The organism is Mogibacterium neglectum (assembly GCF_030644205.1).
GTDB classification, from domain to species: domain Bacteria; phylum Bacillota; class Clostridia; order Peptostreptococcales; family Anaerovoracaceae; genus Mogibacterium; species Mogibacterium neglectum.
Window position 1 is genome coordinate 1,268,774 of the sequence record NZ_CP128647.1, and the last position, 57,671, is coordinate 1,326,444.

Annotated in this window: 48 protein-coding genes and 2 tRNA genes (2 of these 50 running past the window's edge); 10 read left to right on the plus strand and 40 right to left on the minus strand. The window is 43.3% G+C overall.

The annotated features are described in order from the left end of the window. From carB to QU661_RS06000, 13 genes are all read right to left on the minus strand, one after another. On the minus strand, window positions 1-2,237 hold the 5' portion of the coding sequence (gene carB / locus QU661_RS05940) for a carbamoyl-phosphate synthase large subunit (RefSeq protein WP_304989340.1). 949 nt of this gene lie to the left of the window's left edge; only the first 2,237 of its 3,186 coding nucleotides appear in the window; the start codon lies at window positions 2,235-2,237; its stop codon lies off the left edge, out of view. A gap of 299 nt (window positions 2,238-2,536) precedes the next feature. Next, complete coding sequence (locus QU661_RS05945) at window positions 2,537-3,928, minus strand: radical SAM/SPASM domain-containing protein (protein WP_304989341.1); 1,392 nt, start codon at window positions 3,926-3,928, stop codon at window positions 2,537-2,539. A gap of 183 nt (window positions 3,929-4,111) precedes the next feature. Beyond that, the gene (locus tag QU661_RS05950; protein ID WP_304989342.1) at window positions 4,112-4,858 is read right to left on the minus strand and encodes a 16S rRNA (uracil(1498)-N(3))-methyltransferase; all 747 of its coding nucleotides are present in this window, start codon (window positions 4,856-4,858) and stop codon (window positions 4,112-4,114) included. Window positions 4,859-4,969: 111 nt separating this feature from the next. Further along, window positions 4,970-6,895: a DUF2207 domain-containing protein gene (locus QU661_RS05955; RefSeq protein WP_304989343.1), complete on the minus strand. Its 1,926-nt coding sequence runs from the start codon at window positions 6,893-6,895 to the stop codon at window positions 4,970-4,972. Between the two features lie 86 nt (window positions 6,896-6,981). Beyond that, entirely contained in the window at window positions 6,982-7,161 is a 180-nt protein-coding gene (locus tag QU661_RS05960; protein WP_273280600.1) for a helix-turn-helix domain-containing protein, read from the minus strand. Window positions 7,162-7,277: 116 nt separating this feature from the next. Next, window positions 7,278-7,352: transfer RNA gene (locus QU661_RS05965), tRNA-Glu, on the minus strand. A gap of 115 nt (window positions 7,353-7,467) precedes the next feature. Beyond that, window positions 7,468-8,472, minus strand: coding sequence for a hydrogenase expression/formation protein HypE (gene hypE / locus QU661_RS05970; RefSeq protein ID WP_304989344.1), 1,005 nt, complete (start codon window positions 8,470-8,472; stop codon window positions 7,468-7,470). After that, window positions 8,457-9,527 (minus strand): hydrogenase formation protein HypD, encoded by a 1,071-nt coding sequence (hypD, locus tag QU661_RS05975; protein ID WP_330692430.1) that lies wholly within the window; start codon window positions 9,525-9,527, stop codon window positions 8,457-8,459. The genes hypE and hypD overlap by 16 nt, the downstream gene beginning before the upstream one ends. Beyond that, complete coding sequence (locus QU661_RS05980; protein WP_304989345.1) at window positions 9,517-9,732, minus strand: HypC/HybG/HupF family hydrogenase formation chaperone; 216 nt, start codon at window positions 9,730-9,732, stop codon at window positions 9,517-9,519. Before QU661_RS05980 ends, hypD begins: the two co-directional genes overlap by 11 nt. A 65-nt stretch (window positions 9,733-9,797) precedes the next feature. Further along, the gene (locus QU661_RS05985) at window positions 9,798-12,218 is read right to left on the minus strand and encodes a carbamoyltransferase HypF (RefSeq protein WP_304989346.1); all 2,421 of its coding nucleotides are present in this window, start codon (window positions 12,216-12,218) and stop codon (window positions 9,798-9,800) included. A 20-nt stretch (window positions 12,219-12,238) separates the two neighbouring features. Next, window positions 12,239-13,471, minus strand: a complete 1,233-nt coding sequence (locus tag QU661_RS05990; RefSeq protein ID WP_304989347.1) for a nitrogenase component 1 — start codon at window positions 13,469-13,471, stop codon at window positions 12,239-12,241. Beyond that, complete coding sequence (locus QU661_RS05995) at window positions 13,458-14,747, minus strand: nitrogenase component 1 (protein ID WP_304989348.1); 1,290 nt, start codon at window positions 14,745-14,747, stop codon at window positions 13,458-13,460. Before QU661_RS05995 ends, QU661_RS05990 begins: the two co-directional genes overlap by 14 nt. Next, window positions 14,747-15,499: a nitrogenase iron protein NifH gene (locus QU661_RS06000; RefSeq protein WP_304989349.1), complete on the minus strand. Its 753-nt coding sequence runs from the start codon at window positions 15,497-15,499 to the stop codon at window positions 14,747-14,749. Before QU661_RS06000 ends, QU661_RS05995 begins: the two co-directional genes overlap by 1 nt. Before the next feature lie 274 nt (window positions 15,500-15,773). Between QU661_RS06000 and QU661_RS06005 the strand changes: the two genes are divergently transcribed. The 3 genes from QU661_RS06005 to QU661_RS06015 are packed head-to-tail and all read left to right on the plus strand — an operon-like array spanning window position 15,774 to window position 19,151. Continuing rightward, the gene (locus tag QU661_RS06005) at window positions 15,774-16,523 is read left to right on the plus strand and encodes a nucleotide-binding protein (protein ID WP_304989350.1); all 750 of its coding nucleotides are present in this window, start codon (window positions 15,774-15,776) and stop codon (window positions 16,521-16,523) included. A 1-nt stretch (window position 16,524) separates the two neighbouring features. Beyond that, window positions 16,525-17,850: a nitrogenase component 1 gene (locus QU661_RS06010; RefSeq protein WP_304989351.1), complete on the plus strand. Its 1,326-nt coding sequence runs from the start codon at window positions 16,525-16,527 to the stop codon at window positions 17,848-17,850. Further along, window positions 17,847-19,151: a nitrogenase component 1 gene (locus QU661_RS06015; RefSeq protein ID WP_304989352.1), complete on the plus strand. Its 1,305-nt coding sequence runs from the start codon at window positions 17,847-17,849 to the stop codon at window positions 19,149-19,151. Before QU661_RS06010 ends, QU661_RS06015 begins: the two co-directional genes overlap by 4 nt. 175 nt (window positions 19,152-19,326) lie before the next feature. Here the strand turns inward: QU661_RS06015 and glpK are convergent, their stop codons facing one another. From glpK to QU661_RS06035, 4 genes are read right to left on the minus strand one after another with little or no spacing between them, the layout of a single operon-like run. Next, entirely contained in the window at window positions 19,327-20,829 is a 1,503-nt protein-coding gene (glpK, locus tag QU661_RS06020; protein ID WP_304989353.1) for a glycerol kinase GlpK, read from the minus strand. An 18-nt stretch (window positions 20,830-20,847) separates the two neighbouring features. Beyond that, on the minus strand, window positions 20,848-22,005 hold the full coding sequence (gene hemW / locus QU661_RS06025) for a radical SAM family heme chaperone HemW (RefSeq protein WP_304989354.1): 1,158 nt from the start codon (window positions 22,003-22,005) through the stop codon (window positions 20,848-20,850). Continuing rightward, on the minus strand, window positions 21,992-23,800 hold the full coding sequence (gene lepA / locus QU661_RS06030; protein WP_304989355.1) for a translation elongation factor 4: 1,809 nt from the start codon (window positions 23,798-23,800) through the stop codon (window positions 21,992-21,994). The genes hemW and lepA overlap by 14 nt, the downstream gene beginning before the upstream one ends. A gap of 30 nt (window positions 23,801-23,830) precedes the next feature. Further along, window positions 23,831-24,352, minus strand: a complete 522-nt coding sequence (locus QU661_RS06035; protein WP_304989356.1) for a DUF1836 domain-containing protein — start codon at window positions 24,350-24,352, stop codon at window positions 23,831-23,833. Window positions 24,353-24,570: 218 nt separating this feature from the next. Between QU661_RS06035 and QU661_RS06040 the strand changes: the two genes are divergently transcribed. Beyond that, window positions 24,571-25,254, plus strand: coding sequence for an SGNH/GDSL hydrolase family protein (locus QU661_RS06040; RefSeq protein ID WP_304989357.1), 684 nt, complete (start codon window positions 24,571-24,573; stop codon window positions 25,252-25,254). Between the two features lie 111 nt (window positions 25,255-25,365). Further along, window positions 25,366-25,638: a 30S ribosomal protein S20 gene (gene rpsT / locus QU661_RS06045; protein WP_304989358.1), complete on the plus strand. Its 273-nt coding sequence runs from the start codon at window positions 25,366-25,368 to the stop codon at window positions 25,636-25,638. Between the two features lie 174 nt (window positions 25,639-25,812). Here the strand turns inward: rpsT and QU661_RS06050 are convergent, their stop codons facing one another. The 3 genes from QU661_RS06050 to QU661_RS06060 all read right to left on the minus strand — a co-directional run bounded on the left by QU661_RS06050 (window position 25,813) and on the right by QU661_RS06060 (window position 28,920). After that, entirely contained in the window at window positions 25,813-26,682 is an 870-nt protein-coding gene (locus QU661_RS06050; protein ID WP_304989359.1) for a YitT family protein, read from the minus strand. 34 nt (window positions 26,683-26,716) lie between these two features. Continuing rightward, the gene (locus QU661_RS06055; protein ID WP_304989360.1) at window positions 26,717-27,634 is read right to left on the minus strand and encodes a LysR family transcriptional regulator; all 918 of its coding nucleotides are present in this window, start codon (window positions 27,632-27,634) and stop codon (window positions 26,717-26,719) included. 95 nt (window positions 27,635-27,729) lie between these two features. Then, on the minus strand, window positions 27,730-28,920 hold the full coding sequence (locus tag QU661_RS06060; protein ID WP_304989361.1) for a pyridoxal phosphate-dependent aminotransferase: 1,191 nt from the start codon (window positions 28,918-28,920) through the stop codon (window positions 27,730-27,732). 274 nt (window positions 28,921-29,194) lie between these two features. On the opposite strand from QU661_RS06060, the gene aroB reads away from it, so the two are divergent. Both aroB and QU661_RS06070 read left to right on the plus strand, forming a co-directional pair. Then, the gene (gene aroB / locus QU661_RS06065) at window positions 29,195-31,543 is read left to right on the plus strand and encodes a 3-dehydroquinate synthase (RefSeq protein ID WP_304989362.1); all 2,349 of its coding nucleotides are present in this window, start codon (window positions 29,195-29,197) and stop codon (window positions 31,541-31,543) included. 27 nt (window positions 31,544-31,570) lie between these two features. Beyond that, a complete protein-coding gene (locus tag QU661_RS06070; RefSeq protein WP_330692431.1) occupies window positions 31,571-32,935 on the plus strand; it encodes a chorismate synthase in 1,365 nt (454 codons plus the stop codon). Between the two features lie 116 nt (window positions 32,936-33,051). On the opposite strand, the gene QU661_RS06080 is transcribed toward QU661_RS06070, so the two are convergent. Further along, window positions 33,052-33,606: a flavodoxin domain-containing protein gene (locus QU661_RS06080; protein WP_304989363.1), complete on the minus strand. Its 555-nt coding sequence runs from the start codon at window positions 33,604-33,606 to the stop codon at window positions 33,052-33,054. A 22-nt stretch (window positions 33,607-33,628) separates the two neighbouring features. Then, on the minus strand, window positions 33,629-37,234 hold the full coding sequence (locus QU661_RS06085) for a DNA polymerase III subunit alpha (protein ID WP_304989364.1): 3,606 nt from the start codon (window positions 37,232-37,234) through the stop codon (window positions 33,629-33,631). A gap of 249 nt (window positions 37,235-37,483) precedes the next feature. Between QU661_RS06085 and QU661_RS06090 the strand changes: the two genes are divergently transcribed. Next, window positions 37,484-38,383 (plus strand): permease, encoded by a 900-nt coding sequence (locus QU661_RS06090; protein ID WP_304989365.1) that lies wholly within the window; start codon window positions 37,484-37,486, stop codon window positions 38,381-38,383. Window positions 38,384-38,552: 169 nt separating this feature from the next. On the opposite strand, the gene QU661_RS06095 is transcribed toward QU661_RS06090, so the two are convergent. The 7 genes from QU661_RS06095 to prdC form a co-directional block, all read right to left on the minus strand. After that, a complete protein-coding gene (locus QU661_RS06095; protein WP_304989366.1) occupies window positions 38,553-39,185 on the minus strand; it encodes a flavodoxin family protein in 633 nt (210 codons plus the stop codon). Window positions 39,186-39,326: 141 nt separating this feature from the next. Then, entirely contained in the window at window positions 39,327-39,809 is a 483-nt protein-coding gene (locus QU661_RS06100; RefSeq protein ID WP_304989367.1) for a glycine/sarcosine/betaine reductase component B subunit, read from the minus strand. 12 nt (window positions 39,810-39,821) lie between these two features. Continuing rightward, window positions 39,822-40,589 carry a proline reductase cluster protein PrdD gene (prdD, locus tag QU661_RS06105; protein ID WP_304989368.1) on the minus strand — a complete coding sequence of 256 codons (768 nt, stop codon included), beginning with the start codon at window positions 40,587-40,589 and terminating at the stop codon, window positions 39,822-39,824. Between the two features lie 175 nt (window positions 40,590-40,764). Then, window positions 40,765-41,490: a D-proline reductase (dithiol) protein PrdB gene (prdB, locus tag QU661_RS06110; RefSeq protein WP_304989369.1), complete on the minus strand. Its 726-nt coding sequence runs from the start codon at window positions 41,488-41,490 to the stop codon at window positions 40,765-40,767. 18 nt (window positions 41,491-41,508) lie between these two features. Further along, the gene (locus QU661_RS06115) at window positions 41,509-41,778 is read right to left on the minus strand and encodes a CBO2463/CBO2479 domain-containing protein (protein WP_094234553.1); all 270 of its coding nucleotides are present in this window, start codon (window positions 41,776-41,778) and stop codon (window positions 41,509-41,511) included. 28 nt (window positions 41,779-41,806) lie between these two features. Then, window positions 41,807-43,666, minus strand: coding sequence for a D-proline reductase (dithiol) proprotein PrdA (prdA, locus tag QU661_RS06120; RefSeq protein ID WP_304989370.1), 1,860 nt, complete (start codon window positions 43,664-43,666; stop codon window positions 41,807-41,809). Window positions 43,667-43,776: 110 nt separating this feature from the next. Next, window positions 43,777-45,123: a proline reductase-associated electron transfer protein PrdC gene (gene prdC, locus QU661_RS06125; RefSeq protein WP_304989371.1), complete on the minus strand. Its 1,347-nt coding sequence runs from the start codon at window positions 45,121-45,123 to the stop codon at window positions 43,777-43,779. Window positions 45,124-45,591: 468 nt separating this feature from the next. Between prdC and QU661_RS06130 the strand changes: the two genes are divergently transcribed. Next, entirely contained in the window at window positions 45,592-46,632 is a 1,041-nt protein-coding gene (locus QU661_RS06130) for a proline racemase family protein (RefSeq protein WP_304989372.1), read from the plus strand. A 153-nt stretch (window positions 46,633-46,785) separates the two neighbouring features. On the opposite strand, the gene QU661_RS06135 is transcribed toward QU661_RS06130, so the two are convergent. From QU661_RS06135 to QU661_RS06185, 11 genes are all read right to left on the minus strand, one after another. Then, entirely contained in the window at window positions 46,786-47,208 is a 423-nt protein-coding gene (locus QU661_RS06135) for a sugar transporter (RefSeq protein WP_304989373.1), read from the minus strand. Window positions 47,209-47,416: 208 nt separating this feature from the next. Next, window positions 47,417-47,493 (minus strand) — tRNA-Arg (locus QU661_RS06140). Between the two features lie 73 nt (window positions 47,494-47,566). Beyond that, window positions 47,567-48,394, minus strand: coding sequence for an SDR family NAD(P)-dependent oxidoreductase (locus tag QU661_RS06145; RefSeq protein WP_304989374.1), 828 nt, complete (start codon window positions 48,392-48,394; stop codon window positions 47,567-47,569). A gap of 305 nt (window positions 48,395-48,699) precedes the next feature. Next, window positions 48,700-50,679 carry a fructose-1,6-bisphosphatase gene (locus QU661_RS06150; RefSeq protein WP_304989375.1) on the minus strand — a complete coding sequence of 660 codons (1,980 nt, stop codon included), beginning with the start codon at window positions 50,677-50,679 and terminating at the stop codon, window positions 48,700-48,702. Next, window positions 50,672-51,955, minus strand: coding sequence for a UDP-N-acetylglucosamine 1-carboxyvinyltransferase (gene murA, locus QU661_RS06155; protein WP_304989376.1), 1,284 nt, complete (start codon window positions 51,953-51,955; stop codon window positions 50,672-50,674). The genes QU661_RS06150 and murA overlap by 8 nt, the downstream gene beginning before the upstream one ends. A gap of 69 nt (window positions 51,956-52,024) precedes the next feature. Next, on the minus strand, window positions 52,025-52,423 hold the full coding sequence (locus QU661_RS06160) for a DUF948 domain-containing protein (RefSeq protein ID WP_304989377.1): 399 nt from the start codon (window positions 52,421-52,423) through the stop codon (window positions 52,025-52,027). A gap of 122 nt (window positions 52,424-52,545) precedes the next feature. After that, window positions 52,546-53,292, minus strand: coding sequence for a tRNA1(Val) (adenine(37)-N6)-methyltransferase (locus tag QU661_RS06165; protein WP_304989378.1), 747 nt, complete (start codon window positions 53,290-53,292; stop codon window positions 52,546-52,548). Between the two features lie 42 nt (window positions 53,293-53,334). Continuing rightward, window positions 53,335-54,252, minus strand: a complete 918-nt coding sequence (locus QU661_RS06170; protein ID WP_304989379.1) for a PSP1 domain-containing protein — start codon at window positions 54,250-54,252, stop codon at window positions 53,335-53,337. Window positions 54,253-54,311: 59 nt separating this feature from the next. Continuing rightward, window positions 54,312-55,073 (minus strand): hypothetical protein, encoded by a 762-nt coding sequence (locus QU661_RS06175; RefSeq protein WP_304989380.1) that lies wholly within the window; start codon window positions 55,071-55,073, stop codon window positions 54,312-54,314. An 82-nt stretch (window positions 55,074-55,155) separates the two neighbouring features. Next, window positions 55,156-55,767, minus strand: a complete 612-nt coding sequence (gene tmk, locus QU661_RS06180) for a dTMP kinase (RefSeq protein WP_304989381.1) — start codon at window positions 55,765-55,767, stop codon at window positions 55,156-55,158. An 11-nt stretch (window positions 55,768-55,778) separates the two neighbouring features. Beyond that, window positions 55,779-56,003: a hypothetical protein gene (locus tag QU661_RS06185; RefSeq protein ID WP_304989382.1), complete on the minus strand. Its 225-nt coding sequence runs from the start codon at window positions 56,001-56,003 to the stop codon at window positions 55,779-55,781. Window positions 56,004-56,252: 249 nt separating this feature from the next. Here QU661_RS06185 and QU661_RS06190 point away from each other — a divergent pair, with 249 nt between their 5' ends. Continuing rightward, window positions 56,253-57,671 carry the 5' portion of a glutamate--tRNA ligase gene (locus QU661_RS06190; RefSeq protein ID WP_304989383.1) on the plus strand. Its footprint extends 258 nt past the window's final position, so 1,419 of the gene's 1,677 nt are visible here — the first part of the coding sequence; its start codon is at window positions 56,253-56,255; the stop codon falls past the right edge of the window.

Genomic DNA, 57,671 nt, shown 5'->3' on the forward strand with positions numbered 1-57,671 from the left:
TAGTGGTCAACGAGCACTGGTTTATCTTCGTCGATTTCCACGGCTGTTCTCAGGTACTGTCTGAGCTGAGTCTCGTCCGCAACAATTCTCATCGCTCTACCGCCAAGCACGAAGCTTGGTCTAACAAGTACCGGATAACCTATCTCCTTAGCAACTTCGCAACCTTCATCTATGTCAGTGACTGCTTTTCCTTCTGGCTTAGCGATACCGAGCTTCTGGAGCAGTTTATCGAACTCATCTCTATCCTCGGCAGCGTTGATTGCTGCACAGTCAGTTCCGATAATCTTTACACCCCTTTCATCGAGAGCATTCGCAAGGTTCACAGCTGTCTGTCCTCCTAGCGAAACGATTACACCATCTGGTTTCTCGAGTCTTAGGATATTCATAACATCCTCGACACAAAGTGGCTCAAAGTAGAGCTTATCTGCAGTCGTGTAGTCTGTCGAAACTGTCTCAGGGTTGTTATTTATGATTATAGCCTCACAGCCCTGACTGCGGAGAGTCTTTACCGCCTGAACTGTCGAGTAATCGAACTCAATGCCCTGCCCGATTCGGATTGGCCCCGAACCTAGAACTACAATCTTCCTCTTGCCAGAATTCCTAGTTATCTTGGTCTCACTTCCGTCAAAGGTCGAATAAAAGTATGGCACATATGCATCCTTCGATCCTGCACACGAATCTATCATCTTGTACTCTGGGAATAGCTCGACTGCCTCGCGTAGCTTCCATACCTGCTCTTCTGTTACATTCCAAAGCCTTGCAATTTCAACATCTGAAAATCCGTACTGCTTGGCTATCCTCAGTCTTGCGACGTCGTTTTTATTAGCTTTCAGTTCGTTCTCAATTGAGATAATATTCTCGAACATCTCTATAAAATACTCATTTATAGAGGTTAGTTCACATATCTCCGACTTACTCACTCCTCTTCTTAGAAGCTCTGCTATTGCAAAAATTCTATCGTCGCGGCCCTCAGTTATATACTCCTTCATCTCATCAGTATCCCAAGTATCGAACTTCTCCATGTAGATGTGAGATACACCAATCTCAAGGGAGCGAACGGCTTTGAGTATACTCTCTTCGAGATTCATACCGATGCTCATAACTTCTCCAGTAGCCTTCATCTGCGTTCCTAGCTTATTATCTGCATCTGCAAACTTGTCGAACGGGAACCTAGACACCTTGCTCACAACATAGTCAACGGCAGGTTCTACCGAAGCTGGCTGGTCTATAATCTCAATCTCATCCAGTGTCATACCGACTGCTATTTTGGCCGTAATTCTTGCGATTGGATATCCACTTGCCTTGGATGCAAGTGCGGATGAACGAGACACTCTTGGGTTTACCTCGATTAAATAATATTCGGACGAATTTGGATTAAGAGCGAACTGCACGTTGCAGCCACCCTCTATCTGAAGTGCGCGGATAATTTTAAGCGCACTAGTCTTAAGCATCTCTTTGTCTTCTTTGCTTACAGTCTGTGTTGGGCATATTACTATCGAGTCGCCTGTGTGTACTCCAACTGGATCGAGGTTTTCCATATCACAGACTGCAATTGCTGTGTCACTTCCATCTCTCATTACCTCGTACTCTATCTCCTTGAAGCCCTTGATACTCTTCTCAATCAATACCTGGTGGGTTGGGGATATTGAGAGCGCACGTTTGAGAAGTTCTTTAAATTCTTCTTCATTATATGCAAATCCACCACCTGTGCCACCGAGAGTGAACGCCGGGCGGAGAACCACAGGAAAACCAATATCTTTTGCAATCTCAAGTCCATGCTCTTCGCTATTTGCAATGTCGGATTGGATTACAGGTTCTCCAAGTTCTTCGCAAAGTTCTTTAAAAAGCTCTCTATCTTCAGCTCGTTCAATACTATTACTCTTGGTTCCGAGGAGTTCAACACGGCACTCTTTAAGTACACCCTTCTTCTCAAGCTGCATCGCAAGGTTTAGTCCGGTCTGTCCACCGATTCCAGGTAAAATAGCGTCAGGTCTTTCGTATCTGATAATCCTTGCTAGGTATTCGAGGGTTAACGGTTCCATGTACACCTTATCTGCCATAGATGTATCCGTCATGATAGTCGCAGGATTGGAGTTGCAAAGCACCACTTCATATCCCTCTTCCCTGAGCGCGATACATGCCTGTGTGCCAGCGTAGTCAAACTCTGCTGCCTGACCGATTACGATTGGACCTGATCCGATAACCAGAATTTTATTGATGTCATTTCTTTTTGCCATTTTTTCACCTTTCCTGCTTTCTACATCCTACAAAGATTTTAAAAAAAGACTTCGATCATTGGAATAATAAATCCAATGTCGAAGTCTTAATCTACGTTATTATATTCAAGATACAAGTCGCGAAACATTCGCCTCTCCATCTATCTACCTCTTTCTGCGAGTTACTATATCTAAACCTTAAGCATTTTAGCATACTCAAATAATTTGTCTAGAGGTATATTAAAATTTTCTGCAAAAAAACATTTTAGAAACAATTTAGAAAAGCAATGTATCCTCACGTATATTTGATGTGTAAACTGTTAATGCACTCCCTTATTATGTTTTCTATGGCTCCAAATCGCTTCGGCAGTTGCATTCCATTGCTTAGCATATGGTTTACACTTATTTTCAAGATGTTCAGCACTTTCAGGTGAAATCATATCTGTTGAATGTGCACCTGAATCATTTACCATCTCGGAAAGTCTGCCAGGATTCTCGAGCATTGGGCAAGGCTTTAGATGATTGCTGTTAAATGGCTGATTATGGTGATATGCCATGAACAGCGGTTTCTTAAGAGCTTCCATTATAGTATCCTTGCGAATATTCGAATCAGAATAATGTATAAACACGCATGGTTCCATATCACCTGCCGAATTGATATGGAAGTAATTGCGTCCACCTGCGATGCATCCGCCAATGTACTCCCCGTCATTTTGGAAGTCAATAGCAAACATGTTATTAGCATAATCCTTAGATCTAATGATGTGAACTTTATCCATCACATGTTTACGCTGTGACGCAGTCGGCATCAAACTTGGATCTGCATCATTACCAACAGGCATGTAATGGAAGTACCAAGCTAGTTTACACCCATGTTCTCTAAGCATCATAATGAATTCATCGTCAGTTACATACTTGTAGTTTACACTCGTATAACAAATAGATACTCCATATAACAAATGATGTTTCTGCAACAACTTCATTGAATCCATAACTCTCTTATACACACCTTTTCCACGGCGAGAATCTGTTGACTCTTCGGTACCCTCAATGCTAATTGCAAAGGAAATATTTCCTACACGTTGAACTTCTTTACAAAACTTTTCATCAATAAGAGTTCCGTTCGTAAAAATATGGAATTCACTATCATTGAATTCTTCCGCAAGTTTTATAATATCGTCCTTGCGTACAAGTGGCTCCCCACCCGTGAGAATGTACATATATGTCCCAATATCATTACCTTGCTTAATAATACTAGCCATTTCATCATAACTAAGGTTATTCTTATGACCATATTCGGCTGCCCAGCATCCTGTGCACTTAAGGTTACACGCCGATGTTGGATCAAACAATATTGCCCACGGAATATTGCAATTCTCTTCACGCTGCAATTTGCATCTCTTTTTATTGCCCTTGTATGCCGCATTGAATCCGACGTTAGAAACAAAGTGTTTGATTACATTCTCATCTACGTCGTTTACCATATCGGTTGCAAATGAAACCCAGCTTGAGTTGGGATCTGCAAACTCACGCCTGATATTCTCGATAGCTTTCTTACCACTATTTTCCTGTTCGCTTTTAGGCATCATATATTTATCTATAATACCGACGATATCAAGCATACCTTCTCTAGGATTCTTCTTAATCTTTTTGAATCCTATATCAACAGCTTTATTAAATGCAGCTAATGTTGCTTTCTCTCTAAGTGTCATAACAACCTCCTTCCGTAAACTGCTTAAGTAGTCTTCTTTAACACCTATTGTAGGACTTTATAATTTTTTTTGCAAATATACTGATTCATATATTGCATAAAACGCAATGCAAAAACTCTCGGGCATTATGCCAGCGAGAGTCTTGCAATATAATTAAATACAAATATTCCAATTCAAACTTGCTTATTTGTTCAGTTCCAGCGCATAACTCACCGCAGACAGTACATACATAGGGGCTGTTTCAGCACGCATAATGCGTGGTCCAAGCCCTGCGCAGACTGCCCCAGCCTGCGTAAAAGTGTCGATTTCCTTATCTGTGATTCCGCCTTCTGGTCCGAAGATAAAAAGCAGCTTATCTCCAGCTGATACTTCTGAAAGAGCATTGGCGAGAACAGACTTCTCTCCATCCTTTGCCGCTTCCTCGTATGCTACGAAAACCTTATCGTAATCAGCGAAGCTATCTACAAAACTCTTCTTGTTAGCAACAAAATTTATGCTAGGAACTATATTGCGCTTACTCTGCTCAGCAGCGCCCTGAACTACCTTATCAAGCTTTTCTGCCAATTTAGCCAGCTTCTTATCGTCCCATTTCACTATCGATCTCTCCGCTGGAAATCCGCATATCTCTGTTGCTCCTAGTTCGGTTGCCTTCTGAGCGATGGTCGCAAATTTATCGCCTTTAGGAAAACCGCATGCGATAGTAATGTGAACTGGTAGCTCAACATTTTCGTCTAGCTCTTCTACGATGCGCATAGTTCTGCTCTCTGCATCTAAAACTTCTGCAAGCCTCTTGATGCCATCTGGGAACACGAGAACCACTTCATCGCCAGCTCTAAGTCTCATGACCTGGAACATGTGCTTGATTGTATCCTTGTCCGTTATCTCAATAGTTTCAGCGCTAGGGCTGCCGTATATAAAATACTGCTGCATTGCTGCTCCTTTAGTATATTAGTGTTATTAGTTAAAGCCGTTTCGAATCGTCATTCTGTAACTTAGGAATAATCGATTTAGGTGCAGTGCGTATATATTGGAAGGCAAGGTTTACCAGCCACCGCCTCCGCCGCCACCAGAGCCGCCACCGACCGATCCGCCGCCGCCAGAGCTGAGACCGCCGCTGACATCTGCGTACAATGCCGATGATACTCTAGAAAACGCACTAGATTGAACATGATGAATCATAATATCCATATTTATAAGGTCGTACATGTCTCCGCCTAACGCACTGTATCCAATATGTCCAGCTAGAGTCTTAGGTTCAAACTTCTTCGCCCAGGTGTCGGTAAGCCCAAATACATAGGCATACGGAAGCACGTCGTAGAAATACGCTGGATTTTCCTCAACAAGGGCATTTATTCTATCCACCTCTGCTGTAGCGATAAATTCTTTGAAGCCGATAATCTCACCATAAAGCTTGGCACTATCCTTAGTTCTCTTGAGGAATCCTAGTAGAATCAATGGTACAGCCAATGTGTATACAGCTATTGCAGCTAGAGAATAAATCGTCATCTCACCGCCCGCCATCTTGTACAAAAACAATAACATAAACGATGATATCGCCAGATAGATAATTCCCCAGAACGCAAAAGATGTAACACTTCTTAAACCGCTTCTCGTCCTATGAAAATGATACTCTCTACACATCCTCTTAACAGGCAATCTCCAAAATGCATCAAGAATCACCGAACCACCATATACGAATATCAAAATTCGCCAGCCGGGTAGGTAAAACTCTCTATACATAGAAAGTGCGATTAGCATACCTCCTATTATGCAGCTAATGATAGCTGCAATCTCTTCATTTTTCTGCGATTTCTTAGAGAATATAGATTTGTTGTCAGTGTACTCTTCAACGATCACCTTTCTAATCAGTTCACATTCTTTGCCTATGCGTTTGCTCGCTTCCTCTAGGCTCACTACCTTGCCAAGCGTGCCCTTCTTCGTGCTTCCAAATATAGTTTTGTAAAAAGTAACGGTAATCGGTGGTTCGTCATATACGTCGGGAATCCGGAGGCTCTCGAATTGATATTTCCCCTTCTTGTATTCCTCAATCGAGATATAGCCCTTGGATGCCAAGTAAAAGAACATCGATGTGATATCCCTCTTATTTACTGCTTCGTCGACCAGATATCCGATTTCTCCAGGCGGAACACCTTTTGGCGGCTTGAACGTAACAGGCGCAACAATCGGGTGCTCTTTTTCGTTCAAAACCCTAAGCACGATAAGTATAATGACGCCGAGAATTGCTACTATTACGGTCGCATAGTTCACCCAGTACTTGCTAGGCGCTTTGTACCAGTAACCTTTTGGAGTATCTACGAGCAATGTTGCGCCATTATTCGCAGGCAAATTCTGAACGTTGTATTCGATTATATTTCTCTTCTTGTTGTAATTCCACGTCCCGTACATATTGTAGGTGCTTTTATGTGGCCCACTATATCCTTTCATGCCGCTATAAGGAAAATGCTGTGGCAGACTCACAGAAACTGAAGCCGACTTGATATCTGTTGCCCATTCCGACGGAAGCACATCCACATATATATCGTTCGGATTATTCTTGCGCTCGTAATTAGCGAGCGTATAGATGATGGTGTACTCTTTAATACCTGTAACAGTCTTCTTTTTATCACCAATTTTAATCTGCATATGCTCAGCTTTGTACAGATTCTTAATCCTATATTTATCCCCATCTACGGATACGTCTTTGATCTTGTATCCCTTGCCGAAAGGAATGTTTCTAACTATACCGTGCTTTGGGTCGGTGAAATTCACCTTAATCTTCTCTACGACTACGTATGAATAGTCATTTCTAACATCCACAGTCACATTGTAACTAAGGGTAGAATATCCAACGCCCGTGTCGACATCTCCTGAACTGAAATATCTTGTTAGGCCTGAAATAAGCCATATTGTAGCTAGTAAACCGATAGATACTATGATTGCTATGCGATCATTTCGTTTTTTGTCCATTAGTTGTTCCTGTTGTTATTGTTTAAAGGATTAATAACCAACATGAAATCATGAGGTTAAACTGCCTATGAAATGCGAGTGTGCTATTAATTCACTTCAGCTTTGGAATCTTCAATCACAGCTCGCTCTAGTAGCTCAAGAACGTATACGGGAGCTTGCCTGCGCCCACTCTCCCAATCTTGAATTGTTCTTACTGGGATGTTATATTTCTCTCCAAATGCCGCTTGCGATAAGCCGAGAAGCTTACGCATCTCCTTTAGTTCCATTATCATTATCTCCTCTTTTATGTAACTCTTATAGAATAACTTAATGATACAACATGTGGGGTGAATGTGTAAGGGTATAAAAAAACCTTGAGCTCTAGCTCAAGGTTTTTTACTATTGGTACCGCATCCGGGAATCGAACCCGAGATTCAGCCGTGAGAGGGCTGCGTCTTAACCTCTTGACCAATGCGGCATAAATATTCGTGTCACGATTGCGACACGAATTAGTATACATAATATACCAGAACTTGTCTAGTACTTTTTTCTTTTAACTAAGATTTTTCGATTTAACTAGTTTATCAATTCTGCTAGCAAATCCTCGGCAGCAGCTCTCCGCTTGGAGGTGGTAGCAGCGTTTCAGTGCCTATTTCCGTGGTCATCACAACGTGACCAGGCATCTCTTTAGTCACCTCGCCTATTACCACCGCACCCTCTGTATGCTCGGAGCTGTGCAGTGCCGCGAGTACAGCGTCAGCGGATTTTGCAGGGACGAACATAACCAGTCTGCCTTCGCAAGCGAGATAAAGTGGCTCTAGCCCGAGCATGCCCGTGACACCAGCGACTTCAGGATTCACAGGAATTGACTCAGTATCGAGCTTGATTCCGACATCACTCTGGTCAGCAATCTCATAGAGTACAGTCCCAACTCCGCCGCGCGTCGCATCCCTTATAACGTGGATGTCTGGATCAGCTTCAAGTGCAGCATTTACAGCATTCCAGAGTGGCGCACAATCACTCGTCACATTCGCCTCCATGCCGAATCTGTCCCTCTCGAGCAGAATCGTACAGCCGTGACGGCCAACGTCTCCAGTCACGATGATCTTGTCACCAGGTTCAGCATTTGCACCAGCTGGATTAACGCCTTCCAGTATCTCGCCTACGCCAGTAGTCGTGATAAATACTCCATCCACCTGCCCTTTGCCAGCAACCTTGGTATCGCCAGATACGATTGAAACACCTACCTCATGAGCCGTCTCAGCCATCGCCTTAGCGATGCGGTCCAGCTTCACAACTGGGAAGCCTTCCTCTATTACAAACGCACAAGAGATATAGAGTGGCTTTGCGCCCATGCACGCGAGGTCATTTACCGTGCCGCATATCGAGAGCTTTCCGATGTTACCGCCAGGGAATTCTGCAGGCGATACGATAAACCCGTCCGTGGACATCGCCATCCTCCCAGCTGGAGGTGGCACCACGGCTGCATCGTCCGCTGTTAGGTATTTGTTGTCGAAATATTTCTTGAAAATCCCACCGATCAGGTCATTCGTCTGCTTTCCACCCGCACCGTGCGCGAGGGTTATTGTTTGTTCCATATGTCGCCTCCGTATTTGTAAAATGCCGAACATGCGCCTTCACCAGAAACCATGCATGCACCTATCGGATGTTCCGGTGTACAGCCCTTACCGAACACCTTGCAGTCGTAAGGCTTGCATTTGCCGAGAAGCACATCTCCGCATCTACATGCCGGGTTTGGCTTACCTTCTATATCCGGAAGGTCAAACTTGAACCTCGCATCGTAATCACGATACTTTGGCTTTAGTTCGACACCCGATTTCTCTATTACACCGAGTCCACGCCATTCTGCATCGCAAGGCTCCATCACTGTCTCGACAAGCTTTCTAGCCGCAGGGCTACCTTCTTCAGTTACTACTGCTGGGTAGCAATTTACTGCAAAAGGCTTTTTCTCCGCCACCTTCTTGATGATCACCGCAAGTGCCGTCAGTATCTCGGATCCCGAGAAACCGGCGACTACTCCGGATATTCCGTGTTCATCGCGGAGTTTGTAGTATTCCTCCATACCAGTCATCGTGCTCACGTGACCTGGATACAGGAAAGCATCTACACTGCCCTTGAGCGCAAGATAAGCGTTATACATCGTCTTGTTAGCAGTCAATATCGAGAAATTCTTGATGCCCTGTGCCTTCGCTTCACGCACCGCCATAACGCTTCCCGGTGTTGTCGTTTCAAATCCGACCGCCAGAAATACGACCTGCTCGTCCGGATGCTCCTTGGCATACTCGAGCGAGTCGAGCGGTGAGTATACAACATTGACCTTCGCACCCTTGCTGCGAGCTCCAGCAAGGCTCATCTCCGTTCCCGGAACTCTGATTAAGTCTCCAAAAGTCGTGATAGTTGCCTGCTTATCCAGTGCAAGCATCACCGCTTCATCGATGTAAGAAACCGGTGTTACGCAGACAGGACATCCTGGACCCGAGATAAGTTCGATGTTATCAGGCAGAAGTCTCCTTATTCCAAGTCTAAAAATCTCATGCGTATGAGTTCCACAGACTTCCATAATTCGCAGCTTCGGGCCGTCGTAGGAAGTGACAATGTCGCGAGCTTTTTTTGTACTCTCGTTAATTGTCATTTAGCTCCTCCATGACCTTATCTGCCTCTTCCTCTTCATCTGCTGCAACCCTTGCAATAGCAAGACCTGCGTGCACCATCACATAATCTCCAGGAGCGAGGTCTGAAATCAGCTCCGCAGAAACCTTTCTCTTAACGCCGCCAGCATCGATGACAGCCATATTATTCTCTATATTAGCAACCTTTGCTCTCAATCCCACGCACATATGTGCACCTCCGTCATTTTCTAATCTCTATGTATTTTATACCCATGTACAGTAATATTGATGTACTATTTATTGTTCTTCGCTTCAAGCGCTGCTATTCCTGCAGCCGCCTGGCCGATTGCTATGCCGCCGTCGTTTGTCGGTACGACTCCGTGCTTCAGCACTTTGAAGCCTTCTCGTTCAAGTCCATCATCCACTAGCTTTAGAAGTAGTAGGTTTTGGAATACTCCGCCTGATAGGGCAACAACGTTCACTTCACACCTTGTACGCTGGTAGCAGCACGCGATTACGATCATGTCTGCCAGCGCTTTATGGAAGAAGTATGCCAGCTGGTCAGTATCTTGATCTGCCAGACTCCTTGCAGCTAGTTCCATGAGCAAGGTGTCTGTGCACAGTTCGAACTGCTCTTCGTCGATATTCATCAGCCTGCCCTCGTAAGGCGCTAGGCTTATTCCTTGTGCTTCGGCGCGTTCAGCTGCAAACTGGAGCGCCATCGAGGCCTCGCCTTCGAAGGTGCTGGCTGACTTTATGCCGAGCACTGCGCTTACTGCGTCAAAGAGGCGGCCTGCGCTTGTTGACTTCACTGTATTTATATTATTTCCGAGCATGAAGTCGATGCTCTGCCTGCCCTTCTCGTCTCCGAGTCCGAGTGTCTCTCCTATGCGGTTGGCCGCCTCGCTTCCGAGCGCTGTGCTAATCATGGAGTATGCGATTCGCCATCCCTCCCTAGAGGCGATATCTCCGCCAGCATGTATAAACGGCGCTATACTGCCGACACGCTCGTAGCCTTTCTCATCGCCAAGCAAGAATTCGCCGCCCCAGATAGTCCCATCTGGACCGTATCCAGTTCCGTCAAAAGTCACTCCCAGAGCTGTTCCATCGTATTCGTTCTCTGCCATGCACGATACCATGTGTGCATGATGATGCTGCACTTCCATAACTGGAACACCTTCTCTCTCTGCAATCACCCTAGCCATCTCACTCGTGTTATAGCCTGGGTGCATATCTCCCACTATTATATCTGGATGAATCTCTAGTAGCCTTTCCATACGAGTTGTCGCTGCTTCAAGTGCTCTCACACTTCTCATATCCGCCATATCGCCTATGTATGGTGATGGATAAAAAAGCCCCTTATCTCCTAGGCAAAATGCATTCTTTAACTCTCCACCTATTCCGAGCACCGCATGGGGGCTTTCACTCTTCGCTACTATTGGAAGCGGAGAATACCCTCTAGACCTTCTGATCATATAAGGCTTGCTTCTGTAAAATGCCATAACCGTATCATCCGCTCTTATCCGTATGTCCCTAGAGTTAGAAAGTATGATATCGCACATCGGCGATAGATACTTAAGCGCTTCCTCATCGTTCATGCATATCGGAGCTCCAGATGGATTTCCGCTAGTCATAACCAGCACATCAGATATTGGCTCATCATCAGGATAATCGAAGAGGAGCATATGAACTGGTGTATATGGCAGCATCACCCCTAAATTTGGATTGTTAGGTGCTACGGATGCTGCGATTCTTAATCTATGCCGTATCTGGCTGTTGGTCTTAATTTCTTCCTGTATATTGGAATCAAGCTCTGCCGACTCAGCTGAATCGTGACGTCTAGGAATCAGTATTATCGGCTTCTGCGGGCCGGTAAGCAGAGGCTCCATCTCTGGCTCCAGCCTGCATTCGCGCCCGACCACTTCGAGATCCCGCATCATCACTGCAAACGGCTTCATCGGGCGCGCCTTCAGCTGTCTGAGGCGCTGGACCGCTGCTTCGTTCGCGGCGTCGCAGCAGAGGTGGAAACCACCGATCCCCTTGATGGCGGCTATGCCGCCATTCCTGATTACAGCCCTAGTTTCAAGAAGCGCCGCCGCGCCATATACACCCTCGTGGCGCCCAGTATCAGATGCTTCGCCCACGAGGGTGTAGAGCTCCGGCCCGCAGTCGTTACAGCATACAGGCTGAGCATGGTAGCGTCTCGAATCCATATCGGTATATTCATCACTGCAGGCCTCGCACATCGGAAAACCAGCCATGCTGGTTTTCTCTCGGTCGTATGGCATCGAGTCGAGAATAGTTAAACGCGGACCGCACTGAGTACAGTTTATAAACGGATGGAGATACCTCCTGTTATTCTTATCAAACAGCTCCCTTGCGCAATCCGGGCAAGTTGCTATGTCAGGCGATACGAATATCTGCCCATCCTCATGCTTGCTATCTACAATCTCGAAACCTGATGGAGCTTCTATATCCAGAGGATAATCCATAACCTTAACCTTGACGATTGCAGACCGCTCTGGCGCTTCTGCTTCTATGGCATGTACAAAATCGCCTATTACGGACTCATCTGCTCTTGCGATTATCTCAACGTAAGAGCCCTTGTTACAGACACTTCCAGATATGCCATATCTATCCGCAAGTCTGCTCACAAAGGGTCTAAAGCCAACGCCCTGAACTATTCCATAAATCCTAATTAATCTACATACCAATTGCAATCACCAATATCTATCTATTTCACTACATCTCCGGCTTTCTGCCAGTATTCTTCATCTGAGCTCGATGAGTACAGAGAAGCCGAGATTGCGAAATGAGGAAGACTGAGGAAAGTACCCTTCCATCCAGGAAGCGCCCTCTTGATTAGCGGATCACCCATCACCATATCGTACCCTTCTGCATCTACGAGCTTCATGAGCTCATCCTCTTCATTTAACTTAGCATCATGCTCCTGACGAACCTCTTTGCTCATCATGAACCAGCTCGCAACATCTATGCGCTCTAGTGGCTTATCCTCGGAAGCACCTATAAGCACGTCTCTAAGCGAATTTGCAAAAACCTGCTGATGCACTATCAGCACCTTCCGAGGCTCGTGCCCCATGACCTTGCGAGAGAACTCATCCGCACAATCCTGCGGCAGAGGATAACATATCTCATATGGTACGCCATACTTGTCCGATAACCATCTCGCGGGCTTTACACCGCCAGGAGATACGACGATATTTCTATCCACATGTGCAGCAGCAGCCACATCTTCTAGCGTATCATTCATGCCATAGATAACTGGGTTATCCACGCCCTGCTCGCTAAGTGCAGTCACCATATCTTCGTAGTCGCCGCTTCCAGGGGTGTCGAGCGGCGTAAAGCCTAGTACTCCAACTCTTTCGGAAGCATTACTCTTATCAATCTTACCTAAATCACCTAGCTTGCCCAGTTTTCCTAGCTTTTCTAGATCTTCCAAGCTAATTGCTTTTTGCTCAAGACTGCCATTTGCGATAAATCTCGCTCCTGAGCCGCCCTCTTCATGCAAGTAGTTCTTGAGTATCTGTAGAAACGCCCTGCTAACACCTTCGTCATACATGTCGATTCCATTAGTTTCAACAGGTACAACTGGCACCTCGTAGTCAGTCTCCATTAGGCGCTTTAGCGCTCTATAGTCAGTAGCGATAACGGCTGGTACAGGTGTCCCGATTAGGCCGACGAATTTAGCGTCTATGTCTCCGAGTGCTTCCTTTGTCTTCTGAATGAGAAGCTTGTCACGGCCGAGAATCGCATCTAGATCACGAAGAGCTGCGCTAAATATCGCGCTCTTTTTCTTATCCCAACGCGGCTCATCGTATCCGCAGATATTTCCAACGCAGCCACCAGCATCCATGATTATCAGCATACCGCCGTAGTGAAACAGCACAGAGACCGCACCAGACTGGTCTGGCGTAAATGGCGATAGATACTTTCTAAGCCCTTTCATCAGCGAGCCTCCTCTCTATAGCCTCTACAAAGTGTACAAGTCCCTTGTATCCAAACGGCTGGATTTCGTTATTCCAGTGCACATTTATCGACTCTGGATAGTAGAACTGTGCATCTATACCGATTGAAATATCAACCTTTTCCGAACCATCGTAGTTCATCATTGTCGGTGACATAGTCGAGTACACCTTGAGGTCTGGGTTGTAACTAGCTAGTTCTCTGATAAAAGGAAAGTCATCTTCGCTTATATTCGCAAACGCCGACTTAACGCGTAGTCCCAGCTTCTCGAGCGCTAGCGCCATCTCAATTGAGTTTCCATTTACAACCTGTCCTATTGCAAATGTCTTTCCTTCACACAGCTGCTGAAGTCTTAGGCACGCATCGCTAGCCTCACAGAAGTATTCCGAATCATCAATTTCTACTCCGAGAGCCGAAGCGAACAACGCATATTGACGCTTGATTCTATCTATTTCATATACTCTAGTCAGCTCCACGTAAGGGATTCCGAGCTTTGACTCAAGTGTGAATGCTGCCTTTCTAGCCTCTGGATGAAGTATGATATTGAAATCTGCTCCGCCCATATCCATGTATTCTTCGAGGGTTTCTTTTCTCCCTACCTCGTGTATGGTCTTGATTCCCATCTGACCGAGGATGTCATAAAGGTCTGAATCGTCCTCTAGATGTGTAAAATTACCGAGCAAATTAACGGTCCCGCCTGTCGGCTTTCTCTTCTCAAGCAGCGAGTAAATCGCTTCTCTTACAGCTACCATCGGTGAGTTCTTGCCCTCGCGCATAAGCGCATACATATATGTAGGAACGACGTGAATTCCCGTGCGCTCCTCTGCCTTTCTACAGACACGCTCTAGGTCAGTTCCGAGAAGCGCATCGACGCATGTGATGCAAATAACCACAACCTTAGGCTTCACTTCACAGACTTCATAAATCTCCTCGATAGCCTGCGGTATATCGGATAGATGTCTGCCTGTGACGAGGTCATTTTCACTCATCTGAAGGAAAAACATCCTCTCGCTATATCCGCCTTCGTCCGCCAAAATCGTGGTATTACGGCCACAGCAAGCTGGCGCAACCACGAGCATTACCGATTCCGGTATGACTACTCCTGCTCTCTTAACGCCAAATCCCTGTGCACCTGGTGAGTTGTACATCAAGGTCGCCGGTGAGCTATACACGAGATGCTCGTTGCTCACTAGCTCGGTCGGAATACTGCCAGCCTCAGCGAGCGCTCCTATTGTCGTGAAATAAGTGTCTCTCGCCATTACGAATTCTCCTTGATCAGGTAGTCTGCCAGTGCAAAGAACCTCTTTGCGATATCCGACTCAGGATTACCCTCGATTACGGTCTTACCCTGATCCTCCCAGTCGATGATTTCCTGACTGCGAGGGATCTCTCCTACGATTGGTATTCCAGCATCATCTGCAAATGCCTGCACCTTCTCCGTCTCATTCTCGACGTTGCGATGATTGAGGACCACTCCCTTTACCTTGGCATAACCGCGGTCCGCAAAATTATCTACAGCCGTCTTAATATTATTTGCCGCATAGAGAGCCATCTTTTCACCCGAAGTTACGATGAGTATATCCTCTGCAAAGCCTTCTCTGATAGGCGCAGCAAACCCTCCACAGACTACGTCCCCGAGCACGTCATAAAGGACTACATCAGGATTGAATCTGCCAAAAACATCTAGATCATCTATTAGATTAAAAGTTGAGATGATACCTCTACCCGCACATCCGATGCCCGGTGTAGGTCCCCCAGTCTCGATACATTCAACTCCTCCAAATCCAGTTTTAACCATCTCGTCAATAGTCGGTTCATCGTCGTTATCCCTCATGAAGTTCATAACCGGAATCAGCGGATTGCCACCGAGAAGGTTGATCGTCGAATCAGCCTTTGGATCACATCCAATCTGAACCACCTTATATCCCTTAACTGCAAAGGCTGCTGCGAGATTCGCAGTCACTGTCGATTTTCCGATACCACCTTTACCATATATTGCTACCTTAATCATTTATCCCCCTACACAAAAAGACTTCAAACCACACAGGTAGAAGTCTCCGAAAACAAATTCATACCACTCGGGACACCTTGTGGTTGGTCTTCATTTAATTAATTAAAATTATACTATCGTAACAGATTGTACGCAATAAAAGGTATTTTAATCACAATCGTTTACATTTTTTTGAGTGACTGATAAAATATTTTAAATACATTTTCTCTCTTTATACCTAACAAAAAGGTGTAAATTGGTGAGGTGAAATTTATTTTTTAGGAAGTATTTCTCAATGAAAAGAATTGCAATATACGGTAAAGGCGGAATTGGAAAATCCACTACCGTCTCTAATATGTCTGCAGCACTCGCTGGAAAAGGCTATACGGTCATGCAGATTGGTTGCGATCCAAAGGCTGATTCCACGATTAGTCTTCGTCAAGGTATGGAGCTCACTCCAGTTCTCGATACTTACAGGGATAAAATCAAGGACATTCAGCTTGAAGATATGTATACCATCGGCTATAACGGTGTTATCTGCGTGGAAGCTGGCGGTCCAACTCCTGGCATTGGCTGCGCTGGACGAGGCGTTGCTAAGGCGCTGGATCTGCTCAAGCAAAAGAATTTCGAAGAAGTGCTCCATCCCGATGTCGTCTTCTACGATGTGCTCGGAGACGTAGTATGTGGCGGTTTCTCCATGCCATTAAGAAAAAACTATGCTGACAACGTATACGTGATTTCATCCGGGGAACAGATGGCGATATATGCGGCGATGAATCTCGGTCTAGCGATGGAGAATTTTAAACGCCGAGGTCACAACGGGCTATCTGGAATAATTGCTAACAAGCGCAATGTTAATGGTGAAGACGAGAAGCTTCAGACCCTTAGCGAAGACCTCGAATGTCCGATAGTCGGAACTATCGAGCACAGCATGGTGGTAAAAAGAGCGTCTGACGATGCTCTCACAGTTACCGAAGCTTTTCCGGATGACCCGATGGTTGACGTATATATGAAGATAGCGATGGAGATTATAAACAGGGACTAATATGCTGATTGATTTACACAAACCCGATATTAATAAAGCGAAGGTGAAGCTTGGGGACCTCGATACCCTTGCTCCTTTTCCGCGCAAACTTGAATACTCATGTCCTTCTCGCGGTGGCTGGACTATCGCGCATACACCGATGATTATTCCTGGCTCGCACATGATATACATCGGAGCGTCAGCCTGTCTGCGCGGCGTAGTTCTCTCAGCTGCCGAGTATGAGGGACTTGATAGATTTTCGATGGTGCTCATTGAGGAGAAGGATATTTTGAGTGGTAACATGGAAGAACTTTTTATCGAGGGTGTTACCGACATCCTGAATAAACTGGATTATAAACCTACGTGTGTACTCCCTTTTACAGGCTGCATTCACTACTTCCTTGCCACGGATATCGAATATATATATGACGAGCTTTCGGCTCGCTTTCCAGACATCGACTTCATCTCTTCGCAGATGACGCCGACCATGAAGATAAATGACCACACACCTGAAGAGGATATGTGCCGCTCGATGTACCTATGCATCGAGGAACAGCCTCTTAATGATAAGGTCGTTAATTTCATCGGCGATAGTTTTCCGATTGATAAGTCTGGCGATCATATGAAGCTACTACATGATAACGGTTTTCGCACCCACGACCTCGCTTCAATCAATGATTACGATGAGTACAAGGCCATGGGAGAGAGTTTTCTCAATATCTACTCCCTTCCAGTTGCAAAGTGGTCAACTGAGTGCCTTGAGGAGAGACTCGGTCAAAAGAGCCTGTATATGCCGTACACTTACGACTATGATGAGATTGACCGTGATATGAGTGCGCTTTCTCAGGTTATTGGAGCTCCTACTCCTGATTTTGCATCACTTCGGGCAGAAGCTGATGAAGCCCTAGGAGATGCACTTTCTGTAATCGGAGATGCACAGATTGCTATAGATTTCATGAGCACACCGCGTTTCTTGAGCCTTGCAAAACTCCTGCTCTCACGCGGTTTTAATGTGACAGAAATATATGGCGATGCTCTAACACCAGATAGCAAGCCAGACCTTGAGTGGTTAAAGCAGAATTATCCAGATATTCCGCTAATTGCTACTCAGGATTTTCGTGCTCGTTTCTATCCAAGAGATGAAGCTACAGATGGCAAGCTGCTCGCAATAGGTCAGAAGGCTGCGTATTTTACAGGTACTAACCACTTTGTAAATCTAATAGCCAATAACGGCTGGTATGGATATGACGCCATTAAAAAGCTCGCAGCAGAAATGATCGATGCGTTTAACAACGAAAAAGACACTAAGTCCATAATTCAGGTTAAGGCTTGGGGGTGCTCGGCATGAAACAAGTAGCAAGAGTTTTATCCACCTATTCAGCTGACCTATTCGGCATCTGCTCCGTACTCTATGAGTTGGGCGGTCTCGTTGTAATGCACGATGCATCCGGCTGTAATTCAACATACAACACACACGATGAGCCGCGTTGGTATGATATAGAGAGCATGATTTACATATCTGGACTCATTGAAAATGACGTAATTCTCGGAAACGACGAGAAGCTCATAGGCGACGTAATTGAGGCGGCAGATGAAACTAATCCTAAATTCATCGCTATCTCCGCTGCACTGATTCCACTCTTTATGAGCACTGACATGAAGGGAATAGCCCGCATCATCGAAAAACGCACTGGAATACCGACATTTGGATTTACGACTAATGCGATGGATACTTATGTGCTAGGCGGCAATATGGTCTACCGTGAATTTCTAGATAAATTCTGCCCTGCCCTTGATAGCAGCCAAAACACAGCTGACTCGTCCTCCATATCTGTAAATCTCCTCGGCGTAACTCCACTCGACTTCTCGATAGTCGGAAACGTTGAGGCTCTAAAGGAGTATTTTAAAGACCGCGGCATCGAGGTCAATTGCTGCATGACGATGGGCTGCACTCTTTCTGAAATGGCAAAGGCATACAAAGCTGATGTCAATGTTATCTGCTCATCTATGGCACTTGACGGTGCGAGAATACTTCATGATAAGTACGGAACCCCTGCAGTTCTGGGACTGCCTATGGGAAAGTCTGCTTGCCATGAACTTGAAAAGCTTATAAGAGAATCTGCCGTTGATGGTAAATCGAGAGCGCTTGGTTCATCAGGCGAGCTAAGCAGTATTCCTGCGCTCGAGCATCCGAAATCTAGCTATGCACTTAGAGATAGAGCCAAGGGTGGCACCTGGATTATCGGAGAAGCGATTAATGCAGCTGGTATTCGCTACACGCTGGAGCATGACCTCAAGCTAAGTGATGTTCACATACTCTGCCCTACTCAAGTAGATGCTCATATGCTTAGAGATGGCGATGTTATGGTGCGCGACGAAGCTGACATAGAGAAGGTGCTAAAGGATGCAAAATGCGTAATTGCAGATCCTATCTATATACGAATTCTGACGAGAAATGAAAGTGGTAATTTACCGCACTTTATAAATATTCCTCATGAAGCTTATTCTGGCAGAATGTACAGGAGTCATATCCCGACCTTCATCGGAGCAGGCTTCACAGATTGGCTGACTTCTAAGGTCAATGCTGATCAGGATTCCATCGGTATCAACGACATAATGCGGATAAATGTGCCATACAAAAAGGGATAAACGCTTGGAGAAACAAAGTAATATGAGAAAAAGGCTTTTGATTGACTTGCTGTAGTACTATCATTATCACTTTCTGGGTGCGGTAAGTCTGAGAAGAAAGCAGGACTTACAAATAAAGATATAATCGGCATATGCAGTGCACCGCTCCAAATGTTCTTACTGACACATATATGACTTAGAATTCCTCATCCTCTGCCAGCGCAAGCACAGCATCAACAGCTCTATGCCATTTAGCCTTAGCACGCTGCCTATCCTCATCTTCAATCGCTGGATAGAATTCTTTGTCAATATCTTTAATCTCTATGATATCCTCAATCGACTTATAATATCCTGAAGCAAGTCCTGCTAGATATGCAGCTCCAAGTGAAGTCGATTCAATTGACTTATGACGGACTATATGGATGTCCGAGATATCTGCCTGATTTTGCATCAAGAAATTATTGAGTGAGGCTCCACCATCTACCTTAAGGTCGGTAATCTTTCTTCCGAGATCCTTCTCCATCGCCTTGATCAGATCATCACTCTGAAAAGCAATTGACTCAAGTGTCGCCCTAACCACGTGCTCCTTCTTGGTGGATCGCTTGATTCCGAGAATCGCTCCCCTAGCATCTGGCTCCCAGTAAGGTGCTCCAAGTCCTGTAAATGCAGGCACAACTACCACACCATCACTATCAGGAACCTTGCTAGCGAAGTTTTCCGAGATGCTCGATTTCTTAATCATCTGCAGGTTATCGCGTAGCCACTGAATAGCAGCACCACACACGAATACGGAACCTTCGAGCGCGTACTTAACCTCTCCATTTAGCCCCCAGGCGATAGTCGTGAGAAGACCGCTGCTGCTGTACACAGGCTTATTTCCAGTATTTAGAAGTAAAAAGTTTCCTGTTCCATATGTGCTCTTAATCTCACCTTCGTTAAAGCAAGCCTCACCAAAGAGTGCAGCCTGCTGATCTCCTGCAGCTCCAGTGATATGTAGCTTACCGCCAAATAATTCGAAAATAGTCTCTCCAAAGTCACCTGCACATGACACAGGTTCTGGTAGCATCGCACGCGGAATATCTAGGATAGATAGTATCTCATCATCCCAGTCGAGCGTACTTATATTGAACATCATAGTTCTGGCAGCATTTGAATAATCAGTCAGATGCTTCACTCCACCAGTCATCTTCCAGATTAGCCACGTCTCAACCGTTCCGAACAGCAGCTCACCACGCTTAGCCTTTTCCCTCGCCCCATCTACATGGTCGAGAATCCACTTTAGCTTAGTCGCACTGAAATACGCATCTATGATAAGACCTGTCTTCTCTCTAATCATATCGGAGTAACCTTGATTTCTAAGCCATTCAGCGATATCAGCAGTTCTCCTGCACTGCCATACAATCGCATTATAAATCGGTCTTCCTGTCTCTTTATCCCACACAATTGTGGTCTCACGCTGGTTGGTGATTCCGATGCAGTCGATATCTCTGTAGGTGAGACTCGCCTTGAGCAGCGCCTCCTGAGCAACCGCCATCTGTGTGGAATATATCTCCATAGCATCGTGCTCAACCCAGCCGTCGTGCGGAAAGATTTGCTTAAATTCCCTCTGCCCAACGCTTACCGCATTTCCCACTCTATCGTAGATTATGCACCTCGCACTCGTCGTACCTTCGTCGAGTGTCATGATGTATTCGCCCATCACAGCCTCCTATCTATGCTATACAAATAGCGCCATAATACTGTTGCTTATATCTATGCCTTCGTCCGTAAGCCTCATGCCATCTTCACCAATTACGAGTTTTCCTTCTCTCTCATATTCGTGGGCTTCTTCAAAGACATCGCTGTAATATTCCCAGAATTCCTCATAACTACCCAGCACATCCTCGTATCTAATTCCTTCTACCTTCCTAAGCCCTGTAAAAACAGCCTCCGCCACGTTGTCATGCTCCGAGTTCTCGTGTGCTTCAGCGGAAGGCGCAAGACCTTTACCATTGAATTCAAAATATTCATCGAGCGAGCAGACATTCATAATCCTATTGTTATCGATAAACGAAGATGCTCCGAGACCAAGTCCCAGATAAGGAGTCATCTCCCAGTACTTGAGATTGTGCCTAGATTCATAGCCATGCTTAGAGAAGTTAGAAATCTCATAGTGCTCATATCCTTTCTCTTTGAGGAACTTGGCTCCAGCGTGATACGTCGCTCTATCGATTTCATCTGAAACTTCGGTGAACTCGCCCCTTTCAAACTCCTTGAAAAATGCTGTACCTTCTTCAAGCTGTAAGCTATAGAAAGATATATGTTCAGGCTCTAGGCCCGTTACAGCTTCTATATCCATGAGCGTAGTCTCCAAGCTGCTACCTGGCACTGCAAAAATGAGGTCGAGGTTAATATTATCAAACCCTGCTTCTCTAGCATTCTGTACATCTCTTATCACGTCCCCAGCTGTGTGAATCCTGCCAAGTCGCCTTAGTATATCGTTATCCATACTCTGAACACCCATGGATAGACGGTTCACTCCAGCATTTCGGTATCCTTTTAGGCTTTCCATAGATAGTGTCGCTGGATTCGATTCAAGCGTAATCTCTGCATCACTATCTATATTAAAATTCACCCTTAGCTCAGCGATGATTCTAGCGGTCTGTTCACTCGTCAGTAGTGACGGAGTTCCGCCACCGAAGAAGATGGTATCAAAGACTCCATGTGCAAGGTCACTCATAAGTCTTGTTCTAATACGAATCTCTTCGCACAGCGCCTTCACGTAGCGCTCTCTAAGAGCTTCGTCTGAAGCCCCAGATAGGAACGCGCAGTATTTACACTTTCTGACACAGAACGGAATATGAACGTATATACCAGGATTCTTATTTGTCGTCATCGAACTTCAGAACCTCTGTAAACGCTTCCTGAGGCACTTCCACTCTTCCGAACTGCCTCATGCGTTTCTTACCTTCCTTCTGCTTCTCAAGCAGCTTCTTCTTACGCGAGATGTCTCCACCGTAGCACTTTGCGATTACGTCCTTACGGTAAGCTCTTACGGTCTCACGCGCAATTACCTTCTGCCCGATTGCCGCCTGAATTGGTACCTCAAACTGGTGCATAGGAATTAGCTTCTTGAGCTTCGCACAGATAGTACGCCCCTTTGCATATGCTTCTTCTTCAGGAACGATTGTGCTAAACGCGTCGATGAGCTCCTTGTTGAGCAGTATATCTAGCTTGACGAGCTTTGCAGCTCTGTACTCCTTAAATTCGTAGTCAAGCGAAGCGTATCCCTTTGTCTTGGATTTGAGCGCATCAAAGAAATCATAGATTACCTCGTTTAGAGGAATCTCGTAGTGTAGCTGAACTCTCGTCTCAGTCAGATACTCCATGTGCACCATATTTCCACGCCTACTCTGGCACAGCGTCATGATAGTTCCGACGTAGTCCTTAGGCGTCATGATTTCAGCCGAAACGATTGGCTCTTCTATTCTCTGAATATCAGCTGGATCAGGCAGATTCGAAGGATTCTGAACCATGATCTCCGAACCATCTTTCATAACGACCTTATAAATAACGCTTGGCAGCGTCGTGACTACATTTAAATCGAACTCTCTCTCAAGTCGCTCTATTATTACGTCCATGTGGAGCAGTCCGAGGAATCCGCAGCGATAACCGAATCCGAGCGCAGCGGAATTTTCAGACTCAAAATTGAACGCCGCATCGTTTACCTGTAGCTTCTCAAGGGCGTCCTTTACATTCTCGTATTTCTCCCCCTCTGCTGGATATACTCCGCAGTACACCATTGACTGAGCCTTCTTATAGCCCTTTAGCGGATGCTCTGTCGGCAATTTAGTCAGAGTAATTGTATCTCCGACTCTGGCATCGGCAACCTGCTTGATGCTTGCACAGATGTAGCCTACCTCTCCCGCCTTGAGTTCCTTGGATGGAAGCATGTTCGGGATACAATAGCCAACCTCAGTTACTTCGTAGTCTTTGCCAGTATTCATCATGCGGATAAAGTCACCCTTATTGACTCTACCGTCAAAAATTCTCGTATAAATAACGACACCCTTATAGCTGTCATAGTATGAGTCGAAAATTAGACCCTTTAGTCGTTCATCAGGATCACCCTCTGGTGGTGGAATAACCTCAACTAGTTTCTCGAGCATGTCATCTATGCCGAGACCTGTTTTAGCAGAAATCTGCGGTGCCTCTTCAGCATCGATTCCGATAATCTCCTCTATTTCAGCCTTTGCCTCTTCAGGTCTAGCACTGTCTAAATCCATCTTGTTAAGAACTGGGAGTATCTCGAGGTCTTCATCGAGAGCTAGATAAACGTTACCGAGCGTCTGTGCTTCTACGCCCTGAGTAGCATCCACTACCAGTACGGCACCATCGCAGGCAGCTAGGGAACGAGATACCTCGTAGTTAAAATCCACGTGTCCTGGAGTGTCGATTAGGTTTAACACGTACTCCTCTCCATCCTTTGCCTTGTAAGAGAGCCTCGTTGTCTGAAGCTTGATGGTGATGCCTCGCTCTCTCTCGATATCCATATTGTCGAGAAACTGCTCCTTCATATCCCTCGATGCAACGAGTCCAGTCTTCTCAATTAGTCTGTCAGCAAGAGTTGACTTACCATGGTCTATATGAGCAATGATACTGAAATTTCTAATTTTTTTTAAGTAATCCATATTCGTCCTTATCTTAATTTATATTAATTCTTATTTATCTTCGTCCGTCTCCGCAATAGAAGCTATGAGCTCCTTGCAAGCAAGCATATTTGCATACCCAGCCACAGCAAGCTCAAGCGCCAGCTTCGTAGCAGTTTCTTTGTCTTTGCAGCCTTTAATTTTATCCGCTACTCGCAAGTATTCATCATCTATAGTCCTACAGTACTCATCGTAGAAATGCTCTACATCCATGTGTTCCATTTCCGAACCGAGCAAAAGACCAGCTTCCTTGACGCTCATGACCTGCTTGAACAAGCAAATGGCTGTTAGATACCCTATATGTTCACGGTCGTACTTCTTACCATGAGCCCTCGGAAGGAGCGAACTCTTCATGTAGTTGTTAATCATAGCTGGCGTGAGAGTTTCCTCACCTTCACGCTCAAGCCCTATGTGCTGCCTCTTCATGTATCCGATGATTTGATCCATATATAGGTCGATATCCGGAATCTTATCCCAATTCTCAGGTCTTGAATTCTCAAGTCTTGAGACGAGCTCGTTAATTCGTTCTGACATGTAAATACCTCTCTCAAATTTATACATTCTATTATACTTAATCACATACACAAATAACAGCTTTCATTTACAAAATCTTCATATTGGTATATTGCAATTTTTATAATTGTTTAATATAATATTGGATATTATATTAAGTCATAATATTAATCATGTTGGCAGGTGTATCCATATATCGATTTCGCTGCTGATATGATAATCATATGGAGGTGACCAAAGTGACAGATATATGCGTATTAGGAGATTCCATATCTAAGGGAATAGTTTTTGACGATTTAAAAGAGAGATATGCAGTGCTAAACGATAACTTTATCTCTCTTCTGCAAAGGGAATTCGGTACCACGATAAAGAACTTCGCTTCCTTCGGAGCGACGATTACGAAAGGTCTAAGAATCTTCGAAGAGCGCTATTCGAGTATTAAGTCACATAAATATACTTTGATTGAATTTGGCGGAAACGATTGCAATCTCAACTGGGAGCAGATTTCAGTCACTCCTAACGCGGAGCATCTAGCCAAGACTCCGCTATCCGAGTTTAAGGCTACCTACGAGGATATAATCGAGAAGACTATGTACGCTGGCAGTCGCCCTATCCTGCTCACATTACCGCCACTTGAGAGGAATAGGTTCTTCGAATGGGTATCGCGGGATCTTAACAAGGACAATATCATGAAGTACATGGGCGGGAGCACTATATTTATAGAGAGATGGCATAGTTCATACAACGAGATGATTCTCGAACTAGCAGATGAATACGGTATCCAGGTCTTCGATATCAGAAAACCATTTCTAGAGCTCGGAGACTATAGCGACTATATATGTATAGACGGTATGCATCCTAATGCTGCAGGGCATAAGCTTATTGCAAAATACCTCCGCGAAGAGCTGGCAGCTCTCGAGTAACTTGGCGTGTACGCATTAATAAACCATACACACATCTTGAAATTTCAGACTCATTGGGATATAATGGCTAAGCGAATTATTACTATTTAAAAGAAAAGTGGGGTAAATTAAATGGCAAACATTAAATCCGCAAAGAAGAGAATCAGAACTATCGAGAAGAAGACTGCTCGTAACATCAGAGTTAAGAACCACGTTAGCGAAGCTGAGAAGGCTTTCCTAACTGCTATTAAGGCTGGTGACGTTGCAGAGGCAGAGAAAGCATTTAAGCACGCTGAAAAGAAGTTCATGCAGGCTGCAGCTAAGGGTACTTTCCACAAGAATACCGCTTCGAGAACAGTTTCGAGACTCGCAAAGAGACTTAACAATCTCAAGGAGAGTAAGTAAATCTCACCCGTCCCCACAGCACATATACGTGCAGCGTATAAGTTAAAAATACGCCAGAACGAAGGAGTGTCTCCCTTCGTTCTTTTTTATTTTCTTTACACTTACAAGCTACCATGTTAAACAAAAAAAGGATGTCACCATCTCATATAGGTAACATCCATATTGATACAATTTTTATTTTGCAATATGCTGCTTAGCAATCCGCTTTGGTCTGTACATAACATCGTGGATATTGGTAACAGTCGCAAACGCATCTGGGTCTACTTCACGCAGGTGTTTCATCAGCTTTGCATATTCGTTTCTATTTACGATTACGTTTATTTCGTCAAACTTGTCTCCAGTAAAACCACCCGACGCTTCGTACCTAGTGACCCCGCTATGAAGCTCATTGAGAATGTACTCACATATCTCGTCGTTCTTCTTAGATAGTATGCATACCTTCAGTTTAGTGGTCATACCGAATACATAGTGATCGATGATAATTCCGGTTACGTAAGTTCCCAAAATACTTAGGACTCCCGTCTTCGGGTCATAGATGAATATTGCTGGTGCTGATATAAACAAACCGACTACCGATGTAGCTACACCAAAATCTATGTTCAGATACTTGTTAGCCATCTTGTAGAGCACATCTAATCCCCCAGATGATGCATTTCTTACGAACATGAGTGCTATTCCAAGGTCACAGAGGAACAAATAGCATATCATATCCAGAAACTGATCATTCATAACGCCGTGATAGTTTGGTGTAAAATGCCCTAGAATCATCATGACTACAGGTAATCCTACAGAAGGATATATGGACTTAATAGTAAACTCATGACCAACGAAGAACCATGAGATGACGAGCAGTACCAAGTTCAAGATAAGTATTATCATCGCTTTTGATAAAGGCACGAATTTACCAATTAGAATAGCGACACCAGAAACGCTGGCAATCGCAAGGTTACTCGGCACCATAAAAAAGTACGTCGCTGTACCACATATTATCATGCCAATCGTGATTAAAATAAAATCTATAATACTGGTTTTACTTATATTCATCTCTTTTACTCTCTAGCTACAATATATGAATTTTCTACTCATCACCCTTTTCATCATAGATTCGTTTTATTCTATTTCTCACGAATTCCATGAATAGCCCGAGGTGTGGTTCAATCCACTTCTCTCTCCTATATACAATCTGCGAATACATTCTACACTTGAAATCTTTATCAACATCGAGGGCTACCACTCTTCCCTGCTCTAGCGCTCTAACTATTGAAGATCTAGGGATAAACGATACTGAGTTACTGCTCGCAACGATTTCACTTATCGCAATGATTGAACTTACCTCCATAATTGGATCATAATCTATGCCGTTGTCCTTGCAGTAGTCATCAAGGAATCTAGGATAGCTTACCTCCTGATCAGAAGTTATAAACCCACTCTTTACAACCTCTCTAATCGGAATATTTTTGTGTCCTGCAAGTGGGTTGTCTGGCGAGGTGATAAAGATCATATCTTCTGGTTGATCAACTACAGTGTTGCAATCCTTGTATACCATCTTTCTATCGATAAATAGCGCAAAGTCTATCTCATTCTGCTTAAGCTTTTCATACAGATTATCGAAGTAATCCGAGGTCTTAAGCATGAGTTTAATATGCGGATACGTCTCGCTAAACTCACGCAGAAGCGTAGGAAAATAGGCATTCGCCATAGATGATGTTGTACCTATTCTGATGGTCCCACGTATTTCATCGTCTTGCTGCATGAACTTACGAGCCTGTTCATTTGCCTTAAGAATTTGATGCGCATAAGGGAGAAACCGCTCTCCACTTGATGTGAGCTGTATTCCCTTTCCCATTCTGTCGAATAATTTCGTGCCAAGTTCATCTTCAAGCTGCTTAATCTGTACTGTTACGGCAGCCTGAGAATAACCTAGTACATTTGCGGTGCGAGAGAAGCTACCAAGCTCCGCCGCTTTAATAAAAGTTACTATAGTCTTAGCTTCCATGAGAATATATCCTCTAAAAAAGGTGTAGGCGAGACAAAAGTCCCACCCATCACCGTAAAATCTAAATCTTGATTTGTAAACGAAGCTCGCTTGACTTACTTGTAAGACTCAATCATAGCCTTGAATGCAGGCAGCGATCTCTTAATCATATCATTGCTTACGCAGTAGGAAAGTCTGAAGTATCCAGGGCAAGCAAATCCGTCTCCAGGAACTACGAGCAGGTTGTGATCTAGCTTAGCCTTCTCTGAATATGCAACAGCATCACCATTTGGAGCTTTTACAAATAGGTAGAAAGCACCGTCTGGTTTAGCGCACTCATATCCATACTCTGTTAGTGAATTATAGAGAAGGTTTCTATTCTCTTCATAAGCTGCGAGGTCTGGCATCTCACCAACGCACTCTCCGATAACCTTCTGAATCAGTGTTGGAGGGCAAACAGAACCGATTTCACGAGCTGCACCTGCAACTGTGTCATATACAGCCTTAGCATCTGCACACTTTTCAGGAACGTATACATATCCGATTCTCTCTCCTGGTAGGGAAAGTGACTTCGACCACGAGTAGCACACGATTGTGTTGTCGTATACGTTAGGGATGAATGTAACCTTAACTCCATCGTATACGAGTTCTCTGTATGGCTCGTCAGCAACAATGTAGATTGGGTGTCCGTACTCCTTGCTCTTTCTCTCAAGAAGCTCAGCTATCTTCTTAAGAGTCTCCTCCGTGTAAACAACACCTGAAGGGTTATTAGGCGAGTTGATTACTACTGCAACTGAATGCTCGTTAATTGTCTTCTCTAGTGCCTCCATGTCAATCTGGAAGTGAACAGTATCTGCTGGAACTACCGTTAGCTTAGCACCTGCACATGTAAAGAATACATTGTACTCAGGGAAGAATGGTGCGATAGCGATGAATTCATCTTCTGGGGAAGTTGTCAGTGCGTGTGCAACAGATACTAGAGCAGGAGCGCATCCACAAGTCATGAATAGCTCGTTAGCCTTAGCATTGCAGTTAAATCTAGCATTGAGGTTATCTGCAATTGCCTGACGCACGTTCTCAAATCCAGGAGCCATTGAATATCCGTGAAGCTGAATAGAATCAGTAGTATCAATGAGATTCTTGATTGTATCATTAACCTTAGCAGGTGCTGGAATGCTTGGATTACCAAGGGAGTAATCAAATACGTTTTCCTTACCAACTACCTTTGCCTGCTGCAGACCGTATGCAAAAAGCTCTCTGATTACGGATGGGGCTGTCCCGAGTCCATGATATTTTTCGTTAACCATAAATTAACTCCTTTCCAATTCGAATAGCCATATGCGATTAACATCTTATTTATAATTGTATTATATCACATGCAATAATACATTATAGACTCAGCGGGTATAATAAAAAATAAATGCATACATTAATTATTATGATATTTGCTCCTTGCGCCTGTAACTGTTACAATTACTGTAAGACAATGTTTTGCCTATAAATTGATTGATTTTATGCGATTTAGTTCACTATAAAATAATATATCATATTATAATTTTTTTATACATTTTGAGGTAAGAGATGAAATTATCCAAACTTGGAGACCTTATACATGAATATCAAAATCAAGGTACTGTACTCATAATTACGGACACTAACGTTGCCCCACTCTACTTGAACGAAGCAGTTTTTAGTATCGAATCCTCTAGCTTAGTTTGTGAAAGCTGCGTTATCCCCGCGGGGGAGGAATCAAAATCATTTGAGACTTATATCAAAATTATCGAATATGCCTCTCTTATTTCACTCACGAGAACAGACGGAATCGTTGCACTCGGAGGTGGCATGGTTGGGGATATCGCAGGCTTTGTTGCTGCAACGTATATGCGGGGAATCAATTTCTACCAAGTTCCAACAACCCTTCTTGCTGCAGTAGACTCATCGGTAGGAGGAAAATCGGCAATTAATACTTGTTTTGGCAAGAACTTAGTCGGTGCTTTTCACAAGGCAAAATTCGTTCTTCAAGACACGACGCTACTCGCTTCCGAAGATGACTACGTATTAATGGATGGTTACGCAGAAATCATTAAAACTGCTTGCATTTCTAGAAATGATGAGTTATTCAAGAAACTTGAGTCAGGAAACTTCGATATCCAGGAGATAATAGATGACTCTGTTGCCGTGAAGGCTTACTATGTTGAAAATGATGAGAACGACTCTGAAATCAGGCATACGCTGAACTACGGTCATACGCTTGCACATGCGCTTGAGAAACTGAGCAACTACGAAATTGGACATGGTCATGCTGTAGCAAAAGGAATTGCATTTACAGCAAGTCTTTCATATGACATGGGCTGGTGTAGTATCGACTGCAGAGACCGTATACATGCTCTGCTTGATAAGTTTGGATACGACCTTTCCATTAGTTTTCCACCTTGTGATATTGCAAATGCTATGGAGAGCGACAAAAAAAGGTCTGGTAACGGAATTAAATTTATAGTCAGCAGCGATATAGGGCAGTCCCAGATTAAACTTATATCGTTAGCGCAGTTAGGTGAGATATTAGTGACATATAGCGAGATATTTACTGAAAGAGCGGCCATCTCACATCGTGGTGCACCTCTTTTTGCACCTGCGAAAGTTGTATCTGCTCCGCCGTCCAAGTCTTATCTACATAGAGAGATTATAGCAACAATGCTGTCAGGTAATGAATTCAACTTGGATGATGAAGAGCCTTCAGAGGACATAATTGCTACATATGAAGCGGTTAAACAGATTGCAGAACATGCCAGTTCAATAAAGACTGGGCACACGGAACATAGCGACAATTCTGCTGCAGGTGGCTCTAAGCTATCAATCGACTGCAAAGAGAGTGGAACTACACTTCGCTTCCTGCTTCCCGTTGTTACAGCACTTGGACTAGATGCTAACTTCATGCTATCTGAAAGACTCAAAGAGCGCCCAATTGAGCAATTAGTAATTCAACTGAAGCGTCATGGAGCGGAGATTATAAAAGATAGTGCCGGGAATATATCAGTTGCGAATGTCCCAGGATGCAGAGGCTTATCGCCAGGCGAATTTACTTTTGTAAATCCAGAATCATCACAATTTATAAGCGGACTGTTATTCGCATTACCAATCCTAGATGGTGACAGTATAATCCATGTATATGATAAATTTGAATCATCCAGTTACGCGATGATTACCCTCGATGTGCTTAATAAATACGGCATAAAAATCGAGTATACCCATGAAAAAAAATACTGGAGATTTAAGATTCACGGAAATCAAAGCTATAGATTCACATCCATCCTATCTGAAGGAGATTGGTCAAACGCAGCATTTCTACTCGCACTCGGTGCACTCGGTAAAACTCCCCTGCGTATAAAGAACTTACCACTTCCGTCGAAGCAGGGAGATATAAAGGTTCTCGATTTACTAGAAGACTTTGGCATAACCGTAAATTGCTACACAGATATCGTTGATAATCGCTCAGGTATGGTAGATGTATTTCCATGCAGAAAACTAACATCTATTCCTAATGTCGATGCTTCCGAATCACCCGATCTCGTTCCCATTATCGCCCTAATCGCGTCAATAGCTAACGGTACGACAGTCATAAATAATGCCGAGAGGCTGAGATATAAGGAGAGTGACCGCCTTGCCAGTATATGCAGCGTGCTAAAAGCTCTCGGTGCAAATATAACCGAGATGGAAGACAGACTAATAATAGTTGGTACGGAAAAACTACAGGGTGCGTATGAAGGCGATGGATACGGAGACCATCGAATTATTATGATGATTGCGGTTTCATCACTTGTTTCGGTTGATATGGTCAAAATCCACGGAGCTTCAGCAGCTGCAAAGTCCTTTCCTAACTTCTTCGAAGTTCTGCACAAGCTTGGATTAGACGACAACATAGAACTTGTATGATGCTCACTCTATTGTATAGGAGGATATATGTCTGTTTATAAAGGTCAAACACTCACATTATCAATATTTGGCACATCACACGGTCCAGCGATTGGAATGACTCTATCTGGAATTCCTTCAGAAGCAAATATCAATCTTGATGTCCTGCAGGACTTTATGGCACGAAGAGCTCCTGGAAATAGTCCCTTTTCGACAAGCCGCAAAGAACCTGATATCCCTGAGTTCGTGAGCGGTCTAAAAACTGGAAGTTCTCGAAATTCAAGAAACCTTACTACAGATGGATCCGAAATAAAGGCGATAATCTACAATAGAGATGTAAAGTCCTCAGATTATTCAAAGATAGCGAATACACCTAGACCTGGGCACGCCGATTACACAGCACACGTAAAGTACGGTGGAACGGAAGACTCACGAGGCGGCGGAGCATTCTCTGGCCGCATGACTGCACCGCTATGTATAGCAGGCGGAATTTGCAAGCAGCTACTTGCGGAGAGAGGAATTTATATTCACGCTTCAATCCACGACATTCATGGAAATGCAGAAGATCCTCTATCCGAGATAAAAAAAGCTCAAGTACTTAGAGATTCTGTCGGTGGAACGATTTTATGCACCATCAGTGGATTAGAGGCTGGATACGGCGGGCCGCTATTCGAAGGACTTGAAGGCCGAATTGCCGAAATCGTATATGCGGTACCTGCGGTCAAGGGCATCGAATTTGGCGCTGGCTTTGAGTCGACACGCATGTACGGAAGTGAAAATAACGATGAATTCTACTACGATGAGCGTGGCACGATGTGCACCCGAACAAATAACTGTGGCGGCATACTAGGCGGGATCAGTGATGGCATGGATATAGAGTTCCGCGTGGCAATAAAACCGACACCCTCTATTGCGAGGTCACAGAAGACCATAGTATACGATAGTACAGAGGAGGCTGTAATCGAGGTTCACGGAAGGCACGATCCCTGCATAGTACCGCGAGCTGTTCCTTGCGTAGAGGCAGCCGCTGCAGTTGTGATAACTGATCTAGTTTTGACAGAAAGAACTGCTTCATCTACAGTTTCTAAAGAATCAAAGGAACTAACGACGGCATCACCTACTTCAGCTAGCAGCTTCGGTCTCGTTTTCGGAGACCTCTCACATCTTAGATCATCGATTGATGAGATAGATCTGCAATTAATCGCTTTAATTGAAAGAAGGCTGAAAATCGCTGAATCAGTTGCAGCATACAAGAAAGAAAATAACCTTGAAATAATTGATTCAAATAGAGAGGCATCACTGCTGAAAAGGATACGTTCCCTTTCCAGCGATGACCTAGCAGATTTAAACGAAGATATATTTAAGGCAATTATTAGAGCAAGCTGTAAGCATCAGGAAGAGTTATTAAAGTAATTCCGAACTACGGTAAATTTTGGCATAAGCATTTAAAGTGAACTCACACAAAGCTAAACGTCAATACACAATTGTGATTTTATAATAGTATGCTATTAAATGAAAAAGGATGGGTCCTATGACTCATCCTTTAGTCTCTTTCGTGCTGCCCTTAGCACTTGTTCTGTATAACGTTTATCCACGTTATCTATGCCGTTTACTATAGCATCGACCATCTTATTGGCGGCTGACTCCGAAGATCTATCTGTAGCTCCTGATATAAGCACCTTTTTAGATATTGCCATGAGGAACTTATCAAGTCCCTTAACTTCACTCGGTATGTATCTACCTGGACAGAAGTAAAGTAGAGTATTCTGCATATTTATCTCTTCTTTGAAGTTAATCTCACAAATTTGTTGATAGTTCTGGGGATTGTATTCAGAAATTCCTGTGACAAAAATAATCAGCTTGTCAGCAAATCCAGTAATCTGCTTTCTGAACTTATCAAATCCAACTATTCCACTTCCCCTTAGCCAGCTACCAAAAATCACAACATCGAACTGCCCTAGTGCACCATAATCAAGGTTCTCAAGAGATACTAATGTGCACCCTAGCTCACTGGCAATCCACTCTGCATACTGCTTAGTAGCGCCGCGTTTTGAATTGTATATAACTATCGCTTTTTTGCTCAAAACTATTCCTCACCAATCTGTTTTAATGCTTTACGTTCTCTTTGCCGAGGAGTTGCTCTAACTCAATCAATAAATTTTCATCGATATTTACACCATTTGCTGATTTAAGAGGCTTTTGACCTGGCAAATAGATTAGCACATCAATATCCCCACTGTGCGCTGATACAGCTCCCAAAATTCTCTGCTGAATTTCATCATTTCCTAGCAGGTCAGACAGTTCTTGACTCACTCTTAGCTTGAGATATTGCTTTTCACGTAACGGTTCAGTTTTTATTTTGCTATGTGAATAGTTACTAATGCTAGCGCGATCATAATCATTTCCACTCTGACTCTTAAACTCACTGATTCGCTCTATTTCAGTCACTTTATTTACTAAAATCTCTGGGTCTGAATCCTCTTTAAAGCTAAGTGTACCCTTGACAGCGACAATAGCATCGTTTTCTAACACGTACTTTGCCTTAGCATAATCTCTAGGGAATACAATTGCAGTTATTACACCGAAATAATCTTCGATAGTCAGCCTAGCCATCTCCTGGTTAGACTTTGTAATCATGCGGCGTAGGTCTCCAACCATACCTGCCATTATAACAGTATCACCATCGTTAAAATGATTGCGACCAGATGAGCCTTTACCAATGAAATTGGACTCATTCTCACTATCACCACTAAGGTCTAAATCAAATATTTCTGCAGTATTAGCAGTTATATTCTCATCTATCAAATCGCGATACTTATCGAGCGGATGACCAGATAGGTATACCCCCATCATCTCCTTCTCCATAGCGAGGAGATGCGCCTTATCGAAATTCTTAATATTAGGAAGCTCCGGTGCTGTCTTAACGTCCTCCATAAGGTCAGAATCGAGTTGGAACAGCGAAATCTGATCCTTGGAAACCTTGCGAGCACTTCTCTGTGCAGCCCCGACGGCATCGTCACTTATAGCGAGAAGTGCAGCTCTATTTGGCGTAAATTCATCCATCGCCCCGGCTTTAATGAGGCACTCTATAGCCTTTTTATTCAGTTCGGATGGTTCAATAGACTTGATAAAATCGTAAAGATTATTTATATCACGCCCTCTTCTGCCTTCTACTATCGCATCAACTATACCGCTTCCAACGTTTTTAATCGCTAAGAGCCCAAATCGAATTTTACCATCCTTGGCGATAAACTTTCTCCTGCTATGCAGGACTGAAGGAGGTAGCACTTCAATTCCAAGTTCTTTGCAGTTCCTGATGTAAGCTGCGATGTGTCGAGGCTCTCCCATCACACTTGACATGAGAGCCGCCATAAATTCCACTGGATAGTGAGCCTTGAGATAAGCGGTCTCATAAGATACAACCGCATAGGCTGCAGCATGGGATTTATTAAAAGCATACTCGGCAAAGCTAACCATATCGTCAAATATAGCCTCTGCTGCCCTCTCAGGTATGCCATTTGCCACACATCCAGCAATTGCCGGTGTTCCGTCAGAGTCGTCCTTTCCGTGGATAAAGTATTTCTTCTCCTCCAGCATAACACTCATCTTCTTTTTGGACATAGCACGACGCACGAGGTCAGATCTACCAAATGAATATCCTCCAAGTTCACGTACAATCTGCATTACTTGTTCTTGATAAACCATGCATCCATACGTTACGTTAAGAATTGGCTCCAAGTGAGGATCCACATACTTCACTTTCTCGGGATTCTTTTTATTTTCTATATACTTTGGAATCGAGTCCATCGGGCCCGGCCTATAGAGCGATATACCAGCTACTATATCTTCAAAGCAGGATGGATTTAGGGTCTTCATGAATTCGGTCATACCAGCACTTTCAAGCTGAAATATGCCCTGTGTGTTGCCTTTTGAAATCATATCATACACAGATGGATCATCGTAATCCATCTTGCTAAAGTCAATCTCTACACCGTGATTCTCCTTGATCAGCTGAATCGCCTCATTGATCATAGTAAGGTTTCGGAGTCCAAGAAAATCCATCTTCAGAAGCCCAAGCTCCTCGATTGTCGTCATGTTAAACTGAGTAGCCAGTCCCTTATCTGACATATACAATGGGACATACTCATCGAGTGGCATCTTACTGATTACAATTCCTGCAGCGTGTGTCGAGGAATGGCGTGGCATACCCTCAACTGCCATGGACATATCAAGGATGTTCTTTACAAGAGGCTCTGTTTCATATCTCGCCCTAAGGTCACGGTTTATATCTAGCGCCTTGCTTATAGTCATGCCCAACTCTGCTGGAATCGCTTTCGCAATGGAATCAGCTTCCGCATAGCTCGCATTGAGCGCCCTACCTACGTCACGAACGGCGGCCTTCGCCTTAAGTGTTCCAAAGGTGATAATCTGCGACACCTTGTCTTTGCCATACTTACGAACAACATAGTCGATGACCTCCTGTCTTCTATCGATGCAGAAGTCGACATCTATGTCGGGCATACTTACTCGCTCTGGATTTAAGAATCTCTCAAAGATTAGGTTGTACTTAATAGGCTCTATCTCTGTTATTGCAAGGCTATATGCGACGATACTTCCCGCTGCTGATCCTCTACCAGGTCCAACTGGAATATCATTGCTCTTGGCATAATGAATAAAGTCCCATACTATTAGAAAGTACTCGACGTAACCCATCTTCTCGATTACCTCGAGCTCGCTCTCTAATCTGTCACGATATATAGAACTCTGCTCATTAGCTTCGCTGCCATATCTTCTCTCAAGTCCCTCGTAACAAAGCTTTCTTAGATAATCCTTGTTGGTCATATCTTCTGGTGGTATGAACTCTGGCAGGTGATATTCTCCGAACTCAAACCCCACATTGCATCGCTCAGCAATCTTGTGAGAATTTTCTATAGCCTCAGGGTGACTAGGAAAAAGCTCAAGCATCTCTGCTTCGCTCTTAAGATAAAATTCATCATTCGCAAATCTCATTCGATTTTCGTCATCAACCGTTGAACCTGTCTGGATTGCAAGCAGCACATCATGAGCCTTAGCATCGCCTCTCTTAATATAGTGTGCGTCATTAGTGGCAACTAGAGGCGCACCGATTTCCTCCGCAAGCTTAACGAGCCCCTCAATAGCCGGTTTGTCATCATCGAGAAAATGATTCTGTACCTCCAGATAGAAATTATCTATTCCAAATATATCGCGTAGTTCAAGTGCCTCTACCTTTGCACCAGAGTAATCACCATTTAAAATCTTTCTTGGTATTGCACCAGCTAAGCAAGCAGACAGACAAATTATTCCTTCACTATGCTCGCGCAGCAATTCCTTATCTACTCTCGGTTTAAAATAAAATCCTTCTGTAAATGCAGCTGATACGAGTTTAGTTAGGTTTTTATATCCTGTCATGTTCTCCGCTAAAAGTACGAGGTGATTCATATTCCTGTCACGGTCTGGATCCTTATCGAAGCGAGTCCTCGGAGCTACATAGACTTCACAGCCGATTATTGGCTTAATGCCTGATTTTTTGCAGGATTTATAAAAGTCAATAATACCGAACATAACACCATGATCGGTTATAGCCAAGGAGTCCATTCCTAAACTCTTCACATATTCAGGTGCTTTGTTAATCTTGGACATTCCGTCTAGCAAACTGTATTCTGAGTGAACATGTAAGTGTGTAAATGCCATCTCTACCTCTTTACTAATAAATATATTAATTAATAAATAATATATTAAAAATAATTTTTCTTTCAGTCAGTAAATTGTATCACAAGAACCCGAAAATATCTAAATATCAATATCTTCACAATAATAACATATTATCTCTATATTTATTGACAAACATATATCAAATCCCTATAATGAACTCAAGAACAGACGATCGGGAGTCTGTAGGAATTATTTTTTACATCGTTTTTAAAACGTATGGAGGTTATTATGTTATATGCACTAAAAGGTCTATGCGTGATCGGAATGGTTCTCTGTGTCACGCTAACACTACTAAAGGTAAAAGCTAACCTAGCAACTGAAGAAGGAAAAGCTGAGTGGGCTGAGCAGAAGAAGTTTGCACCTTGGAACGCTATGGTTGGTGTTGTTGCTAACTTCTTCGATACACTAGGAATCGGTTCATACGCTACATCTTGCGCACTCTTTAAGATTAGAGGATCCATCAAGGACATCTATATCCCTGGTACTCTAAATGTTGGAGATACTCTCCCAGTACTTCTAGAGGCATTCCTATTCTTCGGATTCGTTGATATTGATACTCTAACACTCGTATCTATGCTTGTCGCAGCTGTACTCGGTGCATTCGTAGGAGCTGGATTCGTTACAAAGTGGGATCAGCACAAGGTTCGTATCGGAATGTGCGTTGGTCTGTTGATTCTAGGTACTGTAATGGCTTGCAAGACTGCTAATATTGGTCCATTCGGACTAGTTGGAACTGCAACTGCTCTTCACGGAGCTAAGCTGGTAATCGCTGTAATTGTAAACTTCTTCCTAGGTGCTCTTATGAACATCGGTGTAGGTCTGTATGCTCCTTGCTTAGCGCTTATCTCCGTTCTCGGAATGAACGTTGGAGCTGCGTTCCCAATCATGATGGGATCTTGCGCATATCTAATGGCATTTGGTAATGGACCTAAGTTCATCAAGGAAAACAGATTCGACATGGTTTGCACACTTTGCCAGATGGTTGGTGGTGTGATTGGTGTCTGCATCGCATACTTCCTAGTAAAGAATCTACCAATAGATGTACTGTTGAAGATTGTTATCGTAGTTGTATACTTCACAGCATTTATGTTCGGTAAGGATGCCCTTGCTGATAAGAAGAAAGCTTAATAAGCACAATAAGAAATAAAAAAGGTCTCCATCTGGAGACCTTTTTTATAAATTTAATATTTAGTAACTGCTAATCTTTAGGATCTATCATCTATCATCTTTCAGCCTCGTACTTACTGATTACGGCACTTCTGTATCTACTAATTCCCGTACCCTAAAACTCTTGTATTTACAGGTCCCTAAATCCACGAACCTTTTCAATGATAGGGAGAATTGCCTCCTCATTTATACCATCATAGCCATTTTCAAATCTTTCCTTTGCATTTTGAACTTGATCATCACGGACTGGAGCAAATATCTTTTTCCCCATAGCTTTGAGTGCAATCTTGTCTGCGCTCTTGCATTCTTTTGAATTATATTTTCCTGATAGCATATAAAAACAATCATCTGGCAACTGTTTACAACCATTAAGTCCCTTTACAAAGGTTCTATACTCATCAGTCGGCTCAATAATACCCGTTGTAAATACGATTAGGTTATTATTATCTATACCAAAATTTGATAGGTTTGCACGAAGCATATTAAAGCGTGTTATCTCACCACCTCTAATCCAGCTGCCAAATATTATATTTTTATACATTGAAGCATATCCTAGCTTAGCACGTGAATATTTCATCACGTCGCAGTCCAGGGCTTCTGCTATCCATTCTGCATACTTCTCTGTGGCACCATTGCTAGAATTATATATTAATATAGTATCTGAACCATCTGTTTGATCTGCACGCCTCTTTGCCGCCTGTCTATTTGGATTTCTCATATGCGTCATATCGTGCAATCTAGCCTCGTAGCGAAACTGATGCACAAACTCTCCTTATCTTATAAAAATATTGATGATGATGAAATTTTAGTGTTCTACGGTTAATCTCATCCATAGAATAAGGGATGCCGGAATTGCCCGTCATCCCTATTGGTATTATATCATATCAATGACAATACCGTCTTACTATCTATTTTTGAGTTCTTTTTCTTTCATGCGAATTTTAAGAATCATAAGAGCTTTCTTAACATCGTCCTCAGTCATGTTGTTCTCACCGACGATATTAGATTCAAGCCCTTCTGGGTTCTTATTTATATCTACGATATTATTCTGCAAATACTCATTTTCAACCACAAAAGTAGCCATGGTACCGCTAAAGTTTAGCCCGGACATAGGAATTCCCATCTCGCCGAGCTCCTCGACGCAGTTTGTATAGTCTACGTCACTATTTCCCCATCCATCAGATGTAAGAATTACACCATCAGCTCTCATGCCTTCAGCCATAATGGCAGCACGCTTACTGTTTCTGAGTTTCTCCTTGTTGTCATCTGACGTACCGAATAGTAGGACTCCCATTAGATCAATACCAGAATCTGAACCGACGATATCTACTAGTGGATCTCTAAAATGATGTAAGCTTGTTTCTTTTGTTGAAGGACCAATTCCCATATCAGCACCTCCTTACTGCATTGAACGAATAGCCCCGTCTCTGTACTCATTTGGAGTTAGGAAGACTGGCATATTGTTCATCTCTATTATAGAACGTCCACCATGAGCGCCTGATGGCTCATCTGGGAACAGATATGTGTCGTACATGGCGCCCTGACCAGCAACCTGCCTGATAATTAATACCTTCTTCTGACCTGGTCTGGCAATGTCATGGTACTCATGACGCTCTGTCGCTTTATTTCCGTCAAATTTCTTCATCAGCTCTCTGTATATCTGAATAAAATCATCGCAAGCTTGATGAGCTTCGAGACAACCATGTCTATCCTGTCCCATATCCTTTTTAAAAGTAACATCGAAGGAGATAATATAGTCATCTTCACCTGGTGTACCAGCCCTACCAAGAACTAACTGTTCGCTAAGCTGACCTTCTGAAGATCCAAACTCGTGTGTCTGTTTTCCTTCAGTATCAACACCTGTAAGCATCACATATACACCTGTTAATGTATGAGTGATACCCTCTCCACACTTTCCAAGTACCTTTGCAGAGATAGGAATGATATCCATGATAGTATTAGTCCATCTATCATGATTTCCAGGTTTAATTACCTGAATATCTATATTATCAAGTTTTTCATACTTCTCAAGTAGTGATGGGATAATCTCTTTGGATACGGTCATTACACCGTTATAACCAACGCTATTGTTATCACCCATCTCAACGTCATTCATATGAAAAGCCTTTATGACAAGTCTTCTCAAATCAATTTCCTGTACACTCATATGCATACCTCAATACTTTAGCTACTGTGTAAATACGTAATAATTTCTAGTCTGTTCGATCAATCTTTTAAATAGGTGGCATAATGTGTTAAGAATTTCTCGAACTTTCTTTAGAAAAAAGGGGCAGATATAAATCTGCCCCATCTTCGTTTCCGATGTCCTATTAAATTAAGAACTAGATTACAGCGTGATACTCGTAAGGCAGTGGAACAATCTTTCCTGGAGTCTCGATTGTCTCGAGAAGCTCTAGTGTTGCCTTTACGATAGCTGTTTGCATCTCTACGTCATGTGGAGCACCTGCATTAGCACCCATAGGTACGATAGGAGCAGCCGCACGTGGAGATCCAGCCTGTCTTACAACTGGTGGAAGTGCTGCGATAATAACTGTTGGAATTCCAGCAGCCTCAATTGCTCTCTGCACGATTGTTGCAGAGCGGTGGCAAGTTCCTCATCCAGCTGTAAGGATTGCAGCATCAACGCCTTCATCCTTGAGCATCTGTGCAACTTCTGGACCAGTCTCGTTTGTGAACTTTTCGATGTTTCCACCACCACCCATGAATCCAGCATGTGTAGGTGCAGTAGCCTTGATGAAACCTGAGTCTCTTAACTCATGGAGTCTGTCGATAGGGAACATGCAGTTGATGTCCTTGTTAACGTCAGAGTTATCGTATCCACCATGTGTTACCATTAACTCGCTTGAAGGTGTATCATCTGGTATTTTTCTCCAAGTGAAGTCCCCAGCGAGGTTAAATCTCTTATCTGTCTTTACGTGTACACCTGCAGCAGTAGCAAGAGCAACCGTCATCTCTTTGAGTGGCTTAGTTACTGGTGTAAATACTGACTTAGGTGTAATAGGAACAAATATTTCAGATTGTAAGCCTTTTACAACTGTCATACTCATTTGTCTTTTCCTCCTTAGTTATTTGTGCTTTTCAGCATATTCAGCACGACGTCTGTTTAGAATATCGATATTACTTACGTACTTTTCGTTGACTTCCGGTCCTTCTTGTTCTATGAAGCTCATATTCCATGCGACCGTCTGTCCAACCTCTAGTGGATAATCTGAAATCACCATTCTCATAGGCACTTTGAGTTCACCTAAACGACCTTTAATGTCTACGCAGATTCCTACATCGTGTACCTCTGTGATGACTCCTTCAACTTTGATTATCTTATCTCCGTACTTCATCTATAATATCTACCTTTCTAATATAAGATTAGTCGTACTTTTCCTTTCTCTTTTCACTGATTGGAAGTGACTGCTCGTTCTCAACGAGTTCCATCTTAGCGCCAGTAGCTTTCTCAATGAGCTCAACGTTGTTGTTCTTAACATTTACGTTGTAGGTTCTCTCTGGAGCCTTAACTTCTTCGCCAGCCATCTTAGCCTTCAGCATAGCAAGTCCACGGATAGCATCCTCTGTGCAGAGTGTGTTGCAAGCAAGAACTTCGTTCTCGATTCCGGACATGGACTTGTTGTTGTCGATCATTGCATCGCAGTACTTGTTTCCTGTTACGAGAGCACCCTGTACAGCACAGAATGAGAATCCAACAACTGGAATTCCTCTCTTACCAATCTGCTCGATGTGGGAAGTGAAGTCAACGTGGTTGTTTCCGAATCCTTCTGTTGTAACGAATGCACCATCAACGTCCATTGACTCAACCATCTGACCAAGTCTTCTGGATACATAGAACTTGTCGGCATTAGCCTGAGGTGATCCAACGAAGATAACACCTACTACGTCGATGTCTTCATCATGTACTGACTCAAGAACTAGTGGCTCTCTCCAGTAGTGTCTGGACATTTCCTTTGAAGCAGGTCCGATACAAGTTAGAGCGTGGATACAACCATCTAGCACCTCGAGTGGGTTAGCCATTACCGGAACGTTACCAAGGTCAACGTTTGGCTTAGCTCCTAGTACGCCTACAGGATCGTTAGGGAATAGGAAGTTGTCGTGCATAGCACCCTGTCCCATGATTTCCTTAACGATAACAACCTTCTTCTTTCCAGGGTGTCTTGTCTGCTTAAGAACCTGCTCCTCTGATGGAGTAACATCCTTAAGATCTCTCTTCATAGCTTCTCTGATCTCAGAAACTACGTGGTCTACAGCAGTATGAACTGCGATAGGTCCCGGTCTTTCCATGTTCTTTAGGTTGTCGATAACTGCGTGAGCAATAATCATAATCTCACCCTTATCAACAGCTCCTGGACGACCCCACATCATGTTCTCGTCAATGTATCCCTCGGATGAACCGAACTCACCAACCTGAACACCTTCTTCTGTAATACCAGTTACGACCATTACTACACCATCAAGAACCTGAGTAACGCCTTCACCAAGTCCCATATCGGAATCTGCCTTTGTAGCAATTGGCTGGATGTCCATTACTGTCTCTGTGTATACGTGGTAATCATCTGGTGTGATTAGACTAAGCTCAAGAGACTGTACTAGCTTCTGTGCTTCAGCACCCTCTGTAGCTGCGCTCTTACGAACGTAGAGAGTATCTCCCTCAATCTTAGTCTCGTCTCCAAGAACAACCTTGTTGATCTTGTAGTGCTTTCTTGTCATCTCTCTTAGAACAGTCTCAGTATGCTCTTCAACCGGAGCTGCTGCTACTGCTGCTGGAGCTGCTGTTGCTACTGTCTGAGCTGGAGCTACAACGCCACCACCAAGTCCTGCTGGGAGCTCGATGTCGATGTTCTTTCCCTCTCCGATGTGTAGCTTGATTGTTCCTATTGCTGCAACTGAAGCTACTGGAGCTGCTGCCGCAGCTGGAGCCTCCTCTACTTCAGCAACTGGAGCCTCTTCCTCTGCAACCTCATCAGCATCGTACTTATCAACGATGTCTGCTGTGATTGGAGTTAAAGAATCAACAGTTTTAGTTAGTTTCGATCCGTTTAGTACCTGACCGAGCTTGAGAGCGCCATCGACATTCAGCAGACCAGAATCAATTAGATCTGGGAAAATTGCTGGATCTTCGAAGTTAGCAGGCTCAAGAACGGTTCCTTCTTCTGCTCTGCAGCATAGTACCGCTGGGTCGTTCGCATGTTGTTTAGCTGTTTCAGCTGTGATTGACATATCGATCTTCCTCCTTAAAAATATTGCCTTTGCAAATGCAAAATTTTATATATTTACTCCGTCCATGCTTCATGCGATCGGGCACATGAAACACTCGGATTAAATATCAACTAGTTGTTCTCAACGTTATCTACTACGTTAAGATCCTGATCAACCTGCTTAGAAACTCTCAGAGTTCTATATAGTGGATGATCTACCGCTCTCATGATGTGGTCTGTCTGGTGAATTACCTTTAGACCCATCTTAGGTCCAGAAGCCATTACAGTGTTCGAACAATCTGAACAGTTTCCGATAATAATGTATTCACACTTATCCTTCTTAAACTGTAGGTTGTTTGATACCTGACCTGGGCAATTTCCTGGTCTCTCACACTTCCTTGTGCCATTAGGCATCTCCTGTGCCTGCTTGCAGTAGCAGAGTGACACTTCCTTTGCATTGTACTTCTTGCAAAGCTCCTGCATTCTCTCATAGTTTCCACCACATGCGCAAACGAGAATCCCCATGCTTGCTCCATGTAAATCCATGAATGGCATGGAAACTAGGATAGCTCCTGTTGTCTTTGTGATAGGTGCATCTAATGTTGTTGATTTACCAGTGAAGGCACCACCCATTACGATTTCACCATACTCACCGTCAATTCCACCAGCTCTCTCGATTAGAGCACCAACGCTTGTACCAACTGGAACGTCCATGAACACATGTGCATCGTGCCCACCGTTTAGCTTACCTCTAACTGTGAGGTGCTTTAGGAATGATGGCTTTCTCTCATCTACAGCCTCAGCTACTCTTGAGCAAGTCTCACTGTTGATTACAACAGACTTAGCTGCTGACGGAAGCTGGCTTGGCTCTAGCTCAATTCCTAGACATTCTCTTACTACAGCTCTTTCTTCTCCCATTGGGTAGATATCTGGTAGAAGATGTCTAGTGATATTTGGCTCATCCTTGAGACATTCGTCTAGGATTTCAACCGCCTTACGATTCTTCTTCTTAATAGCAAAGATTGCCTTATCTGCTCCGGAGATTTCCATACAGAGCTTAACTCCACGGATAACTTTCTCTGGTTCTTCCTCAATCTGCTGAATGTTATGCTTTAGTCCAGGCTCGCACTCAGAAGCATTTACAAGGATGTAACCACCATCCTCAAAATGAGCATCTAGCTTTACTGCAGTAGGGAATCCAGCTCCGCCCATTCCTACAACTCCAGCAGCCCTAACCATCTCAAGAGGAGTTCCTTCTTCAATAGGAACGAACTCGTCCTTCTGCTCTTCATCAGGCTTAATAACAATCATCTCGTCTGTTATTTCTTCAACAACACCGTAAGCGCTGGAGAAGATATTTGCGCCGAGACCTGTTGGTTCTGCAATGAGGGTTCCCTTCTTAACTTTGTCACCAACTTTAACAATTGGAGCACAAGGTTTACCTACATGCTGTCTCAACAAAATCTGCAAATTTTCCATGACACAGTCTCTCCTTAAATATTTTTGACTCTACAAATCATTAATGCGTATCGTTCGAAAAGCCACACAAATAAAGGTAATGCGCACTCTTTTCTAGATTGATGATAACATAACGATTTATTTATTTCAATGATAATTGTTAGATTATCTATTGAGTTTTTCAATAGATAAATTTCTGTCATATCGCATATCTGTTTATACACTATCTGCCTTTTTTTGTCATGTTTTTTTATCAGTAATTTTTATCGATACAAAAGCTTTATTATATTTTCTTGATAATCAATTCACAACATTTCCGTTAAAACAAGATTGTTTCAGTGTATTTGAACTTACACCTATATTATCTGTATATTAATTTTAGTTATATGCATTTGTTATATTATTGACTTTTAATATTTACTGCTCTATAGTTTACTTAGGTGGCGATTATTTATTTTTATACTTATGTAACCTAAGGAGGTACATGATATGACACTAACTGCTAAGATTGATTACACTAAGTACACTGACGCTATCAGAACTATAGAAGCTCACACTGAAGGTGAGTACTGCAGAGTAGCTCTTGATTGCCCAGAGACAGAAGGTAATACAATGATTGAGAGAAAACATTACCTCGAAGAGCATTACGATTACGTAAGAACTGCTCTCATGTTCGAGCCTCGCGGACACCACGATATGTTCGGTGCTTTCGTTGTAGAACCTTGCAATAAGGAAGCTGATTTTGGAGTATTCTTCATGGATGGAGGTGGATACCTCAACATGTGCGGACACTGCACAATCGGTGTTGTTACTGCAATTCTTGAAGGTGGTCTAATGGAGATGAAGGAACCTCAGACTGAGGTTGTTTTAGAAGCTCCTGCTGGTATCATCAAGACAGTCGCTGATGTTAAGGATGGTAAGGTTACCGGTGTAACACTTACAAACGTTCCTTCATTTAGATACAAGAAGGATCTTCATGTTGAGTTTGAGGGCAAGGATGTTGTATATGACATCTGCTTCGGTGGTTCTTTCTTCGCTCTTGTTGATACAGAGAAGAACTTCGGAATCAAGGTTGGTCCTGACACAGCTGGCTTCCTAACAAGATTCTCAAGTTTCATGCTACAGGAAGTTAACAAGACCGTTTCCATACAGCACCCTGAGCTTGATATCACATCTGTAGACCTAGTTGAGAACTACTCAACAACAGATACTCCAGATGCCGATCTACGTAACCTCGTAGTATTTGGAGACCCTGCAGATCCTCAGCTAGACAGATCCCCATGCGGAACTGGTACATCAGCTAAGATGTCCCTACTACACGCACTTGGAGAGCTTCCTGTTGGTAAGGAATTCGTTTATGAGTCATTTATCGGAACTAAGTTCTACGGCATGATTCAGAGCGAGACAAAGGTTGGCGAGTTCGATGCAATCGTGCCTCAGGTAAAGGGTGGTGCATATCTCTGCGGAGAAGCTACTTGGTTTATAGATCCAGACGATGCTCTAGGAAAGGGATTCGTAGTTCCTAAATAATATATTAAATATGATTTATATTCATAATAAATAAGGGCTGTAAATGTCAGCCCTTATTTTTTATTGTAATCCTATTATATAAAATAAAGAGCCAGACTAAGCCTGGCTCAAAGGAGTTGATCAATTATCTATCTATGCGGTTAAAAAATGGTTCTAAACTGGGAACTCGATTGCTATGTCTTTGCCCTCCCCGATATAGAGCTTAACAACGCCGCCAACAACCGACATGTTAACGTTCTGTACTTGTCCATCAATTGAAGGTTCTGTTATTGCACCTGCTTCAGATATTTCATCAGTTTCTTCAGCAGCCTCATTAACTTCTTCATCATATTTATCAACGATATCTGGAGTAATTGGAGTTAGGGAATCAACGGTCTTCGTTAGCTTTGATCCGTTGAGCACCTGTCCAAGCTTAAGCGCTCCATCTATGTTAAGTAGTCCAGTATCAATTAGATCAGGAAAAATCGCCGGATCTTCAAAGTTTGCCGGAGTTAACTCAGTTCCCTCCTCTGCTCTGCAGCATAGAACCGCAGGGTCATTCTTATGCTCTTGCGCTGTTTCAGCTGTAATTGACATTACATACACCTCCATAAATTTTCATCTTCATTACGTTAATGAGACTACCACCTAAGGCTTTTAATCTCAATAGATTTACCTATAGTTAAAATCTATTTGAAGATGTTCTATTATTAGAGATTTAAAATTGAAATAATCAATATATAGGCATAAGCCTTGCCTGCAAAAATCAAAATACTGCAACTCCACTGAGTTGCAGTATTTTGTGTGGTGCGCCCACAGGGACTCGAACCCCGAACCTTCACATTCGTAGTGTGACGCTCTATCCAATTGCGCTATAGGCGCTCAAAGCACTACACCAATTTAACATGGTATGGTGCTGTTGTCAAGTGAATTCAATGGTTTTGCAAGCCTATCTTTAAAATTTACTCTTCTGACTGCGTGCCACGATACCGAGCATTATGTCCCTTGGCACTAGCTTCGAAGCAATTGCAGCTACTCTTACCATCATATTAGGAATAATTATTATCTTACCCTTATCCGCTTCGTCGATGCAATACGATACACATTCACGCGCAGTTATCCCCTTGAGTGAGAATTTAACGTTTGCAACATCGTTAAACTCTGTATTTACCGGTCCCGGGCAGAGCGCATGAATCTGAACGTGGCTACCAAGTCGTTTCAGTTCTTCTGCAAGTGCATTTGTAAGAGATACTACATATGACTTTGTCGCATAATACGTCGCCATATAAGGTCCACCAGGCATAAGCCCAGCAACAGAACCTACATTGATAATATGACCATAATCACGCTCTATAAAATGAGGCATCAGCTGATGAGCGATATAGTGAAGAGCTCTAACATTGACGTCTATCATGTTAAGATCAGTCGAAATGTCGCTCTTATCAAATCTCCCAACTGCACCAAAGCCAGCATTATTGATTAGAATATCTAGAGGCATATTTTGCTTGGACTTAAGATGCCGAACAAGTTCGGCACATTCGTTTAAATCCGTTAAATCTGCTGTTATGCACTCGCAATCTACATGATAATCACTTGTGAGTTCTTGCCCAAGGTCAACGAGCCTTTCCTCTCTTCTTGCAACTAAGATAACCGAATACCCTTCGACTGCAAGCTGGCGTGCAAACTCTGCGCCTATACCTGAGCTCGCCCCAGTTATACAAGCAAGTCCACTAGACGACTTGGTATATTGCTTATTGGGAATACTAATAGTCTGCACTTTCATTAGAACCTATTTCTCCTATTATTCTTATATAGCAACATGAAATAGTAAATGCATAAAGCGAACAGAAATCCGCCAAGCACAACACTTATTATGCGAATCATAGTAGCACCTTCTTTCTATTGTTAGTATTTATGACACTTACATGCAGTGCAATTGTCTGGTTACCGGAAAGACATTTATCCAACTTGGGTAGCTTCTAAGCAGTATTCATACCGCTTGGCATATCATCTATAATTTCAAGATTAATATACATTCCTGTTGAATATCATCTAGTTATAGAAGGGGGTTTCCTCTATTGATGTCATCTAGTTCTTGGAGTAGTATTTCCCCCTCTTCGGATAAACCTCCTTGATTGTTCCCTTGCGGAACTCAGCATTTAACTGCTGAAGGTCATCTATCTGAGACTGCAGCACCTTCCCTATATCTGTATCTATAATCAGCATACGCTCAGGGAGTGTGTGGGTCGTTACAATGTTAGGGCTTTTAAATTCCTGTGTACCATCTGGCTGGAGCGGGTGATATGGTTCGTGTTCCGATAACGCCATAAACCATGAGTTAAATATAAACGTATATCCAGCAATTCCAGTAGTTTTCTGGTAAGCCTTTGAGATACCACCGTCGATAACTATAAGTTTCCCTTCACCTTTAATCGGACTTTCTCCGTCCTTGATTTTAACTGGAACATGTCCATTTAGAATAATTCCCTTCGATGGATCAAGATCGAAGTCACGTATAATCTTGATGCAGATGTCCTTATTCTTAATCAGCTTATAATATGGAACCGTATGCTCCTTGTGCGTGGATTTATCCGCAATAAAGAGTCTCTCAAATGTAGTCATCTTATCCTTACCAAATAGCGGTGAATCCGGACCTAGCCATAGGTACCACATTAGATTTGCAGCATCTGCCTTATCGAGCTCGCATCTAGGATTAAAATACACCTCTCTTAGTTCCTGATCGAGTTGCCTCATGAGATCTGCCCCATGGTTGGTCTTGCCAGCTATTGTCACTTCCATGAAGTCGCCATCCTCCGTAAATGGGATGCATCCATGGAACAACAGATTGCCATTGTATGTGGTAAAAAGAGCGCCATGCGTATACAGAAAGTTAATATGTTCTTGTAGCTTTTTAGAGTTAGCTATAGACGCCTCAAGCGCCACCATCACCTCTTCCTCTTCAGGACTTAGCTTGTATGGATCTGATGAGTCAATAGTCGGAAGGTTCGTATCCTTAATTGGATAAATTTCTCCGTAACAATTAACCGTTCCGTCCTCAAAATTGATTTTATCGAGCATCAATCTGTGGTCCAGCTTGAACTCAGGATGGTTCATTATTGTCTGACCTTCAACCTTGAACTGGATAATCGCAATCATCTTGTGCATCTTAGCCGCAAGCTCCTCAGGGATTGGATCAAATCTATTCTTTTCGAGTACATGAGGCATAAATCCTGTGCACGGATCATCCCCATAAATCTGCTGTGCGCGTGTTGCTAGTGGACGTAGATTAATACCATATCCATACTCCAGCATATCGAAATTGTTGTAGCTAACGTTCATGCGAATGATATTTGCAATGCATGGTCTATTTCCGCACGCTGCTCCCATCCACACAACATCGTGATTTCCCCACTGAATATCAATACTGCGCCTGGACATGAGGAAGTCCATAATCCTATGAGGTTTAGGCCCCCTATCAAAGATATCACCGATGATATGCAGATGATCGACTGCTAGTTCGCTTATCGTGTTAGCAATTTCTGTGATTAGCGTCTTGGCAATTTTAAATTCGATTACAGAATCGATGATTTCTTGATAATACTTCTGTCTGTTATCATCGTCATCAGCAAACATCAGCTCATCCATAATATAACCAGTATTATCAGGCAGAATCCTTCTAACCTTAGACCTAGTATACTTATTAGATACTGCTCTGCATATGATTATCAATCTATAAATAGCAGAAGAGCACCAAGCATTAAAATCGGCTTCATTGACCTCTCTTCTCTTAAGTTCATTTATCGGATCGTATATGAGCGCCGCTAATTGCTCTCTATCTGTTGCGCTAAGAATCGCCCCAAAGTTCTCATCGATTTTCATCTTAATAGTACCTGATGCACTGCGCACAAAATATTGGAACGCATCGTATTCACCGTGAAGATCGCTTAAAAAATACTCTGTACCCTTTGGCAGGGCTAGAATCGCTCTAAGGTTAACAATTTCTGCATTGACAGAACGATGATTCGGATATTTCTGAGCTAGCATCTCAAGATACTTGTTGTTAGACATCGTGTTCCTCCACTCTCATGAGGTCTGCACCCAGACTCTTGAATTTTCCAACAAAATCCTCATATCCTCTTTCGATATGATAGATTTCACTCACTTCAGTAGTTCCAGTTGCTACCAAGCCTGCAAGCACCATTGCCGCACCTGCACGAAGGTCTGTCGACCTAACCTTTGCTCCGTGAAGCTGCTTACTTCCAGGAATCGTCGCCTCCCTGCTGTTATCTGCAGAGATATCAGCTCCCATACGGTTAAGTTCAACTACATGCATGAAGCGGTTTTCAAAAACTGTCTCTCTAACCACGCTGGTTCCTTCGACGGTAGTCAGAAACGCCATGAACGGTGATTGAATATCTGTCGGAAATCCTGGGTATGGCAGAGTTTTGATATCAGTCGCAACGAGATTTCCCGTAGTTGCATCTACGAGTACGCCCTCTTCATCGACAGTTACCGAAACTCCGCATTCCTTCAGCTTTGCTATTATCGGTCTTACATGACCGGGTATACCATTTTTAATGAGAACTTTTCCTCTAGTGATAGCTGCAGCTAGCATAAATGTTCCACATTCTATTCTATCTGGAATCACGGTGTGAATCGCACCTGAAAGTTCATCTACTCCCGTGATGCGTATAGTGTCTGTACCTGCCCCTTTAATCTTCGCTCCCATCTTGTTGAGCATATTCGCTAAATCAACAATCTCAGGTTCCTTGGCAGCATTCTCTAGAATAGTAGGTCCCTTGGCAAGCGCTGCTGCCATCAATATATTCTCTGTCGCGCCAACACTAGGAAAATCGAGGTAAATAGCATCACCAACCAAACCACCTTTCGGTGCTTCAATTATGATGCTCGAATTCTCTAGGTCCTCCGTCACAGTTGCTCCAAGAGCTTTAAATCCCTTGAGATGAAGATCGATAGGTCTCTTTCCTATTGTGCATCCTCCAGGAAGTGGCATCACAACCTTGCCACATCTTGCAAGCAGAGGACCCATGGCCATTGTAGATGCCCTCATCTGAGACACGAGCTCAGCATCTCCTTCAACCGTGGTAATCTCAGCCACATTAACCGATAGTCTACCTGGATCAGACATATATACGACAGCCCCAAAGCTCTCGAGCATCTTTCGCATAACCATTACATCCGACAGGTCTGGGACATCATCGATCACACATGTGTCTGGTGTCAACAGAGTTGCTGCCATGAGAGGCAGAACTGCATTCTTTGCTCCGCTAATTTTAACCTCTCCTTCTAAGGGTCCGCTGTTGTTAACTAATATCTTTGCCACTGGAAACTCTCCTTGATAAATAGATATAGAGATGCTGAAAGCACCTCTTAAATAATTGCCTTATGTACGTTATCTGCGCTTTCTCTTACGAATCCTATTAGGACGCTCGTAATTCATTTCGTCCATCTCGTACCTATTCGCACGCTTCTTCGACTTTCTACTGAATGACTTGAGTGCACCAGCAGCAGTTCCTACATTTCCCGCAGTCCTGATAATAGAGCGGTTTTCATTTATTTTATTGCCCACACTCACAAACATATCAATCGCATGGTCAATCTGTTCATCGACCTGCTCCGTTCTAGCTGCTGCAATTGTAGTCATCCTCTTGGTATCGGCGAGCAACTCATCCACGTTTCTAAGCGTGTCAGCAAATTTGATAGCCAATCTAATCAAGAAAATTATGAGTATAAACAGTGCGATCAGCACTAGTAAGATTGTCGCTTGTTTGATATCTAATGAGACTCTCATCATTCCCTCCTTCTACTCTTTAGTCAGTATATAAATTATATCTTAGGCATATTGTATGTTCAATCTTATAAATACATGATATATCAGATATGTGTTGGTATTATCTGTCTTGCATACTAGGTCTACATATATATGCGTTTGATCAGTTCTGTATAGCCACTGCCATCGGAATTGTAGACGGCAATCTCTGGCAGCATCTTAAGATCAGGCTTTGCACCTGCTACTGCATGAATAAGAACTAGGTTTGCTGGTGCTGAGCTGCTCGGCACGACGAGCTGCAACTCCTTAGGCTCCAGTGATGCTGCTCGCAAGGCTTGGCTGATGTCCGGTAGTCGCGATGGTCTATGAATCATATAGAAGTCGCCTCCAGACTTCAAAATCCGACTTCCACACTTTGCAAATTCAGCGATTCCAGCCGTGGTCTCATGACGCGCAATAAACTTTGCGCTATCTTCATTTGGAATCCCAGCCCCACGTCTAAAGTAAGGCGGGTTGGTAACAACAGCATCGAAAGTCTCATCGTATCCATCAAGTTGAGAAATATCCGTAAGCACGAAGTTTATTCTGTCTTCAAGCTCATTCATCTCACGCCCACGTACTGCTCTTTCAAGCGAAATCGGATTTCTTTCAAATCCTACAATTTCAGACATAGGAAGCTTATGTGCAAGTACAAACGGGATTATCCCATTCCCTGTACCGAGGTCAGCTACACGCATCTTGAGCCTGCTCTTGATAGGTTTAGCACCGGTTTCACCACTGGCAAAAGCCGCTAGCAAAACCGCGTCAATCCCGTAGCTAAATCCATCTCCTTGCACTACTTTAAATCCGCCCATACCTATATCGTCGATTCGATCTAGTTTTCTTTGCATATATCTCCGATCCTCATCACTCGAAACATCAATGCGTCTAAATTAGTCGCGTGTTAGCTCTTTAATCTCTTTCAGAGTCTCCTCATCGAGATCTCCTAAGTCATCACTTTTATTATGATGGTGCTTCTTATCTATACGCTTAATTTCTTTTTTGAAATAGATATTGTAATCAGGACCTAGCGTATCCTCTCCAGTTTCTTTATCCTCGACAATCAGCCTAGCTGTGACACTTCCGTTAAATAAATCAACGTTTACAACCTTGGCTATGCCGTCAGGAGTTTCTATGTGTTCTCCCTCGTTAGGCATCCCCTTGCGGAGTTCTTTATATGTCTTGTTTTCAAAGTTCAAGCAGCACATAAGCCTACCACAAGTTCCAGATATCTTAGATGGATTGAGGGACAGATTCTGCTGCTTGGCCATCTTGATTGAAACCGGCTGAAAATCATTTAACCACTTGCTGCAGCAAAGCGGTCTACCGCAAATCCCTATGCCACCGAGCATCTTCGCTTCGTCTCGAACTCCAATCTGGCGAAGTTCTATTCTCATCTTAAACTGAGAAGCAAGGTCCTTTACAAGTCCTCTAAAATCAATTCTTCCATCTGCCGAGAAGTAGAATATAACCTTTGTACCGTCTATAGTAAATTCTGCATCCACAAGTTTCATGTCCAGCTTATGCTGTAAAATTTTCTCTTCGCAGACCTTCATCGCACCGTCGCGCTTAGCCAGATTATCCTTGTATCTCTGAATATCTTTCTTCGTTGCCTTGCGCTCTACACCCTTTAATGGCGCAACAAGCTCACTCTCATCGATCTCGCAGTTTGCTATTGAAATATGACCTAGTTCCATACCTCTAGCCGTCTCCACTATCACTAGCTCGCCTAGCTCGTAGCTAACACCTGCAGGATCGAAGTAATATGTCTTGTTGGCTTTCATAAAGCCTACACCTATAATTTCTATCATATATAAATTTCCCTTCTTATCTATTAAAAACCGAATATGTACATTCGGAGAGTTTCTAACTACCTTTTATTTATGTTATTTCTGTTCAGAAATAATGAGTTCAGCGCATATTCTGGGTTCATGCCACGCTTTATATTTATTCTTGTCTCTTCGATCTGATCTATCATCTGGATTATATTCCCAGCATTCTTATTTAGCCCCTCTCCGCCTATTAGCGTTTCGTGCAAATCCCTCTCCAGCACATCTAGAAACTTAAATGCCTCCTCATTACTTTTAAAATTTTTTCTGATGACTTCACGGATTTTAAAAAAATAGGTATTACCAAACCACTCTTTCATCAGAAGATCAATGCTGTCTGAATTTACAGTATCGATAGTTTGTTCATGCATTCTCAGCTCAACACACCTGGATTTTACAGTGGGTAGTAGCGACTCCTTGTTGTCCGTAGCCAGGATGATGACCGTGCCAGGATATGGTTCCTCTAAGGTTTTGAGCAGCTTATTTTGAACTATCTCGCTAAGTCTCTCAGCATTATCAATAATCCCGACATTATGCTCTCCATACGGTCTCATGCCGAGTCTTTCTATCATGGCGGCTGCGTCAGATGTCTTGTAAGTTTCCTTACCGCTCTGGTTCATAAAGAAAAGGTCCTCATGTGTACCGCTACTCACTCTTATGCAAGCTGGACAATTCCCACATGCATTTCCAGATAAGTCTGTATTAGGGCAAATGATATCTTTTGCAAAGTTTTTGATATAAGCATCTCGCTCTTCGCCACTTCTTCCCTCTATGATGTATGCATGTGCATATTCCCGTGCCATATAACTCCCATATCCTCCGATGTCTGCGAATAAATCCAGTCATCCATCTCGTCATCTTTCTCTCTGTACATGTAGCTATTATTTACAATGCCTCGAGCTTAGAATAAATGTCTTCTTTTATCTCATCTATCGTCTTACTCGCATCAATCCTAACTACTCGCTCAGGGTACTTATCGCAAAGCGCCTTGTAACCTTCATAAACGCGGTAGTGAAAGTCGAGCTTCTGCTGCTCAAGTCTGTCTCTAACGTCTTTACCGATTCTAGCTCTACCAACCTCAGGATCTAAGTCCATGAAGAAAGTGATATTCGGTTCAAGTCCACCTGTCGCATATCTATTCACCTCCGAAACCTGATTACCTAGATTCCTTCCGTAGCCTTGATATGCAATGCTTGAATCGACAAATCTATCGCAAATTACGACTGCATCTCTCTCGAGCGCGGGTCTTATCTTCTCTGCAACATGCTGCGCCCTAGCTGCTGCATATATGAACATCTCCGTAATGTCGTCCATCTCAGCGTTCGCGTTATCTAAAACGATGCTGCGGAGCTTCTCGCTAATCAACGTTCCACCGGGCTCTCGGGAAACTACGACTTCTCTGCGTTTATTGGCAAAATAAGACTTAATATTTTCAACCTGTGTGCTTTTACCAGAGCCATCCGGCCCTTCAAGTGTAATAAAAATCCCCTTTGGCATCTAGCCACCACCTATCTATGCGTATTTCTACCTGATTGCTCTATTGGGTCTGGAATGTGAATTGTGAATCCTTCCTTTCGAGCTTTCTTTCGTTCCTCTATCTTGCGCTTCTCTGCAGCTTGCCTAGCCTGCTTCTTACCCTTTACAGTGTCAAAATAATCTACAAACAGGTAAATACCTAAGACACCCATGGGTATAGTCAGTAGCAGCGCCAATATGTATTTGAACAATATCATACGGGCTTTCCTCCCACACTTTTCGTATCATAATTTCACATTTATACAGAGTGTATTATACCATAAGATTAAGAAAGATACAGTTTTCATGAAACGTCTTTTTCCCAAAATCAATATTATCTATAAATTATTTTCTCAAACAACTTATATGTACCAGAAGTTAAGGATATATACTCACTGCCCTACACCTGATGGCATTAATATGGTAAACTAAATAAGCTAATTAGATTTAAACGCAGGAGGATTAATATGAATTCAATTGAACTCAGCGAACTCATCTATCCTGAGATTGCAAACAATACTGACTACGAGGCCATATACCCTAAGCGTGATCTCCCTAAGGGCGCTAAGGTTACCAGACTTGGTCCAAGCCCTACAGGATTTATACATTTGGGAAATCTATATGGTGCATTTGTAGACGAAAGACTCGCTCATCAGAGCGACGGCGTCTTCTACCTCAGAATTGAGGATACCGATGATAAGAGATTTGTCGAAAATGCTGTAGAAACAATCATCTCTTCTCTCGCATTCTTCGGAATCAAATTTGACGAAGGTGTTACTGAACATGGAGACATCGGTAACTACGGCGATTATACGCAGAGCCATCGCGGAGAAATCTATAGATTCTACGCCAAGAGGTTGATCGCTGAAGGCAAAGCATACCCTTGTTTCCTTACAGAAGAAGAAATCAGTGAGATTAGAAAAAAGCAAGAAAAGGAAAAGATTGCTCCTGGAATCTATGCAGGATGGTCGAAATATAGGGATTGGAATAAGGATCCTGATATTGAAAAACTTGTAACCACGCATATCGCGGCTGGCGACCCATTTGTAATAAGATTAAAGTCAGACGGTACCCCTAACGCTACCGGCGAGGATATCAAGAGAAATAAAGTCGTTGATGGAATAAGAGGCACTCTTGATGTGCCGGAAAATTTTCAAGATGTCGTAATAATTAAGACCACAGGTATTCCGACTTATCATTTTGCACACGCTGTTGATGACCATTTAATGAGAACTACCCACGTCATACGCGGTGAAGAATGGCTGCCTTCACTGCCTATTCACGTCGAGCTATTTAACAAGCTCGGGTTTGAGCTTCCAGTATACTGTCATACAGCTCAGCTGATGAAAATAGGAGAAGATGGCAACAAGAGGAAGCTATCTAAACGTAAGGATCCTGAGCTCTCACTGGATTATTATAGAGATCAGGGGTATCATCCTGCAGCAGTAAGAGAATATCTGCTCACTATTTTGAACTCCAACTACGAGGAGTGGCGCATGGAGAATCCCGAGGTAGATATCGATGAATTCAAATTCACCACTGAGAAGATGAGTAACTCTGGTGCACTTTTTGACCTTGATAAGCTTAACGACGTGAGCAAAGAGACTATGCTGCACATTCCTGCTCCTGAGATTGCAGAATTTCTAAAGGCTTGGTCCCTAGAATTTGCGCCTGAGTACGGTTACGTATTCGATGATATGAATCTACTAGTAAAAATTCTCGATATCGGAAGAGATGAGAAGAAACCTCGCAAGGACCTCGTGTACGCAAGACAGATTATGGAGTTCATCAGCTATTTCTATGATCAGAGCTTCAAAGTTGTTGACGGAATCCCTGTCGAGGCCGAGGCCGATAAGGCTCAAATTCTTGAATCTTACTTATCGTCT

What these genes read in the sequence shown, in the direction of transcription:
- QU661_RS05945 (WP_304989341.1), bottom strand. Translation starts at nt 3,928, where the DNA reads ATGACACTTAGAGAGAAAGCAACATTAGCTGCATTTAATAAAGCTGTT.
- QU661_RS05950 (WP_304989342.1), bottom strand. Translation starts at nt 4,858, where the DNA reads ATGCAGCAGTATTTTATATACGGCAGCCCTAGCGCTGAAACTATTGAG.
- QU661_RS05955 (WP_304989343.1), bottom strand. Translation starts at nt 6,895, where the DNA reads ATGGACAAAAAACGAAATGATCGCATAGCAATCATAGTATCTATCGGT.
- QU661_RS05960 (WP_273280600.1), bottom strand. Translation starts at nt 7,161, where the DNA reads ATGGAACTAAAGGAGATGCGTAAGCTTCTCGGCTTATCGCAAGCGGCA.
- hypE (WP_304989344.1), bottom strand. Translation starts at nt 8,472, where the DNA reads ATGGAACAAACAATAACCCTCGCGCACGGTGCGGGTGGAAAGCAGACG.
- hypD (WP_330692430.1), bottom strand. Translation starts at nt 9,527, where the DNA reads ATGACAATTAACGAGAGTACAAAAAAAGCTCGCGACATTGTCACTTCC.
- QU661_RS05980 (WP_304989345.1), bottom strand. Translation starts at nt 9,732, where the DNA reads ATGTGCGTGGGATTGAGAGCAAAGGTTGCTAATATAGAGAATAATATG.
- QU661_RS05990 (WP_304989347.1), bottom strand. Translation starts at nt 13,471, where the DNA reads ATGAAAGGGCTTAGAAAGTATCTATCGCCATTTACGCCAGACCAGTCT.
- QU661_RS05995 (WP_304989348.1), bottom strand. Translation starts at nt 14,747, where the DNA reads ATGGCGAGAGACACTTATTTCACGACAATAGGAGCGCTCGCTGAGGCT.
- QU661_RS06000 (WP_304989349.1), bottom strand. Translation starts at nt 15,499, where the DNA reads ATGATTAAGGTAGCAATATATGGTAAAGGTGGTATCGGAAAATCGACA.
- QU661_RS06005 (WP_304989350.1), top strand. Translation starts at nt 15,774, where the DNA reads ATGAAAAGAATTGCAATATACGGTAAAGGCGGAATTGGAAAATCCACT.
- QU661_RS06010 (WP_304989351.1), top strand. Translation starts at nt 16,525, where the DNA reads ATGCTGATTGATTTACACAAACCCGATATTAATAAAGCGAAGGTGAAG.
- QU661_RS06015 (WP_304989352.1), top strand. Translation starts at nt 17,847, where the DNA reads ATGAAACAAGTAGCAAGAGTTTTATCCACCTATTCAGCTGACCTATTC.
- glpK (WP_304989353.1), bottom strand. Translation starts at nt 20,829, where the DNA reads ATGGGCGAATACATCATGACACTCGACGAAGGTACGACGAGTGCGAGG.
- hemW (WP_304989354.1), bottom strand. Translation starts at nt 22,005, where the DNA reads ATGACGACAAATAAGAATCCTGGTATATACGTTCATATTCCGTTCTGT.
- lepA (WP_304989355.1), bottom strand. Translation starts at nt 23,800, where the DNA reads ATGGATTACTTAAAAAAAATTAGAAATTTCAGTATCATTGCTCATATA.
- QU661_RS06035 (WP_304989356.1), bottom strand. Translation starts at nt 24,352, where the DNA reads ATGTCAGAACGAATTAACGAGCTCGTCTCAAGACTTGAGAATTCAAGA.
- rpsT (WP_304989358.1), top strand. Translation starts at nt 25,366, where the DNA reads ATGGCAAACATTAAATCCGCAAAGAAGAGAATCAGAACTATCGAGAAG.
- QU661_RS06050 (WP_304989359.1), bottom strand. Translation starts at nt 26,682, where the DNA reads ATGAATATAAGTAAAACCAGTATTATAGATTTTATTTTAATCACGATT.
- QU661_RS06055 (WP_304989360.1), bottom strand. Translation starts at nt 27,634, where the DNA reads ATGGAAGCTAAGACTATAGTAACTTTTATTAAAGCGGCGGAGCTTGGT.
- QU661_RS06060 (WP_304989361.1), bottom strand. Translation starts at nt 28,920, where the DNA reads ATGGTTAACGAAAAATATCATGGACTCGGGACAGCCCCATCCGTAATC.
- aroB (WP_304989362.1), top strand. Translation starts at nt 29,195, where the DNA reads ATGAAATTATCCAAACTTGGAGACCTTATACATGAATATCAAAATCAA.
- QU661_RS06070 (WP_330692431.1), top strand. Translation starts at nt 31,571, where the DNA reads ATGTCTGTTTATAAAGGTCAAACACTCACATTATCAATATTTGGCACA.
- QU661_RS06085 (WP_304989364.1), bottom strand. Translation starts at nt 37,234, where the DNA reads ATGGCATTTACACACTTACATGTTCACTCAGAATACAGTTTGCTAGAC.
- QU661_RS06090 (WP_304989365.1), top strand. Translation starts at nt 37,484, where the DNA reads ATGTTATATGCACTAAAAGGTCTATGCGTGATCGGAATGGTTCTCTGT.
- QU661_RS06100 (WP_304989367.1), bottom strand. Translation starts at nt 39,809, where the DNA reads ATGGGAATTGGTCCTTCAACAAAAGAAACAAGCTTACATCATTTTAGA.
- prdD (WP_304989368.1), bottom strand. Translation starts at nt 40,589, where the DNA reads ATGAGTGTACAGGAAATTGATTTGAGAAGACTTGTCATAAAGGCTTTT.
- QU661_RS06115 (WP_094234553.1), bottom strand. Translation starts at nt 41,778, where the DNA reads ATGAAGTACGGAGATAAGATAATCAAAGTTGAAGGAGTCATCACAGAG.
- prdA (WP_304989370.1), bottom strand. Translation starts at nt 43,666, where the DNA reads ATGTCAATCACAGCTGAAACAGCTAAACAACATGCGAACGACCCAGCG.
- prdC (WP_304989371.1), bottom strand. Translation starts at nt 45,123, where the DNA reads ATGGAAAATTTGCAGATTTTGTTGAGACAGCATGTAGGTAAACCTTGT.
- QU661_RS06130 (WP_304989372.1), top strand. Translation starts at nt 45,592, where the DNA reads ATGACACTAACTGCTAAGATTGATTACACTAAGTACACTGACGCTATC.
- QU661_RS06135 (WP_304989373.1), bottom strand. Translation starts at nt 47,208, where the DNA reads ATGTCAATTACAGCTGAAACAGCGCAAGAGCATAAGAATGACCCTGCG.
- QU661_RS06145 (WP_304989374.1), bottom strand. Translation starts at nt 48,394, where the DNA reads ATGAAAGTGCAGACTATTAGTATTCCCAATAAGCAATATACCAAGTCG.
- QU661_RS06150 (WP_304989375.1), bottom strand. Translation starts at nt 50,679, where the DNA reads ATGTCTAACAACAAGTATCTTGAGATGCTAGCTCAGAAATATCCGAAT.
- QU661_RS06160 (WP_304989377.1), bottom strand. Translation starts at nt 52,423, where the DNA reads ATGAGAGTCTCATTAGATATCAAACAAGCGACAATCTTACTAGTGCTG.
- QU661_RS06165 (WP_304989378.1), bottom strand. Translation starts at nt 53,292, where the DNA reads ATGCAAAGAAAACTAGATCGAATCGACGATATAGGTATGGGCGGATTT.
- QU661_RS06170 (WP_304989379.1), bottom strand. Translation starts at nt 54,252, where the DNA reads ATGATAGAAATTATAGGTGTAGGCTTTATGAAAGCCAACAAGACATAT.
- QU661_RS06175 (WP_304989380.1), bottom strand. Translation starts at nt 55,073, where the DNA reads ATGGCACGGGAATATGCACATGCATACATCATAGAGGGAAGAAGTGGC.
- tmk (WP_304989381.1), bottom strand. Translation starts at nt 55,767, where the DNA reads ATGCCAAAGGGGATTTTTATTACACTTGAAGGGCCGGATGGCTCTGGT.
- QU661_RS06185 (WP_304989382.1), bottom strand. Translation starts at nt 56,003, where the DNA reads ATGATATTGTTCAAATACATATTGGCGCTGCTACTGACTATACCCATG.